Raw genomic sequence first — 55,823 nt, forward strand, 5'->3', positions numbered from 1 at the left:
CCTCGCCGCCCTCGCCCTCGCCGGCACCGGCCTCTACGCCGCCCGCCGCAAGAAGACCGCCGGCGGACCGGCCTGACCATGCCCGACGCGATAGCAGCCCGGGCCGCCACGACACGTCCCCGTGGCGGCCCGGCCCGCCCTCCGCCCACCCGCCGCGTCGGGCCGGTCCGAGAGAAACGCCCTAGTGAGGTCGTCCGATGGCAGTCCCTCCCCCCTCCCCCGCCCACGCCGCGCCGGCACCGGCCGACCAGGGGTCCCGCGGTTCGATGACCGTGCTGGGCGCCGTGGTGCTCCTGTTCCTGGCCCTCAGCTTCTTCGGCGGCAACGATCCGTCACCCCGCTCCGCGCCCCCGCCGCACTCCCCGCAGGCCGCCTCGTCGACCTCCCCCGCCCGGCACCCGGCCGGCCGGCACCTGCCCCGGTCCGAGCCCGTGCGGCTGCTCATCCCGAAGATCTCGGTGGACGCTCCCTTCACCGACCTCGCCATCACCCCCTCGGGGCAGCTCGAAGCCCCGCCGGCCCATGACACCAACCTCGTCGGCTGGCACGCCGAGGGCCCCTCCCCCGGCGAGACGGGCACCGCGATCATCGCCGGCCACATCGACACGGCCACCGCCCCCGCCGTCTTCGCCGACCTCGGTGAGCTGGAGGAGGGGGACGTCTTCAAGGTCCGGCGGGCCGACGGACGCACGGCGTCCTTCGTGGTCGACGACCTGGAGACCTTCGACAAGGACCGCTTCCCCAGCCGCCGTGTCTACGCCGACACGGACAAGGCCGAGGTCCGCCTCATCACCTGCGCGGGCGACTACGACCGCGCGGCCAAGGACTACACGGCCAACCTGGTGGTCTTCGCCCATCTCCGGTGAGCCCACCGGCCCCGCCCCGGGCCCTGTCGGCCGGTCACCCGCGTAGTCCATCCGAATCGCGCGCCGGTGGCGACCGGCTCAAGATCGAGGCACACCGCCTCGCAGCGCCAGCAGGTGAAGCCAGCCCCTCCGTCCTCCCCGCAGAAGGAGATGTGCCCAGCATGACCACCACCGCACCCGCCCCCCAGCCGCTGACACGACAGGTGTCGCACCGCGTCTCCCAGTCCGTGTTCGACGGCTCCCGGCTCCGGGTCGTCCTCCTGGTGGACGTCCACGACGGCGCTCAGCAGCAGTTCCTGGAGGCGTACGAGCAGCTCTGCAACCAGGTCGCGTCCGTACCCGGGCACGTCAGCGACCAGCTGTGCCAGTCGATCGAGAACCCCAGCCAGTGGCTCATCACCAGCGAGTGGGAGAGCGCCCCGCCGTTCCTCACCTGGGTGAACAGCGAGGAGCACGTGCACATGGTGGAACCGCTGCACAGCTGCGTGCGGGACACCAGGTCGCTGCGCTTCCACATCGTCCGCGAGACCGGCGGCCCGGCCGCCGACACCGCGCCCGGCCCGCGCACCCTCCAGGCCTCGCCCCGCATCGGGGACGGCGTGACCCGCCACGCGCTCACCTTCACCGTCAAGCCGGGCAGCGAGAAGGCCGTCGCCAAGATCCTGGCCGACTACGAGGCGCCGAACCCGAAGGTCGACGACACCACCCGGCTGTGCCGTACGTCCCTGTTCATGCACGGCAACCGCGTGGTGCGCGCCATCGAGGTGCGCGGCGACCTGCTCGCGGCGCTGCGCCACGTGGCCCGGCAGCCCGAGGTGCGGGCCGTCGAGGAGGCCATCAACCCGTATCTGGAGCAGGACCGGGACCTCGACGACCCCGAGTCCGCCCGGGTCTTCTTCACCCGGGCGGCGCTGCCGGCCGTCCACCACGTGACGGCGGAGCGGGAGGACCCGACGGCACAGCGGTACGCGCTGTACTACCCGGCCCGCCCCGACTGCGGGATGCGGCTGGCCCAGCTGCTCGCCCAGCAGGACGAGGCGGCCGCGGAGGACCCCCGCAACCCCGTCCTGTGCAGCACGATCTTCCAGCGCGACGACGTCGTCGTACGGCTGATCGACGTCCGCGGCGGGCTCGACGCGGGCGACCCGGCGCTCTCCCTGGGCCTGCTGGACCCGGCGGCGGCGGCGGAGCTGACGGCCTTCCCCGAGGGCGCCGGCGGTTCGGCGCCGTGGGACGGCGGCCCCACCCGCGTCCTCGACCTCACCCGCATGGAACTCATCACCGACCGCCGCTCGGCCCGCGCCTGAGCCGTCCGGCACCGGGGTCGCGGCGGCCGTCCGGACCCCCGTCGACACAGCACACGATCGGAGCAACGTCGTGATCACATCCCGTCCCAGAATCGTGGATCTCAGCGAGGTCGAGCCCAACACCCGGCGCGGCGGCGATCTGCGCGCCATGCTCACGCCCGCCACGGTCAACTCGACCAGCGGCTTCATGGGCGTGGCCATCGTGCAGCCCGGCGACCGCATCGGGGAGCACTACCACCCCTACTCCGAGGAGTTCGTGTACGTCGTCTGCGGGCAGTTGGAGGTCGACCTGGACGGCGAGCCGCACCCGCTGCGGCCCGAGCAGGGGCTGATGATCCCCATCAACATGCGGCACCGCTTCCGCAACACCGGCAACGTCGAGGCCCGGATCGTCTTCCACCTCGGCCCGCTGGCCCCGACCCCGCCGCTCGGCCACGTCGACACCGAGCAGACCGAGGCCGTCCCGGTGGTGGGATCGTGAACCGGCGCGTGGCGGTCACCGGCATAGGGGTCGTCGCCCCGGGCGGCATCGGGGTCCCCGCGTTCTGGGACCTGCTCTCCCACGGGCGCACCGCGACCCGGGGCATCACCTTCTTCGACCCGTCCGGACTGCGGTCGCGGATCGCCGCCGAGTGCGACTTCGACCCGGCGGCCCACGGCCTGGACGCGGACCAGACCGCCCGCAACGACCGGTACATCCAGTTCGCCCTGGTCGCCGGCGAGGAGGCGGTCCGGGACTCCGGCCTCGACCTGGCGCGGGAGAACCCGTGGCGGGTCGGGGTGTCCCTGGGCACCGCGGTCGGCGGCACCACCCGGCTCGAACACGACTACGTCCTGGTCAGCCACCAGGGGCAGCGCTGGGACGTCGACCACGACCGGGCGGAGCGGCACCTGCACCGCGCGTTCGCGCCCAGCACGCTGGCCTCCACGGTCGCGGAGCGGTTCGAGGCGCGCGGCCCGGTGCAGACCGTCTCCACGGGCTGCACCTCGGGACTCGACGCGGTCGGCTACGCCTTCCACACGATCGAGGAGGGCCGGGCCGACGTGTGCATAGCGGGCGCCTCGGACTCCCCCATATCGCCGATCACGATGGCCTGCTTCGACGCCATCAAGGCCACGTCCCCGAACAACGACGACCCCGCCCACGCGTCGCGTCCCTTCGACGCCGACCGCAACGGGTTCGTCATGGGTGAGGGCGGCGCGGTCCTGGTCCTGGAGGAGCTGGAGCACGCGCGGGCCCGCGGGGCCCACGTGTACTGCGAGCTCAGCGGCTACGCCACCTTCGGCAACGCCTACCACATGACCGGTCTGACCCGGGAGGGCCTGGAGATGGCCCGCGCCATCGGGGTCGCCCTCGACCACTCCCGGCTGGACGGCACGGCGGTGGACTACGTCAACGCCCACGGCTCGGGCACCCAGCAGAACGACCGGCACGAGACCGCGGCGGTGAAGCGGGCCCTCGGGCAGCACGCCTACGGCACGCCCATGAGTTCCATCAAGTCCATGGTGGGCCACTCGCTGGGGGCGATCGGCGCGATCGAGGTCGTCGCCTGTGTGCTGGCCATGGCCCACCAGGTGGTGCCGCCCACCGCCAACTACGAGACCCCGGACCCCGAGTGCGACCTGGACTACGTCCCGAAGGTCGCCCGCGAGCGGAAGCTGAACACCGTTCTCTCCGTGGGCAGCGGGTTCGGCGGCTTCCAGTCCGCGGTGGTCATGACGCGGCCGAGAGGGAGGACACGATGAGCGAACCGCATCCCCGGCGCGCGGTCGTCACCGGCATCGGTGTGATCGCGCCCAACGGAACCAGCACCGAGTCCTTCTGGAAGTCCACCCAGGAGGGTCTCAGCGTCCTGGACCGGGTCACCCGCGAGGGCTGTGAGCACCTGCCGCTGCGGGTGGCCGGCGAGATCCGTTCCTTCGAGGCGTCGACGGCGGTCGAGGAGCGCTACCTCGTCCAGACCGACCGGTTCACGCACTTCGCGATGGCCGCGGCCGACTGCGCGCTGGACGACGCCCGTCTCGGCCAGGCCGACACCGCCGGTGAGCCGTTCGCCGTGGGCGTGGTCACCGCGGCCGGCTCCGGCGGCGGCGAGTTCGGCCAGCGGGAGCTCCAGCGGCTGTGGGGCAAGGGCAGCCGCTTCGTCGGGCCGTACCAGTCGATCGCCTGGTTCTACGCCGCCAGCACCGGCCAGATCTCCATCCGCCGCGGCTTCAAGGGCCCCTGCTCGGTGGTCGCGGCCGACGAGGCCGGCGGCCTGGACGGTCTCGCGCACGCGGCGCGGGCCGTGCGGCGCGGCACCGACGTCATCGTGGCCGGGGCGACGGAGGCGCCCCTCGCCCCGTACTCGGTGGTGTGCCAGCTCGGCTACCCGGAGCTGAGCACCGCCGACGACCCGGCGCGCGCCTACCGCCCGTTCACGGAGGCGGCCTGCGGGTTCGTGCCCGCGGAGGGCGGCGCCATGTTCGTCGTGGAGGAGGAGCGCTCGGCGCGGGAGCGGGGTGCGCGGGTGCGGGCCACCCTGGCCGGGCACGCGGCGACGTTCACCGGCGCCTCCCGGTGGGCGCAGTCCCGGGAGGGGCTCGCCCAGGCGATCCGCGGCGCCCTGGACGAGGCCGGCTGCGCGCCCGAGGAGATCGACGTGGTCTTCGCCGACGCCCTCGGGGTGCCGGAGGCGGACCGCGCCGAGGCGCTGGCGATCGCCGACGCCCTCGGCGCGCACGGCCGGCGGGTGCCGGTCACCGCGCCGAAGACCGGCATCGGCCGCAGCTTCTGCGCGGCGCCCGTGCTGGACACCGCGGCGGCGGTGCTGGCGATGGAGCACGGTCTGGTCCCGCCCACCCCCAACGTTTTCGACATCTGCCATGACCTCGACCTGGTGACCGAACGCGCCCGTGCCGCCGAGGTGCGGTGCGCGCTGGTCCTGGGGCGGGGACTCATGGGCTCGAACTCGGCGCTGGTGCTGCGGCACGGCGTCGCCGACGCCTCGTGACGGGGCAACGGAGCAAAGGAGAGGAACCTCATGAGTGACCGCATCACCGTGGAAGAGCTGTCCGAGCTGATGAAGCAGGCCGCGGGCATCACCGTGGCGCCGGAGGAGCTGCAGCAGCGGTCCGGGACCGGGTTCGACGCGCTCGGCGTCGACTCGCTCGGGCTGCTGGGCATCGTGGGCGAGCTGGAGAACCGCTACGGCGCGCCGCTGCCGCCCGACGCGGAGCGCTGCAAGACGCCCCGGCAGTTCCTCGACCTCGTCAACAGCGCCCTCCCGGCAGGAGCGTGACATGGCCGGACACACGCGGAACGAGATCGTCATCGCCGCGCCGCTGGACCTGGTCTGGGACATGACCAACGACGTGGCGAACTGGCCCCGGCTGTTCAGCGAGTACGCCTCCGCGGAGATCCTGTCGCAGGAGGGGAACAGGACCACCTTCCGGCTGACCATGCACCCCGACGAGAACGGCACCGTGTGGAGCTGGGTCTCGGAGCGGGAGCCGGACCGCGACACGCTCAGCGTGAAGGCCCGCCGCGTCGAGACGGGTCCCTTCGCGTACATGAACATCCGGTGGCAGTACGAGGAGGTCCCCCAGGGCACCCGGATGGTGTGGACGCAGGACTTCGAGATGAGGCCCGACGCCCCGGTCGACGACGCCTGGATGACCGACAACATCAACCGCAACTCCAAGGTCCAGCTGGCCCTGATCCGGGACCGCATCGAGAAGGCCGCCGCGGACCGCGGGTCCGTGCCGTCCGTGACCGACTGAGCCGGAAGCCGCAAGGAGGACAGGAACATGCATCAGGCCCTGATCGTGGCCCGGATGGCTCCCGGGTCGGCGCCGGACATCGCCAAGCTGTTCGAGGAGTCGGACCGTGGAGAGCTGCCCCACCTGGTGGGGGTGTCCCGGCGCAGCCTCTTCCAGTTCGGTGATGTGTACATGCACCTCGTCGAGTCGGAGCAGGACCCCGGGCCGGCCATCGCCAAGGTGGCCGGACACCCGCGGTTCCGGGACATCAGCGAGCGGCTGTCGGCGTACGTCAGCGCGTACGACCCCGAGACCTGGCGGTCGCCGAAGGACGCCATGGCGCACTGCTTCTACCGCTGGGAACGGGACTCCGCCGGCTGAGGACGCCCCTCGACCGGCCACCGGTCGCCGGGTCCGCGCGTGGCGCGGACCCGGCGACCGGTGGTTTGCCCCGAGGGTCTCCCGGGGTGCTCAGCGGGGGACGGTGCAGTCGAACGCGTGCAGGTAGGGGTTGACCGGCCGGACGTCGCCGACGACCAGCCCGGCGTCGGCCAGCCGTGCGGTCATGGACGCGGTGGTGTGCTTGGCCCCGCCGACGTTGAGGAGCAGCAGCAGGTCCATGGCGGTGCTGAACCGCATCGACGGCGTGTCGTCGACGAGGTTCTCGATGACCACGACCCGGGTGCCGGGCCCGCCCGCCCCGATGACGTTGCGCAGGGTGCGGGCCGTGCTGTCGTCGTCCCACTCCAGGATGTTCTTGATGACGTACACGTCCGCCCGGACCGGGACGTCGGCGCGGCAGTCGCCGGGCACGATGGTCATCCGGTCCGCGAGCGCGCCGCCCGGGCGCAGTCGCGGGTCGGCGTTCTCGACCACGCGCGGAAGGTCGAGCAGGGTGCCGCGCAGGGACGGGTACTTCTCCAGCAGGCTCGCCACCACGTGCCCCTGGCCGCCGCCGATGTCGGCGACCGACGCGCAGCCCGACAGGTCGAGGAAGCGCGCGACGTCCTCGGCGGACTGCCGGCTGGAGGTCGTCATGGCCCGGTTGAAGACCTCGGCGGACTCGGGAGCGTCCTCGTTGAGGTAGGTGAAGAACTCCCTGCCGTACAGGTCCTCGACGACGTTGCGGCCGGTGCGGACCGCCTCGTCGAGTTTCGGCCACGCGTCCCACGTCCACGGCTCGGTGCACCACAGGGTGATGTAGCGCAGGCTGTGCGGGTCGTCCTCGCGCAGCAGCCGGGACATCTCGGTGTGGGCGAACCGGCCGTCCGGCTGCTCGGCGAAGACGCCGTAGCAGGACAGGGCCCGCAACAGCCGCCGCAGCGGGCGGGGTTCGGTCTTCACCGCCGCGGCGAGGTCGTCCACGGCCACGGGTCCGTCCCCGAGGGCGTCGGCGACGCCCAGCCGGGCGGCGGCGCGCAGGGCGGCGGCGCACGCCGCCCCGAACGCCAGCTCCCTCAGTCGCATGGACGGTGGTGGAGCAGTCTCAGCGGTCGTCATGTGCCGCCTTCCTTCCTTGTCGGTTCCACCTTCTCGGTGGCGCGGCCGGCCCGGTCCGGCCGGTCAGCACAGTCCCGCGGGCCGGGAGGCCCGGCAGGAGTTGCGTTCGAAGGTGTTGTCCTTGCCGCCGGTGTCGGTGTCGACGAGGTCCGCCGGGGAGTTGCCGCTCAGCACGTTGTCGCTGATCCGGTTCCGCTCGCTGGGGGTGCCGACGAAGCTCTTGAAGATGACGATGCCGCCGGACAGCGGGGAGGCGCCGGCGTTGTCCCTGACGGTGTTGCGGGTCACCACGGTGTCGTCGACGCCGGTCAGGACGATCCCGGAGCCCTGGAGGGCGTCCAGCCGGGCCGTCTTCGGACACGACTTGTTGTTCCGCTCGACGCGGTTGCCGCTGACGGTCACGGCGCCGGCCTTCGGCTTGTTCTCGTCGCCGACGACGAAGACCCCGGCGCAGTTGCCGGTGATGCGGTTGTGCTCGACGGTGACGTTGCGCAGGCGGCGGACCGTGACGCCGATCCGGTTGCCCTCCAGCCGGTTGCGGTCGACGACGGTTCCGGCGGTGTCCGCGGCGCCTTCCTCGGCCGTGACGGTGTTGGCGAGGAACAGGCCCGCGTCGCCGTTCTCCCGGGCGGTGTTGGCGCGGAAGACGCTGCGGCGGGAGTGCTCCTCGGCGATGCCCCAGACGCCGTTCTTCGCCGCGAGCACGTTCCGCACGGTGAGTCTGTCGGTCCACGCGGCCGACACGCCGGTCCTGGCGAAGCCGGTCACCGTCAGGGAGGTGATGGTGACGTCCTCCAGACGGCGGTCCTTCGTCCCCTCCACGCAGATGCCGTTGCCGGCCTCGGCGCAGCCGGCGGCGGCCTTGTCCGCGGCCTTGCCCTCGTCCTTCCCCGCGGCCTTGCCCTCAGCCTTGCCCTCGGCCTTCCCCGCGGCCTTCTCCGGGTCGACCGGACGGGTGGCGGTCTGGCGCGTGGCGGCCTGCTGGTCGGCCGGCTGAGAGGTACCGGCCGTCTGGGTGGTACCGGCCGCCGGCTGGGTGGTACCGGCCGTCTGAGTGGTGCCGGCCGCCGGCTGGGTGCCGGTCGCCGGCCGGGGGGCCGGTTCGAGCACCACGCCGCGGCCCGTGCCGCGCAGCGTCAGTCCCGGTGTGGTCACCCTGACGGACTCGCGGTAGACGCCGGGGGTCACGAGCACGGTGTCGCCCGGTGCGGCGGCGTCCACCGCCTTCTGGATCGACTGCCCCGGGTGGACCACGAGGGTCGCGTGGCCGGGCACGGGCGGAGCGGCGCCGAGGCCCGCTCCGACGACCGCCGCGGTGCACGCCAGGTACGCGATATGGCATTTAGTCATATTCCGCACCATATGATCGGATGGTCCGCTGGTAGGTGGGATCGACCATCCGACGGCGTGTCACACGCGGGCGCGCCGGGCCCTCCCGGGCGACCGCCCTCACACCGCCGCCCCGGCGACCGCCTCCACCCCCTCCCCGGAGACCGGCCCGGAGACCGCTCCGGAGTCCGTCCCGGAGACCGCCCCGGCCGCCGCCTCCGGCCGCTCGAACTGCGTCCGGTACAGCTCCGCGTACCGCCCGCCCGCCGCCAGCAGCTCCTGGTGCGTGCCGCGTTCGACGATCCGGCCGGACTCGACGACCAGGATCAGATCGGCGGACCGCACGGTCGACAGACGGTGGGCGATGACCACGGCGGTGCGCCCGGCGAGGGCCTCGGCGAGCGCCTCCTGGACGGCCGCCTCGGAGGTGTTGTCGAGGTGGGCGGTCGCCTCGTCGAGGATGACCACGCGCTGGCGGGCCAGCAGCAGCCGGGCGATGGTCATGCGCTGGCGCTCGCCGCCGGAGAGGCGGTAGCCGCGCTCGCCGACGACCGTGTCGAGGCCGTCGGGCAGGGAGCGGACCAGGTCGTCGAGACGGGCGCGGCGCAACGCGTCCCACAGGTCGTCCTCGGTGGCTTCGGGCCGGGCGAGGAGGAGGTTGGCGCGGACGGTGTCGTGGAAGAGGTGGCCGTCCTGGGTGACCATGCCCAGCGTCTCGCGCAGGGACCGCGCGCTCAGGTCGCGCACGTCGACCCCGCCGATCCGGACGGCGCCGGCGTCGACGTCGTACAGGCGCGGCAGGAGCTGGGCGATGGTCGACTTGCCGGCGCCGGAGGAGCCGACGAGGGCGACGGTGCGGCCGGGTTCGGCACGGAAGGACACGCCGTGCAGGACCTCGGCGCCCCCGCGGGTGTCGAGGGCGGCGACCTCCTCCAGGGAGGCGAGGGAGACCTTGTCGGCGGACGGGTAGCCGAAGCGGACGTCCTCGAAGACGACGGAGACCGGCCCCTCGGGGACCTCGCGGGCGTCCGGCCTCTCCTCGATGAGCGGCTTCAGGTCGAGCACCTCGAAGACGCGCTCGAAGCTGACCAGGGCGCTCATCACCTCCACGCGCGCCCCGGCGAGGGCGGTGAGGGGGGCGTACAGGCGGGTCAGCAGGAGGGCGAGGGCCACGACGGCGCCGGCGTCCAGGGCGCCGTCCAGGGCGAGCCGGCCGCCGAGGCCGTAGACGAGGGCGAGGGCCAGGGCGGAGACGAGGGTGAGGGCGGTGATGAACAGCGACTGGGCCGTCGCCGTGCGCACGCCGATGTCCCGGACGAGCGCGGCGCGCGCCGCGAACTGCGCCGACTCCTGCTCGGGGCGGCCGAAGAGCTTGACCAGGGTGGCGCCGGGCGCGGAGAAGCGCTCGGTCATCCGGGTGCCCATCGCCGCGTTGAGCTCGGCCGCCTCCCGCTGCATGTCGGCCATCCGCCGGCCCATCCGCCGGGCGGGGATCACGAACACCGGCAGCAGGGCCAGGGCGAGCAGGGTGACCTGCCAGGACAGGGTGAGCATCACGGCGAGGGCGAGCAGCAGGGTGACCAGGTTGCCGACCACTTGGGACAGGGTGTTGCTGAAGGCGCGCTGGGCGCCGATCACGTCGTTGTTGAGCCGGGAGACGAGCGCTCCCGTGCGCGTGCGGGTGAAGAACGCGACCGGCATCCGCTGCACATGGTCGAAGACGGCCGTGCGCAGATCGAGGATGAGCCCCTCCCCCAGGGTCGCCGAGAGTTTCCTGCCGAGGACGGCGAGCACCGCCTCCAGGACCGCGAGGAGCGCGATGAGCAGGGCCAGCCGGACGACGGTGCCGGCGTCGCCGTGCGACACGATCGCGTCGACGACCCGCCCCGCGAGGACGGGGGTGGCGACGGCGAGCAACGCGGTCACCGCCCCGAGCAGCACGAACAGGGCGATGCGGCGGCGGTGCGGACGGGCGAAGGCGCCGATGCGGCGCAGCGTCGCGCGGTCGAAGGGGCGGCGTTCGTGGCGGGCGTGCATGACGCCGTACAGCTGCGTCCAGGCGGTGGTCTCCATGCTCATGCTGACGAACCTAGAACCTCAAGCATCGTTGAGGTCAACACGACGATGTCTCCTCCCCCGCCGCCGTCCACACCGCGGTCACCGTGCGTTGACGTGCCGCGGAGAACCTCTCCAGGTGTGACCGCGACCCCGCTCTCCCCAGCGCCCGCCCCCCGGAGCCGTCTCCCGTGGCGGCCGACCGCGCGCGGACTGCGCCGGGCCCTGTGCCTGCTGCCCCTCGCCCTGGTCGGGGTCGTCGCGGTGCGGCACCGGTCCGTGCTCGCCGAGGGCGTCGCCCAGCTGCGCACGGCCGAGTGGCCCTGGCTGCTGGCCGCGGCCGGGGCGACCTGTCTGACCTGGGTGGCGGCGGCCGTCACCCGGCAGGGCGCGGTCGTCCAGCCGCTGCCCGCGCTACGGCTGCTGGCCACGCAGTTCGCGGCGGGCACCGCCAACCACCTGCTGCCGACCGGCCTCGGCGCGAGCGCGGTCAACCTGCGGTTCATGGTCGTGTGCGGGGTGCCGCCGGCCCGTTCCTCGGCGGCCCTGGCGCTGTACCTGCTGGCGGAGGGCGTCGCCCGGGTGGGGCTGCTGGCCGCGCTGCTGCTCGCCTTCCCCGGCGCGCTCCGGCTCGGCCCCCTGCTGCCGGCGGGAGCGCTCGGCCCGCTCCTGGCGGTGCTCGGCGCGGCCGCGCTGGTGGCGGCGGGCGCGCTCGTCCTCGTACGGCGGCTGCGGTCGGCCGTGGGCGCGTTCCTGCGCACGGCGCTGGGCGAGGCGCGTTCGGTGCACGCCCGTCCGGCACGGGCCCTGGCGCTGTGGGGCGGTTCCCTCGCCTTCCCGGTGCTCCAGGCGGCCGGGCTGGCTGCGGTGGGGCGGGCCCTGGGGCTGCCGGTGCCCGCGACGCACATGGCGGTGGCGTACCTGGCGGCCACGGTGGCGGTGGCGCTCGTCCCCACGCCCGGCGGGATCGGCTCGGTCGAGGCGGCGCTGGTCGTGGCATTGGTGGCGGTGGGCGGCCCGGTCGCGGTCGCCACGGCCGTGGTCCTCGCCTACCGCGTCGTCACCGTCTGGCTGCCGCTGCTGCCGGGGGCGCTGACCCTCGGGGCGCTGGTGCGGCTGAAGGTGATCTGACCGGCGTCCCGCGCTCTCCTCCTCCCGGCGATTGATCACCCGTCAACTATTCCCAGGTAAAGGGTCGTTGGGGAGATCCCAAACGGTGTGTGAGGCGCCACGGCCGCCTCTATAGTGACCGCCGACCGACGCGATCTCCCTTTCCGCTCCGGCCTCCGCCCCGAGGAGGGCTGTTGTTACTCCACCCTGCCGTCCTGTCCGTTCCCCGGCCCGGGACGAGCGGCTGATGGCCAGAGACGGAGCACGCCCCGCCTACGACCCGGCCGGGCACGACGACGAGCTGCGCGCCGCCCTCCAGGAGGTGCGCACCGGGCGCTGGCTGTCGATGCGCACCCTGCTGGCGCGCACCACGGCGTGGGAGCCGTGGACCCGGCGCACGCAGGTTCTGGGGGCGGCGGCGGCCGGGACCGACGTGGTCCGGGCCTGGCTCGCCGAGGAGCCGGACAGCGTACCGGCCGCGGTCATGCGGGCCCGGGTCGCCGTCGAACGGGCGCTGCGGGCGCACCGCGAGCGCCACCGCCGCACCCACGAGCTGTGGATCGAGGCCTGGGACGTGAGCCAGTCGGCCGCCCGGGCCGCCCCGCCGGACCCCGTGCCGTGGGTGTGCCTGCTCGCGCTGGCCCAGCTGGACCGCCGGCAGCTGTGGGACGAGCACCGGGTGAAGCCGCCGGAACCGACCCTGCCGGCGGGCCCGTGGGGCCTGCTGGCCGAGGCCGTCGGGCGCGACCCGCACAACCGCGAGGCCCACCACCGGATGCTCCAGTTCCTGTACGCGCAGGCGGCGTCCGGACGGCTGGCGGAGGCCTCCGGTTTCGCGCACCTGACCGCCGAGCAGGCCCCGCCGGGCTCCGCGCTGCACCTGCTGCCGCTGTACGTCCGGGTGGAGCGCTACCGGCGCGGCGGCGGGCGGGGCGCCGCCCTCGACCTGCACTGGGTGGGCGAGGACGCCACCCGCGAGGCACTGAGCGCGGACGCCTCGTGGTTCGGGCACGCGGACGCCGCGGAGCGCTCCCCGCTCGACCTCAACCACCTGGCCCACGCCCTGTGGGGGGCGCTGCGCTTCACCGACGCCGCCCGGGTGTTCGACGCGATCGGCCCGTACTGCACCCCCCTGCCCTGGGCCCACCGCGCCACGGTCCCGGGCGATCCGGGCCAGGCGGTGCAGGTGTTCCTCCAGGCCCGCGCGCGCTGCCGCACGGCGGCGCGCGGCCGGGGCCCCGCCGCCGGCTGAGCCGTGCGGCTCCCGGGCCGTCCGTCCCGTTTCCCCTACCCGACCTCGGAGGTCCCCGTATGTCCCGCACCCCGGAGCCACCGGCTCCGACCGCCGTCCCGCGCCCCGACGAGGAGCAGCGGCTGCGCGAGCTCGGCTACCGGCCGGTGCTGGCCCGCCGTATGGGCGGCTTCGGCAACTTCGCGATCAGCTTCTCCGTCATCTCCATCCTGTCCGGCTGCATGACCCTGTACGGCTTCGGCATGGGCGCGGGCGGCCCCGCCGTGATGCTGTGGGGCTGGGCCGGCGTCGGCCTGTTCGTGTTGTGCGTGGGGCTGGCGCTGGCCGAGGTGACCAGCGCGTACCCGACGTCGGGCGCCCTGTACTACATGGCCGACCGGCTCGGCGGGCGCCGCTGGGGCTGGTACACGGGCTGGCTGAACCTGCTCGGCCTGCTCGGCGCGATCGCCGGCATCGACTACGGCGCCGCCCTGTTCGCGGGGGCCTTCGCCAACCTCCAGTGGGGCTTCGAGCCGACGCCGGGGAAGACGATGCTGATCTTCGTGGCGATCCTGCTGCTGCACGCCGTGCTGAACCTGTTCGGGGTCCGGCTGGTCAGCGTCCTGAACTCGATATCCGTGTGGTGGCACCTGGCGGGCGTGGCGCTCATCGTCGGCGCGCTGGCGATCGTGCCCGACCACCACCGGTCGCCGTCCTTCGTCTTCGGCGAGTTCGTCGACGGCACCGGCTGGGACAACCCGGTGTACGTGGCGGCGATCGGTCTGCTGCTCGCCCAGTACACGTTCTCCGGCTACGACGCCTCCGCGCACCTGTCGGAGGAGACCGCCAACGCGTCGGTGTCGGCGGCGCGCGGCATCGTCCGGTCGATCTGGGTGTCCTGGATCGCGGGCTTCGTCCTCCTCGCGGGCCTCACCTTCGCCATCCAGGACTACGCCGCGACCCGGGACACCGCCACCGGCGTACCGCCCGCGCAGATCCTGCTCGACGGCCTCGGTACCGGCGGTGCGAGCGCGCTGCTGCTGGTCGTGATCGTCGCCCAGCTGTTCTGCGGCAACGCCGAGGTCGCGGCGGCCAGCCGCATGGTGTTCGCGTTCAGCCGGGACCGCGCGCTGCCGGGCTCGCACCTGTGGCGCAGGGTCAGCGCCCGCACCCAGACCCCGGTCGCCGCCGTGTGGCTGTCGGTCGCGGTCGCCTGCGTCCTCGCGCTGCCGTCGCTGTACTCGGCGACGGCGTACGGCGCGGTCACCGCCATCAACGTCATCGGCATCACACCGGCGTACGCCATCCCGGTGCTGCTGCGACTGCGCGCGGGGGACCGTTTCCGGCCGGGTCCGTGGCACCTGGGCCGGTGGAGCAGGCCGATCGGCTGGACGGCCGTGGTGTGGGTGGCGTGCGTGACGGTGCTGTTCTGCCTGCCGCAGTCCTCTCCGGTGACCGTGGACACGATGAACTACGCCTCCGTCGCCCTCGCCGTCGTGCTGGTCCTGGCCACGGTGTGGTGGTTCGTGGCCCGCCGTTCGTACGGAACGCCCGCCACGGCCGCGTACGGCTCGGACCGGGAGCAGGCCGAACTGGCCGAAGGCATCGTCTGAGCGCACCGGCCGCCTGCGAACTGCCGTGCCGGATACGGCAGGATGTGCGGTCGCGCCCGTTCCCGGACGGGCGCGACCGCGACATCGCAGAGAAGCCAGCAAGTGAACAGGTGACAACGTGACGACACTTCACATCCGGCCGTCGGCGGCCCGGACGGGCGCCCAGGCGGGTGGCCCCTCCGCCGCGGAGCGACTTCCCGGAGGCGGCCGGTGAACCGCGCGCTGACGCTCGACGACTGCGTCCTCGCCGGCATCGCCCTGGCGGCGGGCCTGCTGGTGGCGTTCCTCTCCCGCACCCTGCTGCGCTGGCTGGCCAAGCACGCCAAGCGCACCCGCTGGAGCGGCGACGACGTGATCGTGGACGCGCTGCGCACGGTGGTGCCGTGGGCGGCGATCGCGGGCGGCGGGGCCGCCGCCGCGGCGGTGCTGCCGCTGACCCGGACGGTGCAGCACACCGTCAACCAGTGCCTCACCGTGCTGCTCATCTTCGTCGTGACGGTGTCGGCGGCGCGGGTCGTCGCCGGACTGGTGCAGTCGGTCACCTCCTCCCGCTCCGGCGTCGCCGGATCCGCGACGATCTTCGTCAACATCACCCGGGTGCTGGTGCTGGCCATCGGCTTCCTGGTGGTGCTCCAGACCCTCGGCATCTCCATAGCGCCGATGCTCACCGCCCTCGGCGTCGGCGGTCTGGCGGTCGCGCTCGCCCTCCAGGACACCCTCGCCAACCTCTTCGCGGGCATCCACATCCTGGCCTCCAAGACGGTCCAGCCCGGCGACTACATCAAGCTGAGCAGCGGCGAGGAGGGCTACGTCGAGGACATCAACTGGCGCCAGACGACCGTCCGCAACCTCTCCAACAACCTGGTCGTCATCCCCAACGGGCAGCTCGCCAAGACGAACATGACCAACTTCATGCGTCCCGAGCAGCAGCTGACGATCCTGGTGCAGGTGGGCGTCGCCTACGACAGCGACCTGGAGCACGTGGAGCGGGTGACGAAGGAGGTCGTCACCGAGGTGATGACGGAGATCACCGGCGCGGTCCCGGACCACGAGCCCGCGGTGCGCTTCCACACCTTCGGCGACTCCCGGATCGGCTTCACCGTCATCCTCGGCGTCGGCGAGTTCAGCGACCAGTACCGGATCAAGCACGAGTTCATCAAGCGCCTGCACCGGCGCTACCGCGCGGAGGGCATCCGCATCCCGGCACCCGCGCGCACCGTCTCGCTCCAGCAGGGCGCGGTGGTCATCCCGCAGCAGCGCACGGGCGGCACGGGCGACGGCATCGTGCCGGACACCGGCCTGGGTGGCGGCCGGCCGCTCTGACGGCCATGACACCGGCCCCCCGGGGGGGGGAGCCGGTCGCTCCGAGGAGAGGGGACACCGGCCCGGGGGGGTCGGCCGCTCCGAGGGGCCGGGGCGCCGGCCCGGGGAGGCAGTCGGCCGCTCCGAGGAGCGGGGACACCGGCCCGGGGGGAGACAGTCAGCCGCTCCGAGGGGCCGGGACGCCGGTCGCGCCGCCGTATCCTCGACAGCGGTATGACCTCCACCCCACCGCACCCGCCCCCCGACCCGCCCGGCCACGCGCTCGACCGGCGGCTGGACGACATCGCCCGCCACCCGTTCCGGGCGCGGTTCCGGCTGCGCGGGCGGGACCGGGCCACCGCCGAACAGCACGGGCCCGCCACGCTGCGCTGGCACGCCTACGACCTGGTCGCCCGGCGGCTGGCCCCGGCCGAGCCCCGCAAGGACGGCCGGCAGACCCCGTACCGCGGTCATCCCGTGTTCGTCGCGCAGCACGCCACCGCGACCTGCTGCCGGCGCTGTCTCGAACGGTGGCACGGCATCCCCGCCGGGCGGGAGCTGAGCCGTTCCGAGCACACGTACGTCGTACGGGTGATCTGCCGGTGGATCGAGCGGGAGCTGGCGGACGGAGAGCCCTCCGCGCGCCCCGGCCCGCCCTGAGCCCGGCTGATCCCCGCTGACCGACTGCCCCCCGGCGGACCGGGCGCACCGGGCGCACCGGGCGCGCGGCTCGCCCCGCCCCCGCCGCGTCAGAGGGTCGCCGAATTGTCGTGGTAACGCCCGCCGCCGCGGCGGTGCGGGGTGAGGGCCGGGGTCGCCGGGGCGACCGTCCAGTCCGGGTGGCCGGGCATCCGCGGGGTCGTGGTGCCGTACAGCCAGTCCCGCAGGAAACCGGTCACGTTCCGGCCCCCGACTCGGGAGGCGACGGCGATGTAGTCCTCGGTCGACGCCGAGGAGTCGCGGTACCGCGCCAGGAAGGCCCGCTCGATCGCGCGGAACGCCTCCTCGCCGACCAGTTGCCGCAGGGCGTACAGGACGAGGACACCGCCGAGGTAGCGCTGGCCGTCGAAGAGGTTCGCCGCGCTCGGCGCGGCCACCGGGCCGGAGTCGCGCCGCCACTGGTCGCCGCGCGCGTAGGTGTCCTTCATCCGCGCCTCCAGCCCGGTCAGCCCCAGCGAGTCGGGCCAGCCGCGCCCGTAGCGGTACAGCAGCCCGTAGAAGTCGGCGTGGCCCTCGTTCAGCCACAGGTCGGCCCAGGTCGCGGGGGTGACGCTGTTGCCGAAGTAGGAGTGGACCAGCTCGTGCATCATGTGCGCGCCGATCCGCCGCTCCGGCTGGAGGAGGTAGCCCGGCTTGTAGACGGTCAGGGTCTGGGTCTCCAGGCCGGTGAAGTCGAAGGCGCCGGGGTCGTCGGAGTTGCACGGCAGCAGGCCGTACGTCTCGAAGGGGTACGCGCCGAGCCGCTCCTCGATCCACTCCACCTGGCCCGGGGTGAGGGCCAGCGCCGGTTCGAGCGCCTCGGCCCGCGCCACCGGCACGACGTCCCGCAGCCGCAGCCCGTGCGGGCCCCGCCGCTCCTTGACGACGTACTCCCCGACCGTGATCTGCACCAGCTCCGTGGCCATCGGGGAGCGGGAGCGGTACGTGTACGCCGTACGGCCGCCCGGCAGGCCCTCCGTGCGGACGAGGACGCCGCTCGCCACGCCCCGCAGACCGGCGGGGACGGTGAGCCGGAAGGAGAAGTCCGCCTTGTCGCCGGGGTGGTCGTTGCAGGGGAAGACGGTGTGGGCGGAGCGCGGCTGGCAGGCCACCGCGAAGCCGTCCGGCGTGGCGACCCAGCCGGTGTGCGGCAGCGCGCGGCGCGGGTCCGCCGTGTACTCCACCCGCACGGCGAGCCGGGCGCGGGCCGGCAGCGTCCGGGCGGGCGTGACGCGCAGCTTCTCGTCCGCCTGCTCGTGCGCCGCCCGGCGGCCGGCGACCCGGACGGAGCGGATGTCCAGGCCGAGGGCGTCCAGGGAGAACCGGGTCAGGGCCCGGGTGGTGCGCAGCGCCAGCGTCGCGGAGCCCTCGACGAGGCCGGTCGTGGCGTCGTGACGGAGGTCGAGGTGGTAGGCGAGGACGCGGTAGCCGTCGTTGCCGAGGGCCGGGAAGACGGGGTCGCCGAGGCTCTCCGGGCCCTCGGCACCGCCCGCGGGGCCCTCGCCGGCACGGCCCGTCGCCGCCGCACGGGCCGTGTCTCTCCCGGTCAGGGCCGCGGCGGTGCCGATCAGGGCGGCCGCGGGGGCCGTCACTCTGGTGCGATATCTCATGGTCCGCTTTCGCTCGGGCGGCCGGGGCTTCGGGCCGGCCGTCGTCGGGCCGGACGACGATCGGCCTCCTCGACCACAGGATCGGCCCAGGAGGTCGCCCCGGCAGCCGGAGGACCGCGGCACGGATGTGAGCCGACCCCTGTCGAGACGGACCCGGTCACGAGATATCTTGATGTCGAGCAATGTTGCAGACGTGGAGCGGAGCACCCGGTGACTGACTCGACCATCATCTACACACACACTGACGAGGCCCCGGCCCTGGCGACGTATTCCTTCCTGCCGGTGGTCCAGGCGTACGCCTCGCAGGCCGGTGTCGCCGTGGAGACCCGGGACATCTCGCTGGCCGGGCGGATCATCGCCGTGTTCCCGGAGTACCTCACCGAGGACCAGCGCATCCCGGACGCGCTGGCGGAGCTGGGCGAGCTCGCCAAGACGCCCGAGGCCAACATCATCAAGCTGCCGAACATCTCGGCGTCGATCCCGCAGCTGAAGGCCGCGGTCGCCGAGCTGCGCGAGCAGGGCTACGCGCTGCCGGACTACCCGGACGAGCCGAAGACCGACGAGGAGCGCGAGATCCGCGCCCGCTACGACAAGGTCAAGGGCTCCGCCGTCAACCCGGTCCTGCGCGAGGGCAACTCCGACCGCCGCGCCCCCGCGTCGGTCAAGAACTACGCCAAGACCCACCCGCACCGCATGGGCGCCTGGTCCTCGGACTCCAAGACCGAGGTCGCGACCATGGGCGAGAACGACTTCCGCTCCACCGAGAAGTCCGCCGTGATCTCCGAGGCGGGCTCGCTGCGGATCGAGCTGGTCGGCGAGGACGGCTCCACCACGGTGCTGCGCGAGTCGGTGCCGGTCCTCGCGGGCGAGGTCGTCGACGCCTCCGTGATGCGCGTCGCCGCGCTGCGCGAGTTCCTGGCCGCCCAGGTCGCCCGGGCCAAGGCCGAGGGCGTGCTGTTCTCCGTGCACCTGAAGGCCACGATGATGAAGGTCTCCGACCCGATCGTCTTCGGCCACGTGGTGCGCGCGTTCTTCCCGAAGACCTTCGAGCAGTACGGCGCGACGCTGGCCGCGGCCGGTCTCTCCCCCAACGACGGTCTCGGCGGCATCCTCAAGGGCCTGGAGTCCCTGCCCGAGGGCGACGCGATCAAGGCCTCCTTCGACGCCGAGCTCGCCGAGGGCCCGGCCCTGGCGATGGTCGACTCCGACAAGGGCATCACCAACCTGCACGTGCCGTCCGACGTCATCGTCGACGCCTCGATGCCGGCCATGATCCGCACCTCCGGCCACATGTGGGGCCCGGACGGCCAGGAGGCGGACACCCTCGCGGTGCTGCCGGACTCGTCCTACTCCGGCGTCTACCAGGCCGTCGTCGAGGACTGCAAGGCCAACGGCGCCTACGACCCGTCGACGATGGGCTCCGTGCCGAACGTCGGCCTCATGGCGCAGAAGGCCGAGGAGTACGGCTCCCACGACAAGACCTTCGAGATTTCGGCCGCGGGCACCGTCCGCCTGGTCGACCAGGCCGGCAACGTCGTCATCGAGCAGCCGGTCTCCGAGGGCGACATCTTCCGCGCCTGCCAGACCAAGGACGACCCGATCCGCGACTGGGTCAAGCTGGCCGTCACCCGCGCCCGCGCCACCGGCGACCCGGCGGTCTTCTGGCTGGACGCCACCCGCGCCCACGACGCCAACCTGATCGCCAAGGTCGAGGCCTACCTGCCGGAGCACGACACCGAGGGCCTGGACATCCGCATCCTCGCCCCCGTCGAGGCGACCAAGCTGTCCGTGGAGCGCATCCGCCGCGGCGAGAACACCATCTCCGTCACCGGCAACGTGCTGCGCGACTACCTGACCGACCTCTTCCCGATCCTGGAGCTGGGCACCAGCGCCAAGATGCTGTCGGTCGTCCCGCTGATGGCGGGCGGCGGCCTGTTCGAGACGGGCGCCGGCGGCTCCGCGCCGAAGCACGTCCAGCAGCTGGTCAAGGAGAACTACCTGCGCTGGGACTCCCTCGGTGAGTTCTTCGCGCTCGTGCCCTCCTTCGAGCAGTACGCCACGGCCACCGGCAACACCCGCGCCCAGGTCCTCGCCGACACCCTCGACCGCGCCACGGCGACCTTCCTCGACGAGGACAAGTCCCCGACCCGTCGCGTCGGCGGCATCGACAACCGCGGCAGCCACTTCTACCTGTCCCTGTACTGGGCGCAGGAGCTGGCGCGGCAGACCGACGACGCGGACCTGGCGAAGGCCTTCGCCCCGCTCGCGGAGGCGCTCACCGCGAACGAGCAGAAGATCGTCGACGAGCTGATCGCCGCCCAGGGCAAGCCGGCCGACATCGGCGGCTACTACCAGCCCGACCCGGCCAAGGCCGCCGAGGTCATGCGTCCGTCGGCCACCTGGAACGAGACGCTCGCGTCCCTGAGCTGACGCCTCGGTGACGGGCCCGCGGCCCGTCGTCCGCTCCGCCCCGGCCGGGATTCCCGCGTCCGGGGCGGAGGTGCGTCAGGCGCCGGGCCGACGGCCGCCGCGCCGGGCCGACGGCTGCCGCGGCGAGGCGACGGCGGGCCGCGCGGCGCTCGTCCGGGTCACTTCCGGGGGGAGCAGGGGTCGCAGCAGGAGGGGGCGGGCTCGACGCAGACGGTGACGGTGTCGGTGTCGTCGGTGGGGCCGGGGTCCCTCTCGTTGCCGACGGCGGTGGCGGTGTTGGTGACGCGGCCGGCCCGGGTGGCCTTGCCCCGCAGCACCAGGGTGGCGGTGGCGCCGTCGGCGAGGTCGCCCACGGCCCACCGTCCGGTGGCCGCGTCGTAGCTGCCGGCCGTGCCGTCGGCGGAGAGGAAGGCGAGGCCGTCCGGGAGCCGGTCGGTGACGGTGACGCCGGTGGCACCGTTCGGGCCGGTGTTGCGGACGGTGACGCGGTAGGTCACCGTCTGGCCGACGGTGACGGTGGTCGCGTCGGCGGCCTTCGTCACGCCCAGGTCGGCGGCCGGCCTGACCTGGGTGAGCTCCTCGTCGGAGGTGGCCGTCAACGGCTGCGGCCGGTCACCGAGCCGGTTCTCGTAGGAGGCGGTGGCCGTGTTGCTGAGCTGCTTGCCGCCGCTGGCCCGGTCGATGACGACCCGGTACTCCACGGTGGTGCCGGCGGCCAGGGCTTCGGTGTTGGGCAGGCTCCCCCCTGCCACGCCGGAGGCGCCGTCGCCGAGGTGGAAGACGACCGCGTTCGCCCCGGCGTCGTAGTACGCCTGGTCGTCGCCCCGGTCGTCGGTCTTCGCCCCGGCGTTCGGGCCGTCGACGATGCGCAGGGAACCGGGCACGTACGTCGTGCCCGCCGGGACGACGTCGGTCAGGACGAGGTTCTCGGCCCCGCCACCGCCCTCGTTCCTGGCGGTGACGCGGTAGGTGACGACATCGCCCACCTCCAGCGGCCCCGTCGGGATCGCGGCCTTGTCGAGCACCACGTGGGGAGCGGTGCCGAAGAAGATGCCGTCCAGGAAGTTGCCGATGCCGCGGTTGCCGCCGGCGGAGGAGATGGAACGGAAGGCGAAGCGCGTCAGCGTCTGCCCGGCCGGCACGGTGTAGGTGCCCGTGTAGAAGCCCCAGGCGGTGTTGCCGTCGGTGAAGCGCCGCTGCTCCGCCGTGGAGCCGGGCGCGCCGATGTCCAGGGCCATGGTGTCCTCGCCCTGACGGCCCCGGTGGTACAGGCGCCAGTACAGCGTCGTGCCCGGCGTGGTCGGCAGGTCCTGGTAGAGCGTGGAGACCTGGTTGGCGTTGAGCTCGGCGAACTGGGCGCCCTCGGCGGCCGGCACCCCGCCGAAGCCCGACCGCCACAGCTCGATCCGGTGGTCGGAGGCGGTGGTGAGCCAGCCCGGGACCCGCTTGGACGCCTGCGTCTGTGACGCGTCCGGCAGGATCTCGTAGTCGGTCACGGCGGGCTCTTCGAAACTGCCGTTGACCAGGGCGACCCTGAGCGGAACAGCGGAAGGTGTGGCCATGGTTCTTCCCCTCGCGTCGTGACTGCTGGAACGCCCCGCCGGCCGGCCTGATGTCCTGAGTGCCGTGGCGAGCCGAGACAGCCCGTAGCGCATCGCAATCGGACGAACACGTAAAGTGACCACCGATGCGGATCGGCCAACCTCCTGCGGCAGGTTTACGGAAGCCACCCCCCGACCGCGCCCGCGTCACACCGGCACCCCTGCCGGAACGGCATCCGCTCCCGCCCCACACACCCCGGGACCCTCTTCCGCCTCCGCCGTCACGGCCGAAAGCCCCCCTCGCCTTCCGCGCGCCCACCCTTCCCCAAGGTGATGCGCCGGCGCCCGTGTTGACGCTCGACGGCACACCGTCACCAGGCGGAACGGCGGTTTCAGCAGTGCGGGGCACTCGCCGGGGAGAGGTCCCGTACGTGCCCTCATGCGGCATTCGGGTGAATGAGTCGAGGGATGTGGGGCTTTCACCGGTGCGTGCCCGTCCCCACTTGCATGCTGGCCGCATCGAATGCCCCGGAGGGCGCTTCCCACCGTGCAGGACGGAGCGGCCCGCCCGGGACGTTGTCGGCAACGGAGAGGGCTGGAGCATGTACGAAGCTGGAAACCGTCCGGCGGCCCGCGGCGGGCGTGCCGCCGTGCCGGTGCCGCGGAGGCGGCGGGGGGTACGGGGAGTACGGGGAGTACGGGGAGTACGGGGAGCGTACGGTCTGGGGGTGCTCGTCGCGGCGACGCTGCTGGCGTCGTCGCTGCCGGGGAGCGCCGCCGCGGCGCCCCAGGCCCCGGCGGCGCAGGCTGCGGCGGCGGTGGACACGCAGTGTGTCCAGGCGGGCAACGCGACGCTCAGCCCCCGGTTCTACTGGCGCAACGTGCTGGGGGCCCGGCTGGGTGAGGGCACGATCCACGAATCGTCGTCACCGAACCCGTTCGGCGGGCGGATCGCGCCGGGATCGACGTTCACGTTCAGGTGGCGTCCGGAGACCACGCGCAACCCCGTGGGATCGCAATACCACATCCACCGGGTCAATCTGGCATCGGTCATGGCGGTGGCCGACGTGGAGTCGGTGGCCGGGCCGGGCAGCCTGAACGGAACGACCCTGAGCGCGCAGGAGAACCCACCGCAGAAGCTGGGGAACACCGAGGTGAGGTTCCGGATCAGGCCGGGGACGGAAGGGCGCACGGCCACGTTGTCATCGGCCGACCACAGCCTGACGACGAAGTGGCTGTTCGCCAGCATCAACAACATCTGGGAGAACACCGGGAGCATCTCCTTCGTCGTCCGCAGCCGCGCCGACCTCGGCTGCGAGACCTCTCAGGTTCCCGGGTAGCGGCACCTCGTGCCGGGGCGGGGCCGGGGCGGCTCGCCCCGGCGCGGACGCGACGCGTCGGTGCCCCCGCGTCCGGGGGACCGGCAGGACGCCGGCGGAGCGGCGGCTCAGGCGCGCAGCCACTCCGTGACGACCACCTCTCCGCCGGTGCGCAGGCGCAGCGCGAAGGGACCGGCGGGCGGGGCGTCGCCGGCGAAGCGGCCCATGTCGTCGGCGGTGAGGGCCGCGCCGGAGCGGGGCCCGTCGAGGACCTCGATGGAGGCGGGCTGGGGCGGCAGCAGCTGGCCCATCAGTCCGTGCGTGGTCACCTCGACGTCGACGGTCAGGCCGCCGGAGTGGAAGGTGAGCATCCGCGGCACGTCGACCGCGCCCCGGACCGGGATGGCGTCGACCAGCGAGTCGAAGGTGAGCTCGGCGATCCTGGCGTCGAGGTCGTGCAGCGCGTAGGCCTCGACGGCGAGCTGCCGCAGCTCGGCCGGGACCGGGTCGAGGATGGCCGCGGCCTCGCGCAGCTCCTCCTCCAGACCGCCGTGGTCGAACTCCTCGTCGTCGAAGGCGGCGGCGTCGGCCGCGCCGCCGGCGCCGTCCATGCCGTCGGGGCCGCCGTCCGTGTCGCCCATGTCGCCCATGCCGTCCATGCCGTCCATGCGTTCCGTGCCGTCCATACCGTTCACAGTGCTCCCCGTGCGTCGAGTCGGGCGCGCAGGCGGCGCAGACAGCGCTGGCGCATCGGTCCGATGCTGCCCACCGCGATGCCCAGTGCGGCCGACACCTCCTGGTAGCTGGGCGGCGGCGAGGAGATCAGCACCCGCAGCAATTGCCGGCAGCGCTCTCCGAGCGCCTCGAACTCCTGCCAGAGGCGGCGGACGCGCTCGCTCTGCGCGGCCGCCTCCTCCGAGTCCAGCACCGACTGCTCCGGCGTGCGGTCCTCGCTGACGCGGTCGAGCAGCTGAGGGTCGTCCGTCGGGGTCATCCGGCGCAGGCTTCTGATCACTTTCAGGCACTCGTTGCGCGCGGTGCTCGCCAGCCAGGAACCCGCCTTGTCCGGCTCACGGATGCGGCCCAGGTGCTGGGCGAAGCGGAACCAGGCGGTCTGGTACACCTCGTGGCCGTCGGCCTCGGAGAGCCGGTGCGCGCGCACGACGGACCACACCAGCGGGCTCAGCCCCTCCACCAGCGCCTTCCAGGCCGCCGTGTCACCGTCGACGGCGGCCTGGACGAGTGCGCCGACTTCGTTACGGTCCACGGTCCCACCCCTCGTGTACGGCCTGTCATCGTACGCCGTGGCGGGTGCGGCGTCGGACCTCATGCCGGCCTCACACCGAGGGAGCGAGCTGTGCGACCGGTGCGGGACGCCAGGTCGGCGGGCGCAGCACCGGTACGTGGGAGCCGCGCACCTCGGCGAAGTCGGTCGGGGTGGCCAGCAGTTGACGCGCGGCCGCGCGCGGGTCGGTCTCGCCGTGCGCCGTCATGTGCGCCGCCACCAGCCCCGCCACGACGGGCGTCGCGAACGACGTGCCGCTCCAGGAGGCGAGCCCTTCGAACATCACCTGGTCGGGCTTGCCCGAGCCGGCCGCCCGCTCCTCGCTGAGCACACCGGTGTGGCGCGGCGACCGGCAGGGGCAGGGGTAGGTGAAGCCGTAACGGCAGTCGTCGTACGTGGAGTGCTGGTAGACGTACGGGACGGGGCTGTCGAAGCCCGTGAGGGCGCTGACGAGGCGCTCGCCGGGGGCGAAGACCCGCACCCAGGGGCCGTGGTTGCTGAAGCAGGCGCCGAACTCGCCGTCGCCGCGCAGCGCGCCGACCGAGACGACCGCGTCGGCGTAGTCGGGCTGGGCCGCGTAGGCGGCGGGCCAGAACGGGGTGGCGCTGGCGTTGTTGCCGGCGGCCGCGACCAGCAGGGTGGGCCGGGTGCGCAGTTCCTCCATGAAGGCGGCGACGCCGAGCAGGCCGTCGACGCGGCCGTTGGACGTGCCGGCGGACAGGCTGATGATGTCGGGCCAGCCGCCCTGCTCGACGGCTTCGAAGAGCTTGTCGCCGAAGTCGTCCTCGAGGACGGCGCCCGCGTCGTTGAGGGTGCCCCGCACGGTGACGTCGGTGTCCGGGGCGACGGCGGCGACCAGTCCGGCGATGAAGGTGCCGTGGCCGACGTACTGCTGGAGGACGCCGTGCTCGTCCGTCTCCTTGACCTGCGCGTCGCCGTCGGTGTGGGCGAGCGGGGGGTAGGAGCGGTAGTCGTGCATCAGGCCGGTGTCGATGACGAGGACGCCCACCGCGCCGGCGGGGTCGTGGGCGGTCTGCGCCGCGGCCGGGTTGGGCGGCTCGGTGGTGGGGACCGGCTCGTCGCCGGGGCAGGCGTTGACGGCGATGGACACCACGTGGTTGCGGCTGACGAGCCGGCGGCCCGCCCGGTTCTCGGCGCCGCGCAGGGCGCGCAGGGCCCCGGCGACGGCGCGGTCGGTCCCGGGCGCGCCCTCGCCGGGGTCGGCGACGCGGATGCGGGTGATGCCCGAGCGGTTGGCCTGCGGGCCGGTCCGGCGGACGTGGTCGGGCACGAGGTCGGGCGCCTCGGTGAAGTGGGCGCGGACGGTGTCCTCGACGACCTGGGCCTCCTCGCCGTCGCGGGCGAGGACGACGCCCTTCTCGTAGATGAACTCGGCGGAGTCGTCGGGTCCCATCGCCAAGGGGACGTCCGGCAGGGCGCGCTGGATCTGGCCGAACTGCTCGTGGAATCGCTGTGGTGCCATGGCGTGTCCTCCCCTGAGACCGATGGTCGTCAGTCAGAGCCGCGGGGCCGTCGTCTGATACAGGTGGTGCGACGACAGGGAGGGGTGGTGCGGTTGCGATCGCACGCCCCAGCGCACGCTCCCCGGCGCGTCGATCCGGTCGATGTGCCTTCCGCTTGGCACGGCCTGATACGCCGCCGACCCTGTGGGACGGACAACCCGGGCCACTACCATCCATGGAGTGACAGCGGGAAACGACACGGTTCTCGAACTGCTGCCGATGGTGTTCGCCGCCCCCAACGACGCGCTGGCGCGGGCGGAGGGCGTGCTCGACACCGATCCGACGCCGTTGCGCGCCTCCGTCGCCCATCAGGTGATCGGTATCTGGCAGCGGGACTGGGGCGACATGCGGCTCGCCCTGGACCACCTGCGGCGCGCCCGCGCCCTGGCCGCCCGCGCGGACTCCGCCGAACGCGAGGCGGACGTCCTGGCCACCCTCGGGGTGGCGCTGGTGCACGCCGGCCGCACCCGGCAGGGGCTCGCCGCGTTCGAGCGGGGCGTCGGACGCGGCACGGGCCACACACGCGCGCGCGTGCTGTACCGGCGGGCCTACTCCTGGTGGGTGCTGGGCCACCACCGCGAGGCGCTGGAGGACGTACGCCGGGCCGTGCCCGTGCTGCGGCAGGCGGACGACGTCATCTGGACCGCGCGTGCCCTCACCCTGCGCGCCACCGTCCATCTCGCGCTCGGGGCGATCAAGCAGGCCGACGCGGACTTCACGGCGGCCGAGGCGCTGTGGGACACCACCGGGCAGGAGCACGACAAGGCGGACGCGGTGGAGAGCCGGGGCCTGGCCGCGTTCCGTTCCGGGGACGTCCCGGCGGCGCTGCGGCTGCTGGACGAGGCCGAGGAGCGGTACGCCAAGCTCGGCACCCCCACCTTCATGCTCAACATCCGGCGCTGCGAGGTCCTGATGGCGGCCGGTCTCGCGCCCGAGGCGCTGGCCGAGGCGGACGCCGCGATCGCGGTCCTGGACGGCATCGGCGGACAGTCCACGCGCAAGGCGGAGCTGCTGCTGGCGGCGGCACGGGCCGCGCGGCTGGCGGGCGATCCGGGGACCGCGACCGCGCGGGCGGCGCTGGCCGTACGGCTCTTCGCCGGGCAGCGGCGCACCTGGTGGGAGGCGCACGCCCAGCTGGTGCTGATCGAGGCGCGGGTCGCCACCGGACGCGGGTCGGGACGGCTGGTGGCGGACGCGGTCCGGGTGGCGGAGCGGCTGTCGGGGTTCGGGGCGCCCGCGGCGCCGGAGGCGTGGCTGCTGGCGGGCCGGATCGCGCTGGACCTGGACTGGACGGCGGACGCCGAACGGTATCTGGCGGTCGCCGCGCGCAGCCGGCGCAGCGGGCCGCCGCTGGCCCGGATGACGGGCTGGGCGGCGCAGGCGCTGTGGGCGCGGGCGACCGGGTCGCAGCGGGGCGTCCTGGAGGCGTGCCGGCGCGGACTGGACGTGCTGGACGACCACCGTACGACGCTGGGCGCCTCGGAGCTGCGCGCCCGGGCGACGGCGCAGGGCGCCGAACTCGCCGCGCTGGCCCAGCAGGTGAGCCTGGAGCGGGGCGGGCCGCGGCAGCTGCTGGTGTGGAGCGAGCGGTGGCGGGCCACGGTGCTGTCGGCGCCGCCCACCCGGCCGCCCGCCGACCCCGCGCTGCTCAGCGGCCTGACGGCGTTCCGGGAGATCGCCGCGCGCGCGGAGAGCGCGCGGATGGACGGCCGCCCGGTGCCGGCCCTGGAGCGGGAGCAGCGGCGCCTGGAGCGGGAGGTCCGCTCCCGCACCCTGCACATCCGCGGGGACGCGCCCGGCGACGGCCACCGTTTCGACGCCGGCCGGCTGCTGGAGCGGCTCGGGGACGGGCGGCTGGTCGAACTCGCCGTCCTGGACGGGCGGGTGCAGATCCTGCTGTGCGGGGACGGACGGGTACGGCGGTTCACGGGCGGGCCGCTCGCCGAGGCCGAGCGGGAGGCCGAGCACGTCCAGGCCGCGCTGCGGCGCCTCGCCCACCCCAGGGCGGAGGGCCGGCTGCCGGTGGTGGAGGCGATGGGGCGGCGGCTGGAGGAGCTGCTGCTCGGGGAGGCCGCGGGCCGGCTGGGGTCCGGTCCGGTGGTGGTGGTGCCGCCGGCGCGGCTGCACCGCGTCCCGTGGGCGCTGCTGCCGTCGCTGCGGGAGCGGGTGCTCAGCGTGTCGCCGTCGGCGAGCAGCTGGCTGCGCGCCCGGGAGACCGAGCCGCCGCCGGGCGGCCGGCACGTCCTGGTGCGCGGTCCGGGCCTGGCGACCGGCGGGGCGGAGGTGCCGGAGGTCGCCGGGCGGTACGGCAGGCCCACGGTGCTGGAGCAGGCGGACGCGCGCGTGCCGCGCGTCCTGGAGGAACTGGACGGCGCGGCGCTCGCCCACCTCGCGGCGCACGGCACCTTCCGCGCCGACAGCCCCCTGTTCTCGTCGCTGCGGATGGCCGACGGCCCGCTGATCGTCCACGACTTCGAACGCCTCGCCCGCAGCCCGTACCGCATCATCCTCTCCAGCTGCGACACCGCCCGCATGGCCTCGGTCGGCGCCGACGAACTCCTCGGCCTGGTCACGGCGTTGCTGCCGCTGGGCACGGCGGGGGTGGTGGCGAGCAGCGCGCCGGTGAACGACGAGGCGGTGGTGGTGCTGATGCTGGCGCTGCACAAGGGGCTCAGCGGCGGCCTGTCGCTGGCGGAGGCGCTGCGCGACGCCCGCGCGGCGCTGCCGGGTGACGCGTCGCACCGGGCGACGGGGTGGGCGTTCACCGCGTTCGGAGCGGCGTGAGGTCCCCCGGCGGGAGCCGGCCCGCCGGTCAGGCCGGCTGCCTGCGCTCCGGTTCCACCAGCCACGGCAGCGCCCGCCGGTCGCTCGCGCCGAGGCGGGTGTAGGCGCTGTAGAGGTGGTTGCCGACGGTGCGGACGGAGAGGGTGAGGCGCTCCGCGATCTGCCGGTTGCTCAGACCGGCCGCCGCCAGCGTGACGATCTGCCGCTGGCGGGTGGTGAGTTCCCCGAGGACGAGGCCGGACAGGGCCGGGGTGCGGGCGCCCTGGCAGCGGCGGGCCAGGGCGACGGCACGGGTGCGGGCGGTGCGGGCCGCGCTCGGGTCGCGATGGGCGCCCACGGCCTGCGCGTACGCCTCCGCGGCGAACAGCAGGAAGCCGCGTTCCTCCAGTTCCCGGGCGACCTCGTCGAGGGCGGGTCCGTCGGAGCGGGCGAGCGCGTCGGCGTGGCGCGCGAGAACACCGCCGGCCGGGAGGAGCGGCAGGGCGCGCTCGGGAGCGCCGAGGCGTACGGCGTCGTAGACGGCGTAGGGATCGCCTGCGGGGCTCGTGAGGCGGCGGCCGTGACCGGTGTCGGGGCGGTACGGGGCGTCCGGGCTGTGCGGGGCGTCCGAGCCGGACGGGACACCGGGGCACACGGCGTCGACACCGCGCGGGACGTCGGGACCGGACGGGACACCGGGGCGCGAGGCGACGGCACCGGCACCGCACGCGCCATCGGGACCGTGCGGGACACCGGGGCGCGAGTCGCCGTCGCCATGCGCGCCGTCGAGACCGGACGGAACGCCGGAGCCGTACGGGGCGCCGGAGCCGTACGGGGCGCCGGAGCCGTACGGGGCGCCGGAGCCGTACGGGATGCCGGAGCCGTACGGGGCGCCGGAGCCGTACGGGATGCCGGGGCCGTACGGGATGCCGGGGCCGGTCTCCTCGCCCGACTGGAGGGCGGTCAGGGCGAGTTGGCGGCGGCATTCGTCGTGGTCGGGGGCGGCGGCCAAGCCCTCCCCCGCCCAGGCGGCGGCCTCGCGCAGTTCGCCGCGCAGCCGGGCGAACCGCGCGCGGACGGCGGCGTACGGCGGCGGGACCGGCTCGCCCTCCGCCACCAGCCACTCCCCCACCGGCGTGGGCGTCGTGCGGACGTCCAGCCGGGCGATACGGCGCGTCAGGCCGGCGGCCTCCGCGTCGAGGGCCGGGCCGAGTGGCCCCCGCGCGGCGGACAGGCGGCGGGCCCGCAGCCGGCCGGCGGCGGCGCGGAGCACGGGGCCGTGCAGGGGGTGGGCGAGGCGGACGGCCGTGTCGTCGTCGGCGTGGACCAGGCCGTCGGACTCCAGACGTTCGAGGACGTGCAGATCGAGGTCGTCGACGCGGACCGGCAGCGGCTCGGCGAAGGCGAGGCGGTCGAGCGTCTCCCGTTCGCCGGGGCAGGCACGGGTCAGGACGGGCGCGGCGCGTTCGCGCAGGACGGGGGTGAGGGGGAGCCGGCCGCGCCACCTCCCCTCGCCGTCCGGGGACCGGGTCAGCAGGTCCTGTTCGCGCAGTGCGTCCAGCAGATCGCGCAGCAGGCGCAGGTCGCCCCCGGACAGGTGGTGCAGGCGGTTGACGGTGAGGGGCTCCAGGGGGACGCCGGCGGCCTCGGCCAGCAGCGTGGCGGTCTCCTCGCGGAGCAGCGGCTCCAGGGCGAGGCGGGGCAGGAGTTCGCCCGTCCGCAGCCGGGTCACGGCGCCGGGCGCGGGGGCGCCGTCCGTGACGAGGACCAGCAGGCGGGTGCGGCCCTGGACGGCCAGTTGGTGGACGAGGGCGGCGGAGGAGTCGTCGAGGAGGTGGGCGTCGTCGACCAGCAGCAGCCGTACGCCGGACAGGAGCCGGACGGCCCGGTGCAGGGTGACGCCCTCGGGCAGGAGATGGGCGAAGGCGGCGAAGGCGGTGCCCCGTGTCCCGGGGGTGCCGGCCACGCGTACGCAGTCCGTGCCCCGGACCGCCTCGGCGGCCAGCCGGGTGCGGCCGCGGCCGGCCGGCCCGGTCACCACGATGCCGGGCCGGCCGGCCGCCGACGCACGCCGGACCAGCTCCAGTTCCTCCTCCCGGCCGGTGAACGCCCACGGCGCCGACGGCGACACCGGCGCGAGCGGCGGCGGAGCGGGCGAGGCGGCCGGCGGCCGGACCGGCCCGCGGCGCGGCGGGAGGAGCGTCGGGGGGACCGGCACGAGGTCCGGCGAGGAGTGCGGCCGGGGGGTGCGGGCGGCGCGTACGGAAGTCGTCACATCCACAGGAGTCCGCATACTCATTCCTGATACAGGGCGACTTGAGTAGGCCCCGACTCAGGCCCCCGGACGGGGCTCCGGGGCACCCTGGAACCCATGACCGCCCGTTACTGCTCGCTCGTGCAGCAGCCGGCCCCCGCGTTCGCCCCGGGGCTGGCCGCCGAGCGGGTCGGTGCGCTCATGGGCCAACGCCGGATGTGGGTCAACGGCACCGTGCTGCACTACTACTTCTTCGACGGCGACGCCGACGCGTCCGTGATCCCGGTCCCCGGTGCCGCCGGCACCCGCCGGGTGTCGTGGGTCGGCGGCCACGGACAGCGGGACGTGGTGCGCGACTGTTTCCGCGAGTGGCGGGACCTCGGCATCGGCATCGGGTTCACCGAGGTCTTCGACCGCTCGGAGGCCGAACTGCGCATAGGCTTCCAGCAGGGCGACGGCTCCTGGTCGGCCGTGGGCCGGGACGCGCTGCTGCCGGGCCTGCACGAGCGCACCATGAACTTCGGGTGGGACCTGACCGCACCCGGGGAGCGCGCGACGGCGCTGCACGAGATCGGGCACGCGCTCGGCATGCAGCACGAGCACCAGAGCCCGTTCGCCGGCATCCACTGGGACGACGAGGCCGTGTACGCCGATCTGGCGGGCCCGCCCAACTTCTGGAGCCGGGACCGCACCTTCTTCAACATCCTGCGCAAGCTGGACCCCGCCGAGGTCAACGGCTCGGTGTGGGACCCGCAGTCGGTCATGGAGTACCCGTTCGCGGCGGGGCTGATCCTGGAGCCCGAGCAGTTCCGCGGGGGCGTGCACACCCCCGGCGGACTGTCCGCCCTGGACAAGGAGTTCGCGCTCCGCTGGTACCCGCCCCTGGACACACCCCGGCCACCCGCGCTGACGCCGTTCCGTTCGGTGGCGTTGTCGCTGGGACCGGGCGAGCAGGCCGACTTCACCGTCGAACCGCCGGAGACCCGCGAGTACGCCGTGGGCACCTTCGGCGCGAGCGACTCCGTCGTCGTGGTCTTCGAGGAACGCGACGGCGAGCCCCGCTTCCTCGCGGGCCGGGACGACGGCGGCACCGAGCACAACGCCACCATCAGGGCCCGCCTCGTCAGGGGCCGCCGCTACTTCGTCCGCGTACGCCTGTACTCCGGCTGGGGGTCGGGCGAGACGGCCGTCATGTGCTGGTGACACCACGGCCCACGGCCACGCGGGCACACCGACCAGTCCGGCGGCGGGGGATGGGCCGGACGACGTCGCCTTCGGGGGAGGGAGACGTCGTCCGGCCCGCATGTCCGCGGCGGGTCCGGCGCGGTCCCCGTACTAGACGATGGTGCCGACGTCCTGGGTGACGATGGCGTCCATCGCCCGTTCGGCCACGGCGGCGATGGTCATCGACGGGTTGCACGCGCCGGTGGTGCCCGGGATCAGGGCGCCGTCGAGGACGTACAGGCCGGGCTGGTCCTTCACGCGGCCTTCCAGGTCGCAGACGGTGCCCATCGCTGCGCCGCCGAGGGGGTGCCAGGTGCTGTTGACGAGGGAGTTGGTGTCGGTGAGGACACCGAGGCCGACGGCGACCGCCGACACCCGCCGGTGGATCTGCCGGTGGCTGGCGCTGTCGCCGCCCAGGGGCCAGTGCAGTGTCACGGAGTCGGTGAGGCAGTCGTAGCGGAACCGGCCGCGGTCGGCGCTCACCCCGAAGCCGACGAGCATCGTCGTCCTCGCGTCGATGCCGAGCGGGGGGAGCGAGGCCTGGATGATCGTGTTGGCGGTGGCCGGGTCGGACCAGTCCTTGCTGCCGTAGACGACGGGACCGCCCTGTTCGGCGCCGAAGTCCTCCTGGAGGTCGGTCCAGGCGTAGATCCGGTCGCCGTTCGTGCCCCAGCTCTCGCCGAGGCCGTCGGGCAGGTCGGGGATGGCGCCGGTGGCGCCGGCGCGGACGAGGAGCCGGCTGGTGTTGAGGCTGCCGGCCGCCATGACCAGGGCGCGGGTGGTGAGGATCTTCTGCTCGACCACGGTGCCCGCCTCGTCGGTCCGGTCGACGTGCACCTCCCAGCGGCCGTCCTGGGCGCGGGCGACGGAGGTGACGTTGTGGAGCGTGGCGACGGTGACGTTGCCCGTCGCCTCGGCCTGCCGGAGGTAGGTGACGTCGACCGAGTGCTTGCCGCCGTTGTTGACGCCGAGCGCGCAGTCCCCGTTCGTGTACGACGGTTTCATCTCGCCGCGCAGTTCGGCCAGGGCGTAGTCCCAGTCGATCGGCATGGGGATCTTCTCCAGGCCGTAGCCGGCCTCGCGGACGCGTTCGGCGAAGACCCGTGCCGCGTAGTACGTGGGTGTGGTGATCAGTTCGTCGGGTGCGGTGGCCGTGCGCAGCATCCGGGCGACGCGCGGGTAGTGGACGCGGTTCATGAGCTGGTAGTCGAGCTGTTCGGGCAGCCAGGTGGTGAACACCGCTTCCGACGGTTGCAGGGTCATGCCCTGGTAGACGAGGGATCCGCCGCCGACACCGGACGCGCAGACCGCCAGGACGTTCCGGCCGAGCACCGGTTCGAGCAGCCCGGCGTAGGGCGTGAAGTCCAGTGGGGTGCCCAGCAGTTGCGCGAGCGGGCGGACCGCTTCCGGGAGGGTGCCGTACCAGAGCATCCGCTTGTCCAGGCCGGACACGTGGGGGAAGGTCTCGGCGTTCGGTCCCGTCGGCCAGCGCCGGCCGCGTTCCAGGACGGTGACCGGGACACCCGCCTGGGCCAGCCGGAGCGCCGCGACGCCGCCGCCGAATCCCGAGCCGATGACGACGGCCCGGTGTTCTTCCCTCGTCAAGGTCACGCGGGCGGGCGCGGCGGCCGCGGCGGGGGCTTTGAGCAGGCTCGCCGCTCCGATCCCGGCGGCTCCGGCGAGGAAGGTGCGCCTGGTCGTGGTGGGGGGCATGGCGACTCCGGTGTGGGTGGGGGGAGAGCTGGGAGGCGGGGGAAGCCGGGGGCCGGAGGGGGCGGGGCGGCCGGCCGGAGGTGCGGGGAATAGTCAGGGACATGACATGCAAGGCCGCGCAGGGTCGGACCGCGTTCTTACTTACTGGTAAGTCACGTCGGGAGAGTAGAGGGCCCTGTCACTCAGTGACAAGATGTCTGCCCGTGCCGTTCGACGGCCCGGGCGGTGGGCGTCTCGCCCCGCACGCCGTGGCGGCACGCCCCCGAGGAGAGCGGTGTGCGGCCCCATCCGTGTGCCCCGCACCGAGCCCGCGCCGCGCGCCGTCCGCCTCCAGAGGCACGACGGCGCGCTGCCCGTCCTCGGTGAACTCCTCGTGCGGTCAGGGCCGGTCGGCCTGCGGCCGCGCGCCCGGGGCGGGGGTGGTCCGGGGGGAGTGGGTGGGCTGAGCGGAGGGGGTGGGCTGAGCGGAGGGGGTGGGCTGAGCGGAGGGGGTGGCGTGGGTGGCCCAGTCCAGGATCTGGACGGCGGCTCCGGCGGCCTCCAGGCCCTGGCAACGGGCGTGGTGGCGGCGGTTGATGGCGTCGAGGTCGAGGTGGCCGCCGAAAGCCGGGTGGGCGGCCAGGCGACGGGCGTAGGCCCACAGGGCGGGGTGGCCGGCGACGCGGTGCACGGCGGCCGCGTCCAGGTGATGGCGGTGCACGGTGTCCAGCTGGACCAGCGTCACCCACAACTCGACGTCGGCGGCGGTGATCCGGTCGCTGATCAGATACTGGTGCGCACCGAGCCCCCGCTCCAGCACGCCCAGCGTGTCGAGCAGCGTGTCGAGCGCGGCGGCGCGCTCCGCCTCGCCGGCCCCGGCCGCTCCGGCGTGCTGCGCCGCCTCCTCCACACCCCGCGCGCACATCCGTTCGACGGCGTCGATCTCCGACTCGCGGCCGCACGGGTACAGCGCGATACGTCCGCCGCCGAAGTGCCGGGCCAGGTCGCGGGCGATGTCGGGGCCGTAGGTGGAGACGATGCGTCCGGACCAGTCGTCGCTGAGGACCGGCGCGAGGGCGGGTCCGGTGTAGCGGTGGGCGCTTGCGTCGTAGAGCGGTCGCAGCGCGGAGTGGCCGCCGTCGGGACAGTCCGGTACGGCGGGCAGGAAGGTCACCGGACAGGCGCGGTCCAGGCCCAGCAGGCTGTGGGTGACGGCGATGCGCAGGCCGTCGGGGTCGGCCGGTGACAGGTGGAGGCGGTAGCGGCGCGGCACCGCGTAGTGGCCGCTGCGCGCGTCGCGGCCGATGCGCCCGCGGAAGGCGGGGACGGGGCGGGCGGAGGTGTGGGCGGGCGAGGGGGCGGCGGGGCGAGGGGACGCGTGGGCGGGGTCGGTGGTCAGCGGCGTGGAGGACATGGCTCTCCCCTGGGGCGGGCGCGCGGACGGACGCGCGGCGGATGCGACGGCTTGCGGGAGGGCGCGGCCCTGTCCGCGCGCGCCTCGGCGGGCGGTGCCCTGGGCACGGCCGGCCGGCTCGGCGCGGTGACGGGCCGGTTCAGCCCTGGAGGTCGATTGCGCTGCAGACGCGCAGCAGATCGATGTGACGGCGGGAGGTGAGAAGGGGCGACGACCATGCCGTGCGGCTCGCTCGGCTGGCGAACGGCTCAAGGCGCCCCATGTATCCCTACCTGTTCACTAGGATTCCCGCATCGAGTGTCGATCGGCCTCCGGTCTGCGTCAAGGGGGCGTCCACGGAGTGAAGGGGTCACTTCGGCGCTCCGCCGCTCGGACGCGCCGGGCGTGAGCCCGCCCACCGCCTCACCTCACCGGGCCGCGCTCGTCATCCGTCTACAGCCGTTGCCGCCTCTCTTCGCTCGGCGTCACGACGGTCAGCCGCTCCGACTGCCGCACAGTCAACTGCCTCGGAGCAGACTCCGGCTCGCAGCTCCGCCCATACCCGTTCGCCCCATGGGAGCGGATCGGTGCCCCAGTCCTCGGCCAGTTCCTTGACGCGCGCGAGACCGCGCCCGCTCTCGTCCTCGGCGCCAGGCCGCCGGGGCTCCGGGTGAGCCCTGGACCTGTCCACGACGCCGATGCGCACCCGCGCCGTATCCGGCCGCGTGACCGTGACACGAAGGGAACGGCTCCGTGCGTGCCGGACCGCGCTGGACACCAGCTCGGAGACGATGAGGGAGCTGTCAGCGGCAAGTTCGTCCAGCCCCCGGGCCGCCGGCGCGACGCGCACGAGGCGCCGGGCCGCGCCCGCGCTCTCGGGCTCGCGTGCGCTGTCCGTTCATGGAAGCGACTTGCCAGGGACGCCAACAGGGACACAACGTCCCACTTCGAGCACGCTGTTCACTGACGCCCAGGAACTCCGCCAATGGCCGCAGTCCCGGCGGCCGGTCGGGAAGCGCCCACAGGTCGCGCACGATGGCCACGGCCAACGTGTGGTGCTGCATCCACGCCGGTGCTGCCCGGCGCAGAGACTCCAAGGTCTTCACCGCTCCGGCCGCATCCCCGATATCGGTGTGGGCTCGGGCCACGTCCAGCAGCAGCCCTGTCCGCCAGGACGGCGGGGTGTCCTTTCATGATGGCGCGACGCACGGCCACGAAGCGTGGCCCGTCGTTCTCGCCCGAGGACGAGACCGCGGGCGGGTCGCCCAGAAGTGTGGTCAGCTCCGCGCCGAGACCGTTCGCCAGCGAGTGCAGCCCGGGAAGGCGTGCCGAGTGCTTTCGCCGCCGTTCGGGCCGGCGGATCACGTCGACGGACACGTGGGAGCGTTCGGCCAGCTCTTCTTGCGTCAGGGAGGCCAGGCGGCGCGAGCGGCGCAGGGTCCGTCCCAAGTCTTCGTCTGCCACGCCGCCACGGTACGCCGCCACGGCCATGGACACAGCGTCACCGGGGGGACGCCCGCGGAGGCGGTCACGTCGAGGCGTCCGCGTATCGAAGACCCGGTGTCACCGGCACGGCAAAAGGCCGCCTCCTCGTCCGAGAAGACGGCCTCCGACCCGCGTGAAGCTGGTCGGGACGACAGGATTTGAACCTGCGACCCCTTGACCCCCAGTCAAGTGCGCTACCAAGCTGCGCCACGTCCCGTCACGTCCGGCTCCGGGTGAACCGTGCGAACGCGCAGGTAAACACTACCGTAAGCGCACGGGACCGGGTACCGCGCGGCGTCTCGGGCCCGCGGCACGGCAGCCGCCGCGCACACGGTGCGGGCGGGGCCGGGAGGGACGGCCCGGGGGGAAGGCCGGCATCCGCCGCACCGGACGCCCGTCACCCGCCGGCCTCCCCCGTTCCCCCGGCCCCGTTCCCCCGGCCCGTTCTCCCGTCCCCCGCCCCCCAGGGCCCCCGTTCGCCCGGGCCCCATTCCCCCGTTCCCAGGTCGCCGCCCTGGAGACCGTTCCCCCTATGCGGCGGTCTCCGGCAGGGCGACGCCCAGCTTCCCGGCGCGCTCCGTCAGGTCGCGCCACACCTTGGGTGCCACCGGGATGCCCTTCTCCCCGCGTCCGGCGGCCACCGCGGCACTGCGCTCGCCGGGGTAGAACACGCCCTCCGCGCCGTCCGCCGCCGGCAGCCCCTTCAGGGTGCCCAGGGTGGAGTCGACGGCCTCGGTGAAGGCGTCCGCCCCGCCGAAGGCGGCCGGGTCGACGGCGATGAGCAGGGCGTTCTGGCGGTGCTTGCGTCCGGCCGGGTCGTCCGAGTGGAACGACGCGAAGATCGGCGCGCCGACCAGCACACTGGTCAGCAGCTCGAACGCCAGCGACATGCCGGAGCCTTTGGCCCCGCCCAGCGGCAGCGGCATGACCGCCTTCTCCGGGTCGGTGGTCGGGGTGCCGTCCTCGGTCGCGGCCGCGCCCTCGGGCAGCGGGGTGCCGCTCGCCTTCGCCTGCCGGATCTTGCCCAGGGCGATGGTGGCGGTGGCCATGTCGAGCAGGAGCGGCGCGTGCCGCTCGGCCGGTACGGCGACGGCGAGCGGGCTGGTGGCGACCGCCGCGCCCTTGACGCCGGTGTAGCCCATGTTGGGCATGCCGGCGACGAAGCCGATCCCGACGAGTCCCTGCTCGGCGATCTTGGACACGTAGTAGCCGATGGCGCCGGTGTGCACGGTGCGGCGTACGCCCACCGCGGCGACACCGTTCGTCCTGGCCCGGGTGACCGCCTCCTCGGCGGCGGCGGACAGGGCGACCGGTCCGGGGGCGCGGTCGGCGTCCAGGACGGCCGCGGCCGGGGTGGAGGACTCGACGGTGATGTCGGCGTCGGCGTTGGCGACGCCCTTCTCCAGCAGGTCCAGGTAGGCGGGGACCCGGGCGATACCGTGCGAGTCGACCCCGCGCAGCGCCGCCCAGACGAACACGTCGGCGGTGGTGCGGGCGTGCTCGGCGCTCAGGCCGCCCTTCTCGAGGAGGGCGGCGGAGAAGGTGCGCAGCTCCTCGGCGGGGACCAGGACCTTCTTGGGTGTGTCGGACATGGTGGCGGGTGCCTCCTGGTTCAGCGGGTGACGAGGACGTCGACGACGGCGGTGGTGCCCTCCGCCACGGCCTTGAGGGCGCGCTCCAGAGCGGGCGCCAGGGCCTCGGTCGTGTCGACGGTCTCGGTGTGCATCCCGAACGGCTCGGCGAACTGGGCCAGTCGGGGCAGCCGGTGCAGATCGGTGCCGAGCCACTCGCCGGTCTCGGCGGCCGCGCCCTCGGGGTAGAACCTGCGGTGGTTGAGGTTCATCGACTTGTAGACGCGGTTGTTGAACACCACGATCAGCACCGGCAGGTCGTACGCCTTGCTGGCGTCGTACGACTGGATGACCGGGTTGTAGGCGAAGGCTCCGTCGCCGACGGTGAAGACCACCGGGCGGTCGGGGGCGGCGAGCTTGACGCCGAGCGCGACCGCGATGCCCTGGCCGAGGCCGCCCTGCACGTAGAAGTACGAGTCGGGGGCGTCGGTGCGCAGGTGGCGCTTGACGATCCGGCTGTGGGTGATCGTCTCGTCGACGACGATGCCGTCCTTGCCGTCGAGCAGCCTGCGCAGCGTGGCGGCGACCAGCACCGGGTCGACGCCCTCGGCGTCCCCGGCCCGCTCCCCGGCCTTGGTCTCGGCCTGCGCGACGGCGGCCTGCTCGGCCGCGAACCGGGTCTCCTGCGCGGCGAGGCGCTCGGCGACGGCCGTCTCGTCCAGCTCCTTGGCGCGCTTGGTGAGCTGGCGCAGGGTGTTGGCGACGTTGCCCTCCAGGTACGTGTCCGCGAACAGGACCTGGTAGACGACGTGCGGGCGCTGCGGGACCTCGTCGATGACGACGATCTTCGCCCGGGAGGGCTTGCGGCTCGGCGGGTAGAACGGCACGCGGCAGTTGACCAGGAGGATCAGGTCCGCCGTGTCCATCCACGGGCCGATGTCGGTGCCGGCGTGCAGCCGGTGGGTGCGCGGGAAGTTGCCGCACACCGCCGAGTCGGGCTCGACGACCGGGATGTTCCAGGCCTCGGCGAAGGCCGTCAGGGCCTCGAAGCCGCCCGCCTCCCGGCCGGCCGTCTCCGTCACGATCACCGGGTTGCGGGCCTCCCGGATCATCTGCGCGACCGGGTCGACCTCCTCCGGCGAGCTGTGCGTGGAGCCCGGAGCGACGATCGGCTTGGCCTCGCGGCCGTCCCACTCCTCGAGGAGGATCTCCAGCGGGATGTTCAGGTACGCCGGGCCGGCCGGGGCGCGCCAGGACAGTTCCGCCGCCCGCGTGATCATGGTGGGCAGCGTGTGCACGCTGGCCGCCTCGTTCGACCACTTGGTGAACGGCTGGGCGATGCCGTGCGGACCGCCCACGATCGACAGGTTGCGGTACCACTGGCCGCCCGGGTCGTGGCCGGGGGCGTCGCCGTACGTGGTGGACTCCGAGGAGGTGACCACCATGGGCACGCCCGCGAGGAGCGCGCCGTGCACCGCCATCGACCCCTGGAGCAGGCCGGGGGCCGCGTGCAGCAGCACCCCCTGGGGGCGGCGCCTGACGAGTCCGTAGCCGGTGGCCATGCCGACGGCGACGGTCTCGTGGGTCAGGTCCAGGTACTGCGGGGCGGGCTCGCCGTCGCGGTGGCGGCGGGCCAGCGACTCCCACACCGGGGCCCACTCGGACCCCGATGAGCAGAAGATGTAGTCGGCGCCGACGGCGTTGAAGGCGGAGACGACGGCGTCACCGCCGTCGGCGCCTGGCGTGTTGTTGCTGTCCGTCATCTCTGGTGGTTCCTCAGCCCTCGATCGGCCAGTTCAGGACCTCGGAGATACCGCGGCCCATGATCCACTCCAGCTCCTCGGGCGTGAAGTCCCAGTGCTTGGTGAACTGCTCGATCGTGTCGGTGTACGTGATCCCGTGGCCCAGGAGCCGCGTGATGTCGGTGCCGTAGAAGCAGCGCTGCGGGCCCATCTTGTCGACCATCTCGCGCACGTACTTCTGGATGTTGTTGTTCGGGAACGGCTGCGTCGAGTAGCCCGGCAGCGCCGAGACCTTGACGTAGATGTTCGGGTGGGCGGCCAGGTCGGCGGTCTCCGACACCCAGTATCCGATCGCGTCGTCGACGCAGCGGGCCATGATGCCCATGTGGTCGATGATGATCTTCAGCTCGGGGTGCTTGGCGGCGATCTCGCCGAGCTCCTTCTTCCAGATCGGGGCGTGCACCATCGTCGGGATGCGCAGCTCCTCGGCGATCGGCCAGTACCAGTCGTTGGTGCCGTCGATCATCCAGTTGCGGTCGATCGGCCGGTGGAAGGTCAGGCGCGTGCCCTTGACGTGCGGGTTCTGCGCGAAGTCCTTCAGCATGGCCTTGCCCTCTTCGGGCTTGTTCTGCGGGATGCGGGCCATGATGCCGAACCGGTCGGGGTGCGCCTCGCAGGCCTCGAGGGCGTAGTCGATGCGGTCGCCCTCCCAGGACGGCGGGAGGATCAGCGCGCGGTTGACGCCGGCCTCGTCCATCAGCTCCAGGGCCTCCTCGTAGGAGAAGGGGTCCTCGCGGTGGCCGTTGAGCCGGATGCGCTCCCTGGCGCCCGGGACCCAGGGGCGGTCCGGGGTCTCTTCCTTCCAGATGTGGATCTGGGTGTCGACGACGAACATGTCCCGTACTTCTTTCTCTTGGTGGAGCTGGATACGTGGAGCTGGATCCGTGCAGCCGGTCGGTGGAGCCGAACGGTGGTGCCCGGTGGTGCTCGGTGGTGGGGCGTTGCGGAGGGAACGCTAGGCGGGTGGTGAGGCCTTGCGGAGCCCCTGGGAGCGCAAGCTGTTGTTGCGTGAAAGTGCGCTGCACGCAGGGCACTTTCAGGTTGCGGAAGCGTCCTTGAACACGGCGTCGACGATGTGCTCGGCGATCGCCATGGAGGCCGTCGCGGCCGGCGAGGGCGCGTTGCGCACGGCGGTGATACGGCCCACCTGGTGGATGCGGAAGTCGTCCACGAGGGTGCCGTCCCGGTCCAGTGCCTGGGCGCGCACGCCCGCACCGCCGCGTACCACGTCCTGCACGCCGACGCCGGGGACGTACAGCCTGGCGTCCTTCATGAAGGCCGCCATGGAGAAGGAGCCGCGGTACTCCTTGACGCCGGTGCGCCAGTGCTGGGCGGCCATCTTCCAGGCGCCGGGGTAGCGGGCGAGTCCGAGCAGGTCCCGCGGGGAGACCCTGGTCCGGGTGTAGCCCTCCCTGGCCAGGGCCAGGACGGCGTTGGGGCCGACCTCCACCGAGCCGTCCACGCGGGGCGTGAAGTGGACGCCCAGGAACGGGTAGCGCGGGTCGGGCACCGGGTAGATCAGGCCCCGTACCAGGGCCGTCCGGTCCGGCTTGAGCAGCATGTACTCGCCCCGGAACGGGATGATCTTCGGCTCCTGCTTGTCCTGTGCGAGGTGCGCGACGGTGTCGGAGTGCAGGCCGGCGCAGAGGATCAGCCGGTCCACGCGCACGCGCTGCTGTCCGGAGGCCACCTCGATGCCGCCCGGCACGTTGGTGATGCCGGTGACCGGGAAGCCGAGCCGCACCTCGCCGCCGGAGCCGGTGACGTCCTGGGCGAAGGCGCGGGCGATCGCCGGGTAGTCGGTGATCGCGGTGCGCGGCGAGTGCAGGGCGGCGATACCGCCGGCGTTGGGTTCGAGATCCCGGATCTCCTCCTTGGAGATCCTCCTCAGGTCGGGCACGTGGTTGTTCCGGGCCCGCTCGTACAGCGCGTCCATCCGGCCCAGCTCGTCCTCGCGGACCGCGACGACCAGCTTGCCGATCTCCTGGTACGGCAGCTGCCGGTCCTGGCAGTACTCGCGCAGCAGGGACACTCCGCGCACGCACAGGTCGGCCTTGAGGCTGCCGGGCGTGTAGTAGATGCCGGCGTGCACCACGCCCGAGTTGTGGCCGGTCTGGTGGAGCGAGACCTCCCGCTCCTTCTCGAAGACCACGACCCGGGTGCCGGGCCGGCTCAGGGCGATCTCGCGGGCCGTGGCCAGACCCACGATGCCGGCGCCGACGACGCCGATCGTCTCGTCAGCCATCGGCATCCTCCTCTCTCTTCTCGCTGCTCCCGATCGTCAGGCGCCGAAGTGGACGGCGACCGTCTTGACGCGCGTGGAGAAGCGCAGGACTTCCTCGCCCTGCTCCTTGTAGGCCGTGCCGGAGTCGCGGAACCCGCCGAAGGGCAGGTGGACGTCCCAGCCGGTGGTGGTGGTGTTGACGGCGACCTGACCGCACTCGGCCTCGTCGGCGAAGCGGTGGGCGGCGGTGAGGTCGCGGGTGAAGACGGCGGCGGCGAGTCCGAAGTCGGAGTCGTTGACGGCCTCGACGGCCGCGTCGAAGCCGTCCACCTCGCGCAGGGCGAGGACCGGCCCGAAGACCTCCTCGCGCCAGATCGCCGTCTCGGGGGTGACGCCGGCCAGCACGGTCGGCTGCACGAAGCAGCCGTGCGCCCGGTCGCCCTCGGTGTCCGCCCCGCCGCCGGTGAGCACGGTCGCGCCCTGCTCGACGGCCCTGGCCAGGTCGGCGAGGACGCTGTCGCGCTGCTTGGGGCTGGACAGCGGGCACAGGGTGGTCCGCGGGTCGCTGCCCGGGCCGACCTTCAGCGCCTCGACCTCGGCGACGAGGAGCCGGGTGAACTCCTCGTACACCGGCTGGTCGACGATGACGCGGCTGGTGGCGGTGCAGCGCTGCCCGGCCTGGCCGAAGGAGGCCGCGACGACGGCCTTGGCGGCGGCCGGCAGATCGGCGTCCCGCAGCACGACCGAGGCGTTCTTGCCGCCGAGCTCGCCCTGGAAGCGGACGTTGCGGTCGGCAAGGCGGCGGCGGATGCGGTTGCCGATCGCGTTGGAGCCGGTGAAGGTGATGCCGACGATCCGCGGGTCGTCCAGGAGCGCCTCCTCGATCTCGGCGGTGCGGCCGGTGACCACGTTGAGGACTCCGGCGGGCAGGCCGGCGTCGTGCAGGGCACGCGCGAAGTGCAGTCCGGACAGCGGTGTCTCGGTGGCCGGCTTGAACACGGCCGCGTTGCCGGCCGCGAGCAGCGGGGCGAGCTTGCGGGCCGGGGTGATCAGCGGGTCGTTCCACGGGCTGATCACCAGGATCACGCCGATCGGCTCGCGCTGGGTGTGGGTGCGGTGGTTCGGCCGTACGTCGTGCAGGAGGGTGCCGTAGCCCTGGCGGGCGAGGCCCGCGTAGTAGTCGAGGAAGTCGGCGGCCTTGAGGGTCTCGCCGGTGGCCTCGGCCAGGGTCTTGCCGTTCTCCGCGGTGACGTCGGCGGCGATCTCGCCGACCCGGTCGCGGATCAGCCGGGCCGCGTCGGTGAAGACGCGGGCCCGCTCGAAGGGGCTGGTGCGCTTCCAGACGGCGAAGCCGCGCTCGGCGTGGTCGAAGGCCCGGGTCACGTCCTTGGCCGTGAGGGCCGGGATGCGGGCGATCGGGGTGCGGACGTCGGCGGGGTCGAGGACGTCGATCCATTCGGCGGTCGCCACCCACTCCCCGCCGGAGAGGGTTTCCACGGTACGCATGTCGGGTCACTTCCTTCGTCGGCCGCGGTGCGGGGCCGTGCGGTCTGAGCTGGGGCCGGAAGTGACAACACACCATGTCGGGGCGGTGCCGCCAGCCCCGCGGCGGCAGTCATTGATTGCGCCGCGCGCGGGTGGGCGCAGGCGTGTTCCGTGCTGGAATCGGCAGGCCGGAGGCCTGCGAAGGGTCTCCGGGGAAGCTTCTGGTGAGGAGATACGGACATGTCCTACGCAGTCGTCGCCCACTACCGCTGCGCGCCCGAGGACGAGGCGAGCGTGCGCGCCGCGCTGCTGAAGGTGCGCGAGCACACCCGGGCGGAGCCGGCGAACGAGACGTACGAGGTGCACGCCGTCGAGGGGGAGCCGGGTGGCTTCCTGCTGTACGAGCGGTACGCCGACCGGGCCGGTTTCGAGGCGCACAAGGCGGCCGGCCACTTCGAGGAGCTGATCGTGGAGACGGTGTGGCCGCTGCTGACGGACCGGACGGTGACGTTCGCCGAGGTGCTGTGAGGCACGCCGCGGCCACGGCGGAAGGGCCGGGCGACTCCCCGGAGTCGCCCGGCCCTTCCCCGCTGCTCAGAACTCGTTGCCCCAGCAGTAGCGGGCGATGGTCTCCACGAGCACGATCTTCCTGCGCTGGTCCTCGGCGTCCAGCAGCGGCCGGCTCGCCACGTCGGCGAAGCCGCGGGAGGGGGAGACGGCGGCGTCCTCCAGGTCCTTGAACTCGCCGACCGCGTCGATACGGCTCATCACCGTGTCGATGTCCTCCAGCTCCGGCACGGTGGCGTCGACGACGCCCAGGCAGACGTCCCGGTCCTCCGGCAGCGCCCGGACCAGGTCGAGTTCGGCCGGGGTGCCCTGGTCGAACGGCAGGATCCAGCGGTCGGCGGCGACCTCGCCGTACAGCTTCTCGGCGCGGGCCCGGTCCACCTCCGCGGGGGCCGTCCAGCCGGGGGCGACGCCGATGCGGACGCCCTCGGGCCGCTCGTCCAGCCGGACCGCCAGCGCCTCGACGGCGAGGGCGTCCTGGAAGGACAGCGCGCCCGGGGCGGCCGGGTCGGTGGCCACCTGGCCGAGCAGCAGCGGGTTGTTGAGCTGGATGAGCCGTACGCCCCGGGAGACCAGCAGGGCGATCTCCGCCTGGACGATCTCCGCGAGGGCCTCGCCGAGTTCGCGGGCGGAGGCCACGCCGAGGCCGGGCCGGAAGGTGGTGGCCGCGAGGTAGGCCGGGGACGGCAGGGACGCCTTGGGGGCGATCACGGTCTGCTCGGCGAGCCGGGCGGCCCAGTCGGCGAGCAGCGGGCCGTTGGCCTTGGGCAGGGACTCGGCGACCCAGCGGACCATACCGTCGGCGTCCACCTCGTCCGTGCGGCGGAAGCCGGAGACGGAGTCGAGGACGGCGCTGCGGAAGTCCTCGCGCGGGTAGTCGCCGTCGGTGACGACGGTGGAGCGCAGCTTGCGCTGGAGGACGACCGCCTCCTCGACCGCCTTCAGCTCGGCCGCCCTGAGCGCCTCGGGGTCGCCGGCCGCGCGGGCGGCGGTGAGCTCGGCCGGGCGGACCAGGCTGCCGTGGTGGTCGATGCGGTAGTTGAACGTGTCCGCCATGGTGGTCAGTCCTTTCCGGCCGGCTTGCCCGCGACGCCCCAGGCGGCGAACTCCAGCTCGTAGCCCAGGGAGGCGAGGACCTCCTCGGCGATCTGCTGGTCCTCGTCCGCGGTGCCGCCGGCGATGCCGAGGCCGCCGATGATCTCGCCGTCCTTCTTGATGGTGACGCTGCCCTCGGCGGCCATGATCGGCAGGGCGGCGCCCGGGAGCTGGGAGAGCTGGGAGAAGAAGACCGGCTGGCTCTCCTGCCACTTCTTCAGCATCGTGCCCGGACGCTGCATGATCGCGGCGGTGTAGGCCTTGGCGCGGGCGATGTCGGGGGTGAGGGGGCGGGCCCCGTCCGGGCGGCGGATGGCGACGGGGAAACCGCCGGCGTCCACGACGGCCACGCTCACCGCCTTCCCGACGGCCCGGGCCCGCTGGTGGGCGGCTTCGATGATCTCCTCGGCGGCGGCCAGGGTCAGGCTGGTCATGCGACTTCCTTGGGTGCGGTGAGGGTGCGGCGCAGACGGGCGACGGCCTCGTTGTAGGCGCCGGGCGTCTCCCAGTACATGGAGTGCGGGGCGCCGGGGACGATCTCCAGGTGCGAGCCGGTCAGGAGCTCATGGGCGCGGGTGACCGTCTTGACGCCGAGGACCGCGTCCTTCTCGCCCGCGAGGAAGGCGACCTTGACGCCGGAGGCCTCGATCTCCTCCAGGGAGGGGCCGTTGGTGTCCAGGTTGCGCAGGTCCTGCATCCGGGCGACGTTGAACGTGCCCATCTGCTGGAACAGGAAGGTGAGGTCGGCGCGGTCCTGCTGGAACGGCTTGGTCAGCAGGCGGTCGATGACGGGGAGCTTGACGGCCTCGGCGCGGTCGGCGGCGGCCAGCTCCTTCAGCTCGGCGTGGCTGATGCCGCCGAGGGAGTGGCCGAGGACGACGGAGGAGACGCGTCCGGGGCGCAGCAGGGCGGCCCGGAGCGCGGCGACGGAGCCGATGGACTGGCCGACCAGCATGACGTCGGTGAGGTCCTCGTGGTCGAGGACGGCGACGACGTCACCGGGGAAGTCCTGGCCGTCGAACTCGGGCATGGACGAGTCGGACTTGCCGAAGCCGCGCAGGTCGAAGGTGATGACCGTGAACTCGTCGCGCAGCGCGGCGACCTGCTGCCACCAGATGGCGTGGTGGCCGCCGCTGCCGTGCACGAACATGATCGCCGGACCGCTGCCGTGGCGCTCGTAGTAGATGGAGGTGCCGTCGGAGTCGACGTAGGGCATGGAAGGGAACTCCTCAGCGGGCCGGTCAGTTGGGGCGCTTGGCGTGGTAGACCAGCTCGATCATGGTGTGGTCGGGGTCGTGGATGTAGCAGAACTTCGACTGGTTCTCGGGGCGCTGGATCGGGCGGGTGTGCCGGATGCCCAGCTCCTTGAGGTGGGCGAGGAACTCGTCCCAGTCGTCGACCTCGACGGCGAAGTGGTAGGGCGCCATGCGCTCCATCTCCTCGACCGGCGTGAAGTGCAGGTCGAAGTTGCCCCGGGTCATCAGCACCACGCGGGTGTTGGACTTGGGCTGGATCCGCTTCATGCCGAAGACCTTGGAGTACCACTCGGCGGTGCGGTCGGGGTCGGTGGTGGGGAAGTTGACGTGGTGGATGTAGCGGGGTTCTGCACTCATGGCCGTTTCCCTTGTTCCTCTTCCGGTTGAACGGGGTTGGACAGCACGCCGATGCCGCTGATCTCGACCGACACCGTGTCCCCCGGTTCGATCTGGCAGGTCGACTCGGCGCCCATCCACAGCACGTCACCGGGGTGCATGGTGATGTACCGGGTGATCTCTACGATGTGGTCGAAGGGGTCGAAGACCATGTCGCCGGTGGGGAACCTGGCCTTCTCCTCGCCGTTGACGCGCAGCGTGGTCGTCTGGGCCAGGGCGTCGACGTCGGTCTCGATCCAGGGGCCCATGGGCTTGAAGGTGTCGCTGTTCTTGCTGCGCCAGAAGCTGCGGTCCTGGTGCTGCCAGGCGCGGGCGCTGATGTCGTTGCCGATGGTCCAGCCGAAGACGGACTTGCGGGCCTCGTCGTGGGTGGCGTGCCGCAGGGTGCGGCCGATGACGGCGACGAGTTCCGGCTCGGCCTCGAACCGCCCCTCCACCTCCGCCGGCTTGACGATCGGCGCGAGGTGGCCGGTGAGCGCGTTGTTGGCCCGGTAGCCCACCTCGGGGCGCTCCGGCATGACGGCGGCGGCGTTGCCGAGCTTCGCCGCGTGCTCGATGTGCCGGGGGTAGTTCATGCCGACGGCGTAGAAGACGGGCGGGACGACGGGGGGCAGCCAGACGGCCGTGGCCCGCGGCACCGTGCCGGTGACGTGGGTCTCGCCCTCCAGCGGGGAGCCGGACAGCAGCTCGACGTCCTCCTCCCCCACCCGGCCCCACACGGCGCGGCCGCCGACCGAGAGTCGCGCGTACCTCATGGCGCCAGCAGGTGGGAGACGCGCTTGGTGACCAGGTAGGCGTCGAGCGCCTCGGGGCCGCCCTCGCGGCCGTAGCCGCTGTCCTTGACGCCGCCGGAGGGCGCCTCGTGGACGGAGCCGCCACAGTGGTTGATCGACAGGATGCCGGCCTCCAGCTCGCCGGACAGCTTCTCGACGGTCGCGGCGGAGTCGGTGAAGCCGTAGGCGGCCAGACCGTACGGCAGCGAATTCGCGATCGCAAGCGCGTCGTCGAGGTCGGTGAACGGAAGGATCGGCGCGATCGGCCCGAACGGCTCCTCGCGCAGCAGCTCGGCGTCCTCGGGTACGTCGGTCAGGACGGTCGGCGAGAAGAAGTAGCCGGCGCGGTCCGGGCGGTCGCCGCCGGTGAGGACCTTGGCGCCGCGGGCGACGGCGTCGGCGGTGAGCCGCTCCAGGGCCTTCAGCCGGCGCTCGTTGGCGAGCGGGCCCATGGTGGTGCCCTCGGCCAGCCCGTCCCCGACGACGACGGCCTCCGCCGCCTTCACGAACTCGGCGGTGAACTCCTCGACGATGCTCTCGTGGACGAGGAAGCGGCTGGGCGAGGTGCAGACCTGGCCGGCGTTGGCGAACTTCGCCTGGGCGGCCTTGCGGGCGGCCTTCACCGGGTCGGCGTCCGCGCAGACGATCACGGGGGCGTGGCCGCCGAGCTCCATCAGCGACGGCTTCATCACCTCGCCGGCCCGGGCGGCGAGGAGCTTGCCGACGGGGACGGAGCCGGTGAAGGCGACCAGGCGGATCACCGGGGAGGCGATCAGGTGGGCGGAGACCTCGGCGGGCTCGCCGAAGACCAGGTTCAGCACGCCGGCCGGCAGCCCGGCGTCGGCGAAGCAGCGCACCAGCTCCATGGCGGTGGCCGGGGTCTCCTCCGAGGCCTTGATGACGATGGAGCAGCCGGCCGCGAGCGCGGAGGAGATCTTGCGCATGGGGCCGCCGGCGGGGAAGTTCCACGGCACGAAGGCGGCGACGGGGCCGATCGGCTCGCGGCGCACGGACAGCACGGTGCCGGGGGCGGAGGGGATGAGGCGGCCGTAGGCGCGGCGGGCGTCGTCGGCGTGCCAGCGCAGGGTGCCGGCGACCCGGCGGGCCTCGCCGGTGGCCTCCGCGAGGGGCTTGCCCTGCTCCAGGGTCATGATCCGCCCGACCTCGGCGGCGCGCTCGGTGAGCAGGTCGGCGGCGGCGTGCAGGATCGCGGTGCGCTCGGCCACGGGCGTGGCGCGCCAGATCCCGAAGCCCTCCGCGGCGGCGTCGAGCGCGCGGTCCAGGTCGGCGGGGGTGGCCAGGGGTACTTCTCCGATCACCTCCTCGGTGGCCGGGTTCACGATCGGGGCGGTACCTCCGGTACCGCCCTGGCACCACTCGCCGGCGATGTACAGGCGGACGGCGGGGTAGCCGTGGTCGGTGGTCATGGGTGGGTGCCCTCTCAGGCTGGGGGTGAGTCGGGGTGCCGTGGGGACTCAGGCGCCGGTGGCGGCGTCCTGGTCGCGGTTGGTGCGCAGGGCCCAGATGTGGTGGGGCGGGGTCGTCTCGTGGACGCGGGTCTCGTAGGTGTCGTCGACGCGGTCCATGTCGGCGGCGTACTCCACGCGGCCTCCGCACGGGGCGTGCAGGAAGCGGAAGACGTTGGAGCCGATGGTGTGCCGGCCGAGCTTGCGGGCCTCCCGCCAGCCCCGTTCGATCATGTGGTTGCCGCCCTCGATCACGTCGTCGAAGCCGGGCACCTCGTAGGCGATGTGGTTGACGCCCACGCGGTCGGGGCGGTGGCACAGCAGCATGGTGTGCTGGTCGTCGTCGCCGGGGGCCTGCATGAAGACGCCCATGGGCTCGACGACGTCGGTGGGGCGGAAGCCGAGGAGGCCGGTGTAGAAGGCGACCGCTTCCTCCTTGCCCTCCTTCGCGATGTTCAGCGCCACGTGGCACATCCGCAGCGGGTACGCGCGGGTGAGCGGCTCCAGGGCGGTGTTCCAGCGGTTGACGCCGCCCAGGGTGTTGGCGGGCCGGGGCTCGACGGCCGTCTTCTTCGGCCGGGCGAGGGTGAGGCCGACGCCGAAGCCGCTGCGGTCCACGGTGTGGAAGACGCCGTCGGCGCTCTCGCGCACCGTGTGGTCGCGGCCGACGGCGTCCACCAGCCGGCGCAGTTCCTCGCGGGTGTCGACGCCCCACACGACCTCGCGCAGGGTGGGCCCGTCCTCCACCGGCGGGGGCAGCAGCGGATGGGGGTCGGTGTCGAGGTGGAGCGTCTGCCCGATGAGCGTCTCGAACACCGCGTGTTCCTCGGTCCGTTCCACCAGGAACAGACCGAAGTCGTCGAAGAACCGGACGCACTCGTCGAGGTCGGCGATGCTGTAGGTGACCGATTCGATTCTCTGGATTCCCATGATTCCTCGTTTCCGGGTCGCCAGGTGAGCGTAGGTTTGGGGTCGCCGGGGCCTCAATGGCCCGAGCTCTACGGAACGCGCAATCGTTAGTTGCGCCCGCGTCCCGTCACCGACGCCGGTTACCGGATCGCCGGAATGGGGTTCTGCGAGAACCACTCGGAGAGGAAGTCCAGGAACACGCTGATCTTGCGCGGGGTGTCCTGGCCGGGGCCGTAGATGGCGTAGAGCGGGCGGTCGGGGACCGCGAGGTCCGGCAGCAGGACTTGCAGGGCGCCGGAGCCGAGGTCGTCGTAGGCCGGCCGCTGGGGCAGCAGGGCGATGCCGCGGCCGTGCACGGCGGCCTTCTGGAGCGCGAGGTAGGAGTTGGACGAGAAGGCGATGTTGCGGATCTTGTGCAGGGTGCTGGCGTGACCGTGGCCGATGCGCCACACCGGGTCGTTGACGTGCACCAGACAGTCGTGGTGGGCGACGTCGTTGGGGTGCGCGAGGGTGCCGCGCCGCTTGATGTAGTCCGCGGAGGCGCACAGCACGAACGGCAGGGAGGCGATCTTCTTCAGGCGGACGCTCGAGTCGCGCAGGTCCCGTGTGTGGAAGGCGATGTCGAATCCGCTGTCCAGGAAGTCGTAGGTGCGGTCGGACATTCCGCCGAGTTCGAAACGGACCTGGATTTTCGGGTGGGCCGAGGAAAACGCGGCTATCGCGTCGCCGAGGTCCAGGCTGCCTATCCACTTCGGGCAGATGATGCTGAGCGTGCCCTCCGCACGGTCGTGCGAGTCGGCGATCGCCGCGTCCTGCGCCTCGATCTCGTCCAGGATGCGGGCGGCGAATTCGGCGTACCGCTGTCCCGGTTCGGTGAGGCTCACCGAGCGGGCGGTGCGGTTGACCAGGCGGACCCCCACCTGTCGTTCCAGTTCGGCGACGTGCCGTGACACCAGGGAGCCCGATGAGCCGAGTTTCTTGGCGGCCCCGTTGAAACTCCCGGCCTGGGCGACGGTGACGAAACTGTGCATGAGGAGCAAGCGATCCATGTTTTTCCTCCGACGGCACTCCCCGCCCGACCGGCGACGGATGGCGGGGAGCGAAGGGTCCGCCGCAAGGCCACGCTGTCTCGGCAGGCATCGGCTACGGGACAGGCGGCCTTGTGGCGGGAATGATGCGGCTCGGACGCGGTGCGGGGGCGCCGGTTCCCGGTGGGGGCCCTACTTCGGGCAGTACTGGGGAGCCTCGCTCACGTTGTCCTTCGTGACCAACACAAGAGGAATGTCGGAGATTTTGTCAACACCCTCCTTCTTGTCCAGCAGGCCGACCGTGCTCTTCACGGCGGTCTGTCCGATGGTCATCGCGGAGTTCGCGACGGTCGCGGACAGACGGCCGTCCTCGACCGCCGCGACGCCGTCCTCGGTTCCGTTCACGGACACGATCTTGACATCCTTGGCGCCGGCCGCGTCAAAGGCCTTTCGGACCGCAAACGCCATCTCCTCGTTGGCGACGAAGGCGTAGTCGAGGTCGGGGTTGGCCTGGATCATGTTCTCGGCGACGTCCTGCGCCTTGGCCGGGTTGAACATACCGGGCTGGTTGGCGACCACCTTGGCGGTGGCCGGCAGCGCGTCCTTGAACCCGCCCACCAGCAGGTCGGAGGCGGCACCCGGAGCGCCGGCGACGATGCCGACCTTCACGTCCTTGCCCGCGGCGTCCTTCTCGATCCAGTCCGCGTCCATGCCGCCGACCTTCTTCAGGTCGACCACGGCCGCGCCGAGGACGTCGTCCATGTCGGAGGTGGCCACCGAGGTGAGGTAGATCGGCACGCCCGCCGCCTTGGCCTTGGCGATGTCGCCCTCCAGGGCGTCCACGTTCACGGTCTGGACGATCAGGGCGTCCACGTTCCGGGCGATCATGTCCTCGATGTTGGACAGCTCGGTGCCGGCGTCCTGCTTGGAGTTGGCCGAGTAGACCTTGGCGTCCTGGGCCTCGGCCTCCTGCTCGACCGCCTTCAGCAGACAGCTGTGGAAGTGCGTGTTGGAGCCGTTGACGAACCCGAGGGACACGGATCCGCCCGAGGCGCCGCTGCCGCCCTCGTCCTGGGAGCCGCATCCCGAGAGCACCAGGGCGGCGACGCCGACGAGCGAGGCCGCGGTGACACGGCGGGATCTGGCGATGGGCTTCATGGGGTAGGCCTTTCCTGCATCGTTGAAGAGAAGGTGCGGTGCTGGTGGGGGGGCGCGCACGGGTGGGGCGGGCGCGAAGCGGGGGTGCGGGCCGGGGGCCGGTGGGGTGACGGCCGCGCTCCGGCGGCCGCGGGTCAACCGGCGGGCCGGCGATCGCGGGTCAGTGGCCGCGCGCGGTGACCGAGCGCGGTGACGAGCGCGGTGACCGCGGGTCGGCGGCCGCTCGCCGGGGGCGGCGGGCCGGCCGGCGGGTCAGTGGCCGCCGGGGGCGGACTTCCGCTGGAACTCGTTGATGACCGCCGCGACCAGCAGGACGCCGCCGGTGACGACGTACTGGTAGTTGCTGTTGACCTGGAGCAGGTTGAGCGCGTTGGCGACGACGCCCAGGAGGATCACCCCGAGGACCGTGCCGAGGACGGTGCCGTGGCCGCCCGCGAGCGAGGTGCCGCCGATCACCACGGCGGCGACGGCGGTCAGCTGCGTCATCAGGCCCGCCGTGTTGGGCGCCGCGGCGCCGAGCCGCGACAGCAGCATCAGGCCCGCCAGGCCCGCCAGCACACCGGCGAGCGCGTACAGGGCCAGCTTGCGGGCCGGGACGTTGATGCCGCTGAGCCGGGCGACGTGCTCGTTGCCGCCCATGGCGAAGGCGTCCCGGCCGAAGGTCGTGAACTTCATCGTCACGCCGGTCAGCGCCAGGACGAGCACGGCGACGACGGTGAGGTACGGGATGCCGGCGAGCTTGTCGTTGCCCAGGCCGGTCATCTTGTCGCCGATGGTGACGCTCATGCCGTCCAGGACCAGCAGGGCGACACCGTCCAGCAGCATCGCGGAGGCGAGCGTGGCGACGAACGGGGCGACCCGGGTGAAGGTCACCACCAGGCCGTTGACCAGGCCGATCGCCGTGGCGAGCGCCAGGCTGACGACGACCACCGCCGGGGTGGACCAGCCGCTGTGCAGCAGCTGCGCGGCGACCGAGAGCGTCACGGCGGCGTTGCTGCCCATGGAGAAGTCCATGCCGCCCGAGGTCATCAGCAGGGTCAGCCCGGCCGCGATGACGGCGTTGACGCTGACCTGCCGCAGCACGTTGAGCAGGTTCTGCGAGGTGGTGAAGGAATCCGCCTGCACGGCGGTGAAGACCGCCACGAGCACGAGGACGAGGATCAGACCGCCGTGAGGTATGTGCAGCAGCTTGCCGGAGGTGAGGCCCGAGGGCTTGCCCGACGGTGCGTCGGCCGCGACGTCCGGGGAGGCGGAGGGGGTTTTGAGGCTCACTGCGGTTGACCTCCGAGTGCGGTCGCGACGAGTTCGTCGCGGGTGATGGCGGTGATGTCGTGTTCGGCGACCGTGCGGCCGGCGCTCACGACGACGACCCGGTCGGCCAGGCGCATGACCTCCTCGGCGGAGGAGGAGGCGAGCAGTACGGCCACGCCGCGGGCGGCGAGGTCGTCGACGAGGGTGTGGATGTCGGCCATGGCCGCCACGTCCACCCCGTTGGTGGGGTCCTCCAGGAAGCAGGCGACCGGATCGGTCTCCAGCCACTTGCCGAGCAGCACCTTCTGCTGGTTGCCGCCGGACAGGGACCCGACCGGCGGGTTGCCGGTGAGGGCGACCACGCCGTAGTCGTCGCGCAGCGGGGCGGCCCGGCGGGCGAGTTCGCCGCGGCGGTGCAGCCGCCGCCGCGCGAACCGGTCGCCCGCCATCATCAGGTTCTCGTCCAGGGACAGCCCCGCCACCAGGCCCAGGGCCCGGCGGTCGCCCGTGACGCACCGCAGACCGCCGGCGAGGGAGGCCCGGATCCGGCCGAGGGGGATCCGGCGGCCGTCGACGTGGATCTCGCCGGTCTCCGGGCGCTGCCGGCCGGACAGCAGGTCGAACAGGCGGGACTGGGCGTCGCCGGCCGGTCCGAGGACGGCGACGATCTCGCCCTTGCGCACCTGGACCGAGAAGTCCTGGATGGCCCGCCCGTGGGACAGACCGCGGACGGTGAGGCCGCTCTCCTCCTTCGGCGCGGGGCGCTCGGGACGGGTGGAGACCACGTCCCGCCCGACCATGCTGCGCACCAGGCCCGCGGCGTCCATCTCCGTCGCGGGCGCGCTGCGCACGAGCCGGCCGTCCCGCAGGACCGTGACCCGGTCCGCGACCGCCATCACCTCGTCGATGTAGTGCGAGATGTAGACGATGGCCACGCCCTCGTCCCGCAGCCTGCGCACCAGGGCGCGGATCTGGTGGGCGTCCTTGGCGCTCAGACAGGCGGTCGGCTCGTCCAGGATCAGCACCCGGCCGCCCCGGCGGACCTCGCGCGCCACCTCCACCATGGTCTGCTCGGCCACCGTCAGGGTGCCCGCCACGCGGTCGACGGCGATGTCGATGCCGAGCCCGGCCAGGGCGGCCCCCGCCTCGGCGCGGACCGTCCGCCAGCTCACCGCGCCGCCCCGGGTCGGCAGGTCGCCCAGCAGGACGTTCTCCGCGACGGTCAGCCCCATGGCGAGTTCCCGGCGCTGCGGCACGAAGGAGATGCCGAGCTTGCGGGCCTTGCGCACGTTCAGACCGGACTGCGGCACGCCGCCGACCTCGACGGTGCCGCCGTCGGCCTGGTGGACGCCCGCGAGGACCTGCACCAGGGTCGACTTGCCGGCCCCGTTCATGCCCATCAGCGCGTGCACCTCGCCCGGGTACAGGTCGAGGTCGACGCCCTTGAGGGCCAGGGCACCGCCGAAGCGCTTGGTCACGCCGCGCACCCGCAGCACGGCGCGCGGCTCCGCGCCGGTGCCGTCGGCCACCACGGCGCGGGCCGGGGTCGTCGGGGTCACGGCGGCTCCTT

General features: G+C 73.3%; 46 protein-coding genes, 1 tRNA gene and 2 pseudogenes. 18 read left to right on the forward strand and 31 right to left on the reverse strand.

The annotated features are described in order from the left end of the window. Nucleotides 1-197 precede the first annotated feature (197 nt). The 8 genes from ACZ3KJ_RS31265 (at nt 198) to ACZ3KJ_RS31300 (ending at nt 6,295) form a co-directional block, all read left to right on the forward strand. Nucleotides 198-866 (forward strand): class F sortase, encoded by a 669-nt coding sequence (locus ACZ3KJ_RS31265; RefSeq protein ID WP_467531914.1) that lies wholly within the window; start codon nt 198-200, stop codon nt 864-866. A gap of 161 nt (nt 867-1,027) precedes the next feature. Further along, the gene (locus tag ACZ3KJ_RS31270; RefSeq protein ID WP_467531916.1) at nt 1,028-2,173 is read left to right on the forward strand and encodes a SchA/CurD-like domain-containing protein; all 1,146 of its coding nucleotides are present in this window, start codon (nt 1,028-1,030) and stop codon (nt 2,171-2,173) included. A 94-nt stretch (nt 2,174-2,267) separates the two neighbouring features. After that, nucleotides 2,268-2,654 carry a cupin domain-containing protein gene (locus ACZ3KJ_RS31275; RefSeq protein WP_467531918.1) on the forward strand — a complete coding sequence of 129 codons (387 nt, stop codon included), beginning with the start codon at nt 2,268-2,270 and terminating at the stop codon, nt 2,652-2,654. After that, the gene (locus ACZ3KJ_RS31280; protein ID WP_467531920.1) at nt 2,651-3,919 is read left to right on the forward strand and encodes a beta-ketoacyl-[acyl-carrier-protein] synthase family protein; all 1,269 of its coding nucleotides are present in this window, start codon (nt 2,651-2,653) and stop codon (nt 3,917-3,919) included. Before ACZ3KJ_RS31275 ends, ACZ3KJ_RS31280 begins: the two co-directional genes overlap by 4 nt. After that, nucleotides 3,916-5,166, forward strand: coding sequence for a ketosynthase chain-length factor (locus ACZ3KJ_RS31285; protein ID WP_467531922.1), 1,251 nt, complete (start codon nt 3,916-3,918; stop codon nt 5,164-5,166). The genes ACZ3KJ_RS31280 and ACZ3KJ_RS31285 overlap by 4 nt, the downstream gene beginning before the upstream one ends. A gap of 30 nt (nt 5,167-5,196) precedes the next feature. Beyond that, on the forward strand, nt 5,197-5,454 hold the full coding sequence (locus tag ACZ3KJ_RS31290; protein WP_389522011.1) for an acyl carrier protein: 258 nt from the start codon (nt 5,197-5,199) through the stop codon (nt 5,452-5,454). Nucleotide 5,455: 1 nt separating this feature from the next. Continuing rightward, entirely contained in the window at nt 5,456-5,935 is a 480-nt protein-coding gene (locus ACZ3KJ_RS31295) for an SRPBCC family protein (protein WP_467531924.1), read from the forward strand. Between the two features lie 27 nt (nt 5,936-5,962). Continuing rightward, nucleotides 5,963-6,295 (forward strand): TcmI family type II polyketide cyclase, encoded by a 333-nt coding sequence (locus ACZ3KJ_RS31300; protein ID WP_467531926.1) that lies wholly within the window; start codon nt 5,963-5,965, stop codon nt 6,293-6,295. A gap of 90 nt (nt 6,296-6,385) precedes the next feature. Here ACZ3KJ_RS31300 and ACZ3KJ_RS31305 read toward each other — a convergent pair whose 3' ends face one another. The 3 genes from ACZ3KJ_RS31305 to ACZ3KJ_RS31315 all read right to left on the reverse strand — a co-directional run bounded on the left by ACZ3KJ_RS31305 (nt 6,386) and on the right by ACZ3KJ_RS31315 (nt 10,816). Further along, nucleotides 6,386-7,414 (reverse strand): methyltransferase, encoded by a 1,029-nt coding sequence (locus tag ACZ3KJ_RS31305; RefSeq protein WP_467531928.1) that lies wholly within the window; start codon nt 7,412-7,414, stop codon nt 6,386-6,388. Nucleotides 7,415-7,477: 63 nt separating this feature from the next. Beyond that, nucleotides 7,478-8,764 carry a right-handed parallel beta-helix repeat-containing protein gene (locus ACZ3KJ_RS31310; RefSeq protein WP_467531930.1) on the reverse strand — a complete coding sequence of 429 codons (1,287 nt, stop codon included), beginning with the start codon at nt 8,762-8,764 and terminating at the stop codon, nt 7,478-7,480. 99 nt (nt 8,765-8,863) lie between these two features. Then, entirely contained in the window at nt 8,864-10,816 is a 1,953-nt protein-coding gene (locus ACZ3KJ_RS31315) for an ABC transporter ATP-binding protein (protein ID WP_467532064.1), read from the reverse strand. A gap of 123 nt (nt 10,817-10,939) precedes the next feature. Here ACZ3KJ_RS31315 and ACZ3KJ_RS31320 point away from each other — a divergent pair, with 123 nt between their 5' ends. The 5 genes from ACZ3KJ_RS31320 to ACZ3KJ_RS31340 all read left to right on the forward strand — a co-directional run bounded on the left by ACZ3KJ_RS31320 (nt 10,940) and on the right by ACZ3KJ_RS31340 (nt 16,714). Beyond that, nucleotides 10,940-11,929, forward strand: coding sequence for a lysylphosphatidylglycerol synthase transmembrane domain-containing protein (locus ACZ3KJ_RS31320; RefSeq protein WP_467531932.1), 990 nt, complete (start codon nt 10,940-10,942; stop codon nt 11,927-11,929). 226 nt (nt 11,930-12,155) lie between these two features. Continuing rightward, nucleotides 12,156-13,160 (forward strand): hypothetical protein, encoded by a 1,005-nt coding sequence (locus tag ACZ3KJ_RS31325; RefSeq protein WP_467531933.1) that lies wholly within the window; start codon nt 12,156-12,158, stop codon nt 13,158-13,160. Nucleotides 13,161-13,219: 59 nt separating this feature from the next. Continuing rightward, the gene (locus ACZ3KJ_RS31330; RefSeq protein ID WP_467531935.1) at nt 13,220-14,752 is read left to right on the forward strand and encodes an amino acid permease; all 1,533 of its coding nucleotides are present in this window, start codon (nt 13,220-13,222) and stop codon (nt 14,750-14,752) included. A gap of 210 nt (nt 14,753-14,962) precedes the next feature. Next, the gene (locus tag ACZ3KJ_RS31335) at nt 14,963-16,075 is read left to right on the forward strand and encodes a mechanosensitive ion channel family protein (RefSeq protein ID WP_467531937.1); all 1,113 of its coding nucleotides are present in this window, start codon (nt 14,963-14,965) and stop codon (nt 16,073-16,075) included. Between the two features lie 213 nt (nt 16,076-16,288). Next, nucleotides 16,289-16,714 (forward strand): DUF4186 domain-containing protein, encoded by a 426-nt coding sequence (locus tag ACZ3KJ_RS31340; protein ID WP_467531939.1) that lies wholly within the window; start codon nt 16,289-16,291, stop codon nt 16,712-16,714. A gap of 89 nt (nt 16,715-16,803) precedes the next feature. On the opposite strand, the gene ACZ3KJ_RS31345 is transcribed toward ACZ3KJ_RS31340, so the two are convergent. After that, a complete protein-coding gene (locus ACZ3KJ_RS31345) occupies nt 16,804-18,363 on the reverse strand; it encodes a M1 family metallopeptidase (RefSeq protein WP_467531940.1) in 1,560 nt (519 codons plus the stop codon). A gap of 210 nt (nt 18,364-18,573) precedes the next feature. On the opposite strand from ACZ3KJ_RS31345, the gene ACZ3KJ_RS31350 reads away from it, so the two are divergent. Beyond that, nucleotides 18,574-20,793, forward strand: coding sequence for an NADP-dependent isocitrate dehydrogenase (locus ACZ3KJ_RS31350; RefSeq protein WP_467531942.1), 2,220 nt, complete (start codon nt 18,574-18,576; stop codon nt 20,791-20,793). A gap of 158 nt (nt 20,794-20,951) precedes the next feature. Here ACZ3KJ_RS31350 and ACZ3KJ_RS31355 read toward each other — a convergent pair whose 3' ends face one another. Next, on the reverse strand, nt 20,952-22,355 hold the full coding sequence (locus tag ACZ3KJ_RS31355) for a DUF7507 domain-containing protein (protein WP_467531943.1): 1,404 nt from the start codon (nt 22,353-22,355) through the stop codon (nt 20,952-20,954). A 707-nt stretch (nt 22,356-23,062) separates the two neighbouring features. Between ACZ3KJ_RS31355 and ACZ3KJ_RS31360 the strand changes: the two genes are divergently transcribed. Further along, entirely contained in the window at nt 23,063-23,674 is a 612-nt protein-coding gene (locus tag ACZ3KJ_RS31360) for a hypothetical protein (RefSeq protein WP_467531944.1), read from the forward strand. A 107-nt stretch (nt 23,675-23,781) separates the two neighbouring features. On the opposite strand, the gene ACZ3KJ_RS31365 is transcribed toward ACZ3KJ_RS31360, so the two are convergent. The 3 genes from ACZ3KJ_RS31365 to ACZ3KJ_RS31375 form a co-directional block, all read right to left on the reverse strand. Further along, the gene (locus ACZ3KJ_RS31365; protein WP_467532066.1) at nt 23,782-24,264 is read right to left on the reverse strand and encodes a hypothetical protein; all 483 of its coding nucleotides are present in this window, start codon (nt 24,262-24,264) and stop codon (nt 23,782-23,784) included. An 80-nt stretch (nt 24,265-24,344) separates the two neighbouring features. Next, nucleotides 24,345-24,983 (reverse strand): RNA polymerase sigma factor, encoded by a 639-nt coding sequence (locus tag ACZ3KJ_RS31370; RefSeq protein WP_467531946.1) that lies wholly within the window; start codon nt 24,981-24,983, stop codon nt 24,345-24,347. A 7-nt stretch (nt 24,984-24,990) separates the two neighbouring features. Beyond that, entirely contained in the window at nt 24,991-26,421 is a 1,431-nt protein-coding gene (locus tag ACZ3KJ_RS31375) for a S8/S53 family peptidase (protein WP_467531947.1), read from the reverse strand. 259 nt (nt 26,422-26,680) lie between these two features. On the opposite strand from ACZ3KJ_RS31375, the gene ACZ3KJ_RS31380 reads away from it, so the two are divergent. Continuing rightward, the gene (locus ACZ3KJ_RS31380; RefSeq protein ID WP_467532067.1) at nt 26,681-29,245 is read left to right on the forward strand and encodes a CHAT domain-containing protein; all 2,565 of its coding nucleotides are present in this window, start codon (nt 26,681-26,683) and stop codon (nt 29,243-29,245) included. 28 nt (nt 29,246-29,273) lie between these two features. Here ACZ3KJ_RS31380 and ACZ3KJ_RS31385 read toward each other — a convergent pair whose 3' ends face one another. Further along, nucleotides 29,274-31,355, reverse strand: coding sequence for a LuxR C-terminal-related transcriptional regulator (locus ACZ3KJ_RS31385; protein WP_467532068.1), 2,082 nt, complete (start codon nt 31,353-31,355; stop codon nt 29,274-29,276). A 240-nt stretch (nt 31,356-31,595) separates the two neighbouring features. On the opposite strand from ACZ3KJ_RS31385, the gene absR1 reads away from it, so the two are divergent. Then, on the forward strand, nt 31,596-32,681 hold the full coding sequence (absR1, locus tag ACZ3KJ_RS31390) for a beta-glucuronidase AbsR1 (protein WP_467531948.1): 1,086 nt from the start codon (nt 31,596-31,598) through the stop codon (nt 32,679-32,681). Nucleotides 32,682-32,813: 132 nt separating this feature from the next. On the opposite strand, the gene ACZ3KJ_RS31395 is transcribed toward absR1, so the two are convergent. From ACZ3KJ_RS31395 to ACZ3KJ_RS31445, 11 genes and pseudogenes are all read right to left on the reverse strand, one after another. Further along, on the reverse strand, nt 32,814-34,415 hold the full coding sequence (locus ACZ3KJ_RS31395) for a GMC family oxidoreductase N-terminal domain-containing protein (protein WP_467531950.1): 1,602 nt from the start codon (nt 34,413-34,415) through the stop codon (nt 32,814-32,816). A 379-nt stretch (nt 34,416-34,794) separates the two neighbouring features. Continuing rightward, nucleotides 34,795-35,808 (reverse strand): glutathione S-transferase C-terminal domain-containing protein, encoded by a 1,014-nt coding sequence (locus ACZ3KJ_RS31400; RefSeq protein ID WP_467531952.1) that lies wholly within the window; start codon nt 35,806-35,808, stop codon nt 34,795-34,797. Nucleotides 35,809-35,947: 139 nt separating this feature from the next. Then, nucleotides 35,948-36,070 (reverse strand): putative leader peptide, encoded by a 123-nt coding sequence (locus ACZ3KJ_RS31405; protein WP_467531953.1) that lies wholly within the window; start codon nt 36,068-36,070, stop codon nt 35,948-35,950. Between the two features lie 162 nt (nt 36,071-36,232). Continuing rightward, nucleotides 36,233-36,658, reverse strand: a pseudogene (locus ACZ3KJ_RS31410) (ATP-binding protein); the annotation flags it as partial. An 88-nt stretch (nt 36,659-36,746) separates the two neighbouring features. After that, nucleotides 36,747-37,251, reverse strand: a pseudogene (locus tag ACZ3KJ_RS31415) (helix-turn-helix domain-containing protein); the annotation flags it as partial. 161 nt (nt 37,252-37,412) lie between these two features. Beyond that, nucleotides 37,413-37,489, reverse strand: a tRNA-Pro gene (locus ACZ3KJ_RS31420). A 313-nt stretch (nt 37,490-37,802) separates the two neighbouring features. Beyond that, on the reverse strand, nt 37,803-38,864 hold the full coding sequence (locus tag ACZ3KJ_RS31425; protein WP_467531955.1) for an Ldh family oxidoreductase: 1,062 nt from the start codon (nt 38,862-38,864) through the stop codon (nt 37,803-37,805). Between the two features lie 20 nt (nt 38,865-38,884). After that, the gene (locus ACZ3KJ_RS31430) at nt 38,885-40,606 is read right to left on the reverse strand and encodes a thiamine pyrophosphate-dependent enzyme (protein ID WP_467531957.1); all 1,722 of its coding nucleotides are present in this window, start codon (nt 40,604-40,606) and stop codon (nt 38,885-38,887) included. 13 nt (nt 40,607-40,619) lie between these two features. Further along, nucleotides 40,620-41,480 (reverse strand): amidohydrolase family protein, encoded by an 861-nt coding sequence (locus ACZ3KJ_RS31435; RefSeq protein ID WP_467531958.1) that lies wholly within the window; start codon nt 41,478-41,480, stop codon nt 40,620-40,622. Nucleotides 41,481-41,681: 201 nt separating this feature from the next. After that, nucleotides 41,682-42,890 carry an L-2-hydroxyglutarate oxidase gene (lhgO, locus tag ACZ3KJ_RS31440; protein WP_389521960.1) on the reverse strand — a complete coding sequence of 403 codons (1,209 nt, stop codon included), beginning with the start codon at nt 42,888-42,890 and terminating at the stop codon, nt 41,682-41,684. Nucleotides 42,891-42,926: 36 nt separating this feature from the next. Further along, nucleotides 42,927-44,375: an aldehyde dehydrogenase family protein gene (locus ACZ3KJ_RS31445; protein ID WP_467531960.1), complete on the reverse strand. Its 1,449-nt coding sequence runs from the start codon at nt 44,373-44,375 to the stop codon at nt 42,927-42,929. Nucleotides 44,376-44,594: 219 nt separating this feature from the next. Here ACZ3KJ_RS31445 and ACZ3KJ_RS31450 point away from each other — a divergent pair, with 219 nt between their 5' ends. Next, entirely contained in the window at nt 44,595-44,882 is a 288-nt protein-coding gene (locus ACZ3KJ_RS31450; RefSeq protein ID WP_389521956.1) for a putative quinol monooxygenase, read from the forward strand. A 66-nt stretch (nt 44,883-44,948) separates the two neighbouring features. Here ACZ3KJ_RS31450 and ACZ3KJ_RS31455 read toward each other — a convergent pair whose 3' ends face one another. From ACZ3KJ_RS31455 to ACZ3KJ_RS31505, 11 genes are all read right to left on the reverse strand, one after another. Beyond that, nucleotides 44,949-45,977, reverse strand: coding sequence for a uroporphyrinogen decarboxylase/cobalamine-independent methonine synthase family protein (locus ACZ3KJ_RS31455; RefSeq protein WP_467531962.1), 1,029 nt, complete (start codon nt 45,975-45,977; stop codon nt 44,949-44,951). A 5-nt stretch (nt 45,978-45,982) separates the two neighbouring features. Then, nucleotides 45,983-46,450, reverse strand: coding sequence for a GlcG/HbpS family heme-binding protein (locus ACZ3KJ_RS31460; RefSeq protein WP_389521953.1), 468 nt, complete (start codon nt 46,448-46,450; stop codon nt 45,983-45,985). Further along, complete coding sequence (locus tag ACZ3KJ_RS31465; protein WP_467531963.1) at nt 46,447-47,232, reverse strand: alpha/beta fold hydrolase; 786 nt, start codon at nt 47,230-47,232, stop codon at nt 46,447-46,449. Before ACZ3KJ_RS31465 ends, ACZ3KJ_RS31460 begins: the two co-directional genes overlap by 4 nt. Before the next feature lie 25 nt (nt 47,233-47,257). Beyond that, on the reverse strand, nt 47,258-47,629 hold the full coding sequence (locus ACZ3KJ_RS31470) for a VOC family protein (RefSeq protein WP_467531964.1): 372 nt from the start codon (nt 47,627-47,629) through the stop codon (nt 47,258-47,260). Continuing rightward, nucleotides 47,626-48,423, reverse strand: coding sequence for a fumarylacetoacetate hydrolase family protein (locus ACZ3KJ_RS31475; protein WP_467531966.1), 798 nt, complete (start codon nt 48,421-48,423; stop codon nt 47,626-47,628). Before ACZ3KJ_RS31475 ends, ACZ3KJ_RS31470 begins: the two co-directional genes overlap by 4 nt. Continuing rightward, nucleotides 48,420-49,868 carry an NAD-dependent succinate-semialdehyde dehydrogenase gene (locus ACZ3KJ_RS31480; protein WP_467531967.1) on the reverse strand — a complete coding sequence of 483 codons (1,449 nt, stop codon included), beginning with the start codon at nt 49,866-49,868 and terminating at the stop codon, nt 48,420-48,422. The genes ACZ3KJ_RS31475 and ACZ3KJ_RS31480 overlap by 4 nt, the downstream gene beginning before the upstream one ends. Before the next feature lie 48 nt (nt 49,869-49,916). Next, the gene (locus tag ACZ3KJ_RS31485; protein WP_467531969.1) at nt 49,917-50,837 is read right to left on the reverse strand and encodes a VOC family protein; all 921 of its coding nucleotides are present in this window, start codon (nt 50,835-50,837) and stop codon (nt 49,917-49,919) included. Nucleotides 50,838-50,956: 119 nt separating this feature from the next. After that, nucleotides 50,957-51,865, reverse strand: coding sequence for a LysR family transcriptional regulator (locus tag ACZ3KJ_RS31490; protein WP_389521943.1), 909 nt, complete (start codon nt 51,863-51,865; stop codon nt 50,957-50,959). A gap of 171 nt (nt 51,866-52,036) precedes the next feature. Next, nucleotides 52,037-53,002, reverse strand: a complete 966-nt coding sequence (locus ACZ3KJ_RS31495) for a sugar ABC transporter substrate-binding protein (RefSeq protein ID WP_467531971.1) — start codon at nt 53,000-53,002, stop codon at nt 52,037-52,039. A 252-nt stretch (nt 53,003-53,254) separates the two neighbouring features. Further along, the gene (locus tag ACZ3KJ_RS31500; RefSeq protein WP_467531973.1) at nt 53,255-54,274 is read right to left on the reverse strand and encodes an ABC transporter permease; all 1,020 of its coding nucleotides are present in this window, start codon (nt 54,272-54,274) and stop codon (nt 53,255-53,257) included. After that, entirely contained in the window at nt 54,271-55,812 is a 1,542-nt protein-coding gene (locus ACZ3KJ_RS31505; protein ID WP_467531974.1) for a sugar ABC transporter ATP-binding protein, read from the reverse strand. Before ACZ3KJ_RS31505 ends, ACZ3KJ_RS31500 begins: the two co-directional genes overlap by 4 nt. Between the last annotated feature and the right edge of the window lie 11 nt (nt 55,813-55,823).

The sequence above is a fragment of the Streptomyces sp. NPDC003248 genome (assembly GCF_055563235.1).

What these genes read in the sequence shown, in the direction of transcription:
- ACZ3KJ_RS31480 (WP_467531967.1), bottom strand. Translation starts at nt 49,868, where the DNA reads ATGACCACCGACCACGGCTACCCCGCCGTCCGCCTGTACATCGCCGGC.
- ACZ3KJ_RS31315 (WP_467532064.1), bottom strand. Translation starts at nt 10,816, where the DNA reads ATGGAGACCACCGCCTGGACGCAGCTGTACGGCGTCATGCACGCCCGC.
- ACZ3KJ_RS31300 (WP_467531926.1), top strand. Translation starts at nt 5,963, where the DNA reads ATGCATCAGGCCCTGATCGTGGCCCGGATGGCTCCCGGGTCGGCGCCG.
- ACZ3KJ_RS31305 (WP_467531928.1), bottom strand. Translation starts at nt 7,414, where the DNA reads ATGACGACCGCTGAGACTGCTCCACCACCGTCCATGCGACTGAGGGAG.
- ACZ3KJ_RS31455 (WP_467531962.1), bottom strand. Translation starts at nt 45,977, where the DNA reads ATGGCGGACACGTTCAACTACCGCATCGACCACCACGGCAGCCTGGTC.
- ACZ3KJ_RS31435 (WP_467531958.1), bottom strand. Translation starts at nt 41,480, where the DNA reads ATGTTCGTCGTCGACACCCAGATCCACATCTGGAAGGAAGAGACCCCG.
- ACZ3KJ_RS31425 (WP_467531955.1), bottom strand. Translation starts at nt 38,864, where the DNA reads ATGTCCGACACACCCAAGAAGGTCCTGGTCCCCGCCGAGGAGCTGCGC.
- ACZ3KJ_RS31380 (WP_467532067.1), top strand. Translation starts at nt 26,681, where the DNA reads ATGGTGTTCGCCGCCCCCAACGACGCGCTGGCGCGGGCGGAGGGCGTG.
- ACZ3KJ_RS31465 (WP_467531963.1), bottom strand. Translation starts at nt 47,232, where the DNA reads ATGCCCTACGTCGACTCCGACGGCACCTCCATCTACTACGAGCGCCAC.
- ACZ3KJ_RS31295 (WP_467531924.1), top strand. Translation starts at nt 5,456, where the DNA reads ATGGCCGGACACACGCGGAACGAGATCGTCATCGCCGCGCCGCTGGAC.
- ACZ3KJ_RS31470 (WP_467531964.1), bottom strand. Translation starts at nt 47,629, where the DNA reads ATGAGTGCAGAACCCCGCTACATCCACCACGTCAACTTCCCCACCACC.
- ACZ3KJ_RS31340 (WP_467531939.1), top strand. Translation starts at nt 16,289, where the DNA reads ATGACCTCCACCCCACCGCACCCGCCCCCCGACCCGCCCGGCCACGCG.
- ACZ3KJ_RS31475 (WP_467531966.1), bottom strand. Translation starts at nt 48,423, where the DNA reads ATGAGGTACGCGCGACTCTCGGTCGGCGGCCGCGCCGTGTGGGGCCGG.
- ACZ3KJ_RS31405 (WP_467531953.1), bottom strand. Translation starts at nt 36,070, where the DNA reads ATGGGGCGCCTTGAGCCGTTCGCCAGCCGAGCGAGCCGCACGGCATGG.
- ACZ3KJ_RS31290 (WP_389522011.1), top strand. Translation starts at nt 5,197, where the DNA reads ATGAGTGACCGCATCACCGTGGAAGAGCTGTCCGAGCTGATGAAGCAG.
- ACZ3KJ_RS31460 (WP_389521953.1), bottom strand. Translation starts at nt 46,450, where the DNA reads ATGACCAGCCTGACCCTGGCCGCCGCCGAGGAGATCATCGAAGCCGCC.
- ACZ3KJ_RS31485 (WP_467531969.1), bottom strand. Translation starts at nt 50,837, where the DNA reads ATGGGAATCCAGAGAATCGAATCGGTCACCTACAGCATCGCCGACCTC.
- ACZ3KJ_RS31490 (WP_389521943.1), bottom strand. Translation starts at nt 51,865, where the DNA reads ATGGATCGCTTGCTCCTCATGCACAGTTTCGTCACCGTCGCCCAGGCC.
- ACZ3KJ_RS31265 (WP_467531914.1), top strand. Translation starts at nt 198, where the DNA reads ATGGCAGTCCCTCCCCCCTCCCCCGCCCACGCCGCGCCGGCACCGGCC.
- ACZ3KJ_RS31365 (WP_467532066.1), bottom strand. Translation starts at nt 24,264, where the DNA reads ATGGACGGCGCCGGCGGCGCGGCCGACGCCGCCGCCTTCGACGACGAG.
- absR1 (WP_467531948.1), top strand. Translation starts at nt 31,596, where the DNA reads ATGACCGCCCGTTACTGCTCGCTCGTGCAGCAGCCGGCCCCCGCGTTC.
- ACZ3KJ_RS31355 (WP_467531943.1), bottom strand. Translation starts at nt 22,355, where the DNA reads ATGGCCACACCTTCCGCTGTTCCGCTCAGGGTCGCCCTGGTCAACGGC.
- ACZ3KJ_RS31495 (WP_467531971.1), bottom strand. Translation starts at nt 53,002, where the DNA reads ATGAAGCCCATCGCCAGATCCCGCCGTGTCACCGCGGCCTCGCTCGTC.
- ACZ3KJ_RS31370 (WP_467531946.1), bottom strand. Translation starts at nt 24,983, where the DNA reads ATGAGGTCCGACGCCGCACCCGCCACGGCGTACGATGACAGGCCGTAC.
- ACZ3KJ_RS31430 (WP_467531957.1), bottom strand. Translation starts at nt 40,606, where the DNA reads ATGACGGACAGCAACAACACGCCAGGCGCCGACGGCGGTGACGCCGTC.
- ACZ3KJ_RS31310 (WP_467531930.1), bottom strand. Translation starts at nt 8,764, where the DNA reads ATGACTAAATGCCATATCGCGTACCTGGCGTGCACCGCGGCGGTCGTC.
- lhgO (WP_389521960.1), bottom strand. Translation starts at nt 42,890, where the DNA reads ATGGCTGACGAGACGATCGGCGTCGTCGGCGCCGGCATCGTGGGTCTG.
- ACZ3KJ_RS31270 (WP_467531916.1), top strand. Translation starts at nt 1,028, where the DNA reads ATGACCACCACCGCACCCGCCCCCCAGCCGCTGACACGACAGGTGTCG.
- ACZ3KJ_RS31450 (WP_389521956.1), top strand. Translation starts at nt 44,595, where the DNA reads ATGTCCTACGCAGTCGTCGCCCACTACCGCTGCGCGCCCGAGGACGAG.
- ACZ3KJ_RS31395 (WP_467531950.1), bottom strand. Translation starts at nt 34,415, where the DNA reads ATGCCCCCCACCACGACCAGGCGCACCTTCCTCGCCGGAGCCGCCGGG.
- ACZ3KJ_RS31345 (WP_467531940.1), bottom strand. Translation starts at nt 18,363, where the DNA reads ATGAGATATCGCACCAGAGTGACGGCCCCCGCGGCCGCCCTGATCGGC.
- ACZ3KJ_RS31445 (WP_467531960.1), bottom strand. Translation starts at nt 44,375, where the DNA reads ATGCGTACCGTGGAAACCCTCTCCGGCGGGGAGTGGGTGGCGACCGCC.
- ACZ3KJ_RS31375 (WP_467531947.1), bottom strand. Translation starts at nt 26,421, where the DNA reads ATGGCACCACAGCGATTCCACGAGCAGTTCGGCCAGATCCAGCGCGCC.
- ACZ3KJ_RS31285 (WP_467531922.1), top strand. Translation starts at nt 3,916, where the DNA reads ATGAGCGAACCGCATCCCCGGCGCGCGGTCGTCACCGGCATCGGTGTG.
- ACZ3KJ_RS31330 (WP_467531935.1), top strand. Translation starts at nt 13,220, where the DNA reads ATGTCCCGCACCCCGGAGCCACCGGCTCCGACCGCCGTCCCGCGCCCC.
- ACZ3KJ_RS31325 (WP_467531933.1), top strand. Translation starts at nt 12,156, where the DNA reads ATGGCCAGAGACGGAGCACGCCCCGCCTACGACCCGGCCGGGCACGAC.
- ACZ3KJ_RS31400 (WP_467531952.1), bottom strand. Translation starts at nt 35,808, where the DNA reads ATGTCCTCCACGCCGCTGACCACCGACCCCGCCCACGCGTCCCCTCGC.